Annotated in this window: 62 protein-coding genes (1 of these 62 cut by a window edge); 35 read left to right on the forward strand and 27 right to left on the reverse strand. The window is 67.9% G+C overall.

Annotation, left to right across the window (positions count from 1 at the left end; translation table 11 throughout):
* Positions 1–196: 196 nt before the first annotated feature.
* Genes Q0O97_RS00005 through Q0O97_RS00015 form a run of 3 tightly spaced genes read right to left on the reverse strand, consistent with a single transcriptional unit; the run spans position 197 to position 3,913 of the window.
* On the reverse strand, positions 197–964 hold the full coding sequence (locus Q0O97_RS00005) for an aminoglycoside adenylyltransferase domain-containing protein (protein ID WP_294922932.1): 768 nt from the start codon (positions 962–964) through the stop codon (positions 197–199).
* A gap of 42 nt (positions 965–1,006) precedes the next feature.
* Positions 1,007–2,818 (reverse strand): ABC-F family ATP-binding cassette domain-containing protein, encoded by a 1,812-nt coding sequence (locus Q0O97_RS00010; RefSeq protein ID WP_294922935.1) that lies wholly within the window; start codon positions 2,816–2,818, stop codon positions 1,007–1,009.
* Between the two features lie 42 nt (positions 2,819–2,860).
* The gene (locus Q0O97_RS00015; RefSeq protein WP_294922939.1) at positions 2,861–3,913 is read right to left on the reverse strand and encodes a serine hydrolase; all 1,053 of its coding nucleotides are present in this window, start codon (positions 3,911–3,913) and stop codon (positions 2,861–2,863) included.
* A gap of 89 nt (positions 3,914–4,002) precedes the next feature.
* On the opposite strand from Q0O97_RS00015, the gene Q0O97_RS00020 reads away from it, so the two are divergent.
* From Q0O97_RS00020 to recR, 4 genes are read left to right on the forward strand one after another with little or no spacing between them, the layout of a single operon-like run.
* Positions 4,003–4,290 (forward strand): DUF2218 domain-containing protein, encoded by a 288-nt coding sequence (locus Q0O97_RS00020; RefSeq protein ID WP_294922941.1) that lies wholly within the window; start codon positions 4,003–4,005, stop codon positions 4,288–4,290.
* A gap of 9 nt (positions 4,291–4,299) precedes the next feature.
* On the forward strand, positions 4,300–6,123 hold the full coding sequence (locus Q0O97_RS00025) for a DNA polymerase III subunit gamma/tau (RefSeq protein ID WP_294922945.1): 1,824 nt from the start codon (positions 4,300–4,302) through the stop codon (positions 6,121–6,123).
* A 3-nt stretch (positions 6,124–6,126) separates the two neighbouring features.
* Positions 6,127–6,471, forward strand: a complete 345-nt coding sequence (locus Q0O97_RS00030) for a YbaB/EbfC family nucleoid-associated protein (protein WP_294922947.1) — start codon at positions 6,127–6,129, stop codon at positions 6,469–6,471.
* Between the two features lie 22 nt (positions 6,472–6,493).
* Complete coding sequence (gene recR, locus Q0O97_RS00035; protein WP_294922951.1) at positions 6,494–7,099, forward strand: recombination mediator RecR; 606 nt, start codon at positions 6,494–6,496, stop codon at positions 7,097–7,099.
* A gap of 114 nt (positions 7,100–7,213) precedes the next feature.
* Here the strand turns inward: recR and Q0O97_RS00040 are convergent, their stop codons facing one another.
* A complete protein-coding gene (locus Q0O97_RS00040; RefSeq protein ID WP_294922954.1) occupies positions 7,214–7,669 on the reverse strand; it encodes an Hsp20 family protein in 456 nt (151 codons plus the stop codon).
* Between the two features lie 236 nt (positions 7,670–7,905).
* On the opposite strand from Q0O97_RS00040, the gene Q0O97_RS00045 reads away from it, so the two are divergent.
* Positions 7,906–8,625, forward strand: coding sequence for a DUF599 domain-containing protein (locus Q0O97_RS00045; protein WP_294922956.1), 720 nt, complete (start codon positions 7,906–7,908; stop codon positions 8,623–8,625).
* Here Q0O97_RS00045 and Q0O97_RS00050 read toward each other — a convergent pair.
* The 5 genes from Q0O97_RS00050 to Q0O97_RS00070 all read right to left on the reverse strand — a co-directional run bounded on the left by Q0O97_RS00050 (position 8,622) and on the right by Q0O97_RS00070 (position 14,577).
* On the reverse strand, positions 8,622–9,407 hold the full coding sequence (locus tag Q0O97_RS00050) for a crotonase/enoyl-CoA hydratase family protein (RefSeq protein WP_294922959.1): 786 nt from the start codon (positions 9,405–9,407) through the stop codon (positions 8,622–8,624). The two genes, Q0O97_RS00045 and Q0O97_RS00050, sit on opposite strands and share 4 nt — an antisense overlap.
* A complete protein-coding gene (locus Q0O97_RS00055; protein ID WP_294922962.1) occupies positions 9,404–10,297 on the reverse strand; it encodes a hydroxymethylglutaryl-CoA lyase in 894 nt (297 codons plus the stop codon). Before Q0O97_RS00055 ends, Q0O97_RS00050 begins: the two co-directional genes overlap by 4 nt.
* A complete protein-coding gene (locus Q0O97_RS00060; RefSeq protein ID WP_294922965.1) occupies positions 10,290–10,946 on the reverse strand; it encodes a glutathione S-transferase in 657 nt (218 codons plus the stop codon). The genes Q0O97_RS00055 and Q0O97_RS00060 overlap by 8 nt, the downstream gene beginning before the upstream one ends.
* Positions 10,939–12,873 (reverse strand): acetyl/propionyl/methylcrotonyl-CoA carboxylase subunit alpha, encoded by a 1,935-nt coding sequence (locus tag Q0O97_RS00065; protein ID WP_294922967.1) that lies wholly within the window; start codon positions 12,871–12,873, stop codon positions 10,939–10,941. The genes Q0O97_RS00060 and Q0O97_RS00065 overlap by 8 nt, the downstream gene beginning before the upstream one ends.
* Before the next feature lie 99 nt (positions 12,874–12,972).
* Positions 12,973–14,577, reverse strand: a complete 1,605-nt coding sequence (locus Q0O97_RS00070) for a carboxyl transferase domain-containing protein (RefSeq protein WP_294922970.1) — start codon at positions 14,575–14,577, stop codon at positions 12,973–12,975.
* Positions 14,578–14,714: 137 nt separating this feature from the next.
* On the opposite strand from Q0O97_RS00070, the gene Q0O97_RS00075 reads away from it, so the two are divergent.
* The gene (locus Q0O97_RS00075) at positions 14,715–15,326 is read left to right on the forward strand and encodes an OmpW family outer membrane protein (RefSeq protein ID WP_294922973.1); all 612 of its coding nucleotides are present in this window, start codon (positions 14,715–14,717) and stop codon (positions 15,324–15,326) included.
* A gap of 74 nt (positions 15,327–15,400) precedes the next feature.
* On the opposite strand, the gene Q0O97_RS00080 is transcribed toward Q0O97_RS00075, so the two are convergent.
* Positions 15,401–15,931, reverse strand: coding sequence for a lysozyme inhibitor LprI family protein (locus Q0O97_RS00080; protein WP_294922976.1), 531 nt, complete (start codon positions 15,929–15,931; stop codon positions 15,401–15,403).
* Positions 15,928–17,088: an acyl-CoA dehydrogenase family protein gene (locus Q0O97_RS00085; protein ID WP_294922979.1), complete on the reverse strand. Its 1,161-nt coding sequence runs from the start codon at positions 17,086–17,088 to the stop codon at positions 15,928–15,930. The genes Q0O97_RS00080 and Q0O97_RS00085 overlap by 4 nt, the downstream gene beginning before the upstream one ends.
* A gap of 196 nt (positions 17,089–17,284) precedes the next feature.
* Here Q0O97_RS00085 and Q0O97_RS00090 point away from each other — a divergent pair, with 196 nt between their 5' ends.
* From Q0O97_RS00090 to cbiB, 4 genes are read left to right on the forward strand one after another with little or no spacing between them, the layout of a single operon-like run.
* Positions 17,285–17,803, forward strand: coding sequence for a winged helix DNA-binding protein (locus tag Q0O97_RS00090; protein ID WP_294922982.1), 519 nt, complete (start codon positions 17,285–17,287; stop codon positions 17,801–17,803).
* On the forward strand, positions 17,797–18,345 hold the full coding sequence (locus tag Q0O97_RS00095; protein ID WP_366125232.1) for a histidine phosphatase family protein: 549 nt from the start codon (positions 17,797–17,799) through the stop codon (positions 18,343–18,345). The genes Q0O97_RS00090 and Q0O97_RS00095 overlap by 7 nt, the downstream gene beginning before the upstream one ends.
* Positions 18,342–18,623 carry a hypothetical protein gene (locus Q0O97_RS00100; RefSeq protein WP_294922985.1) on the forward strand — a complete coding sequence of 94 codons (282 nt, stop codon included), beginning with the start codon at positions 18,342–18,344 and terminating at the stop codon, positions 18,621–18,623. The genes Q0O97_RS00095 and Q0O97_RS00100 overlap by 4 nt, the downstream gene beginning before the upstream one ends.
* Positions 18,620–19,558, forward strand: coding sequence for an adenosylcobinamide-phosphate synthase CbiB (cbiB, locus tag Q0O97_RS00105; RefSeq protein WP_294922988.1), 939 nt, complete (start codon positions 18,620–18,622; stop codon positions 19,556–19,558). Before Q0O97_RS00100 ends, cbiB begins: the two co-directional genes overlap by 4 nt.
* Here the strand turns inward: cbiB and hemC are convergent.
* Positions 19,555–20,496 (reverse strand): hydroxymethylbilane synthase, encoded by a 942-nt coding sequence (hemC, locus tag Q0O97_RS00110; protein WP_294922992.1) that lies wholly within the window; start codon positions 20,494–20,496, stop codon positions 19,555–19,557. The genes cbiB and hemC overlap by 4 nt on opposite strands.
* Before the next feature lie 77 nt (positions 20,497–20,573).
* Between hemC and hemE the strand changes: the two genes are divergently transcribed.
* The 3 genes from hemE to Q0O97_RS00125 are packed head-to-tail and all read left to right on the forward strand — an operon-like array spanning position 20,574 to position 24,046.
* On the forward strand, positions 20,574–21,602 hold the full coding sequence (gene hemE / locus Q0O97_RS00115) for a uroporphyrinogen decarboxylase (protein ID WP_294922995.1): 1,029 nt from the start codon (positions 20,574–20,576) through the stop codon (positions 21,600–21,602).
* A 1-nt stretch (position 21,603) separates the two neighbouring features.
* Positions 21,604–22,482, forward strand: a complete 879-nt coding sequence (locus Q0O97_RS00120; RefSeq protein WP_294922998.1) for a DMT family transporter — start codon at positions 21,604–21,606, stop codon at positions 22,480–22,482.
* Positions 22,483–22,528: 46 nt separating this feature from the next.
* Positions 22,529–24,046: an AAA family ATPase gene (locus Q0O97_RS00125; protein ID WP_294923001.1), complete on the forward strand. Its 1,518-nt coding sequence runs from the start codon at positions 22,529–22,531 to the stop codon at positions 24,044–24,046.
* On the opposite strand, the gene Q0O97_RS00130 is transcribed toward Q0O97_RS00125, so the two are convergent.
* Both Q0O97_RS00130 and Q0O97_RS00135 read right to left on the reverse strand, forming a co-directional pair.
* Positions 24,043–24,843, reverse strand: coding sequence for an EcsC family protein (locus tag Q0O97_RS00130; protein WP_294923004.1), 801 nt, complete (start codon positions 24,841–24,843; stop codon positions 24,043–24,045). The genes Q0O97_RS00125 and Q0O97_RS00130 overlap by 4 nt on opposite strands.
* Positions 24,840–25,403 (reverse strand): N-acetyltransferase, encoded by a 564-nt coding sequence (locus Q0O97_RS00135; protein ID WP_294923006.1) that lies wholly within the window; start codon positions 25,401–25,403, stop codon positions 24,840–24,842. Before Q0O97_RS00135 ends, Q0O97_RS00130 begins: the two co-directional genes overlap by 4 nt.
* Positions 25,404–25,481: 78 nt before the next feature.
* Here Q0O97_RS00135 and Q0O97_RS00140 point away from each other — a divergent pair, with 78 nt between their 5' ends.
* Genes Q0O97_RS00140 through Q0O97_RS00160 form a run of 5 tightly spaced genes read left to right on the forward strand, consistent with a single transcriptional unit; the run spans position 25,482 to position 28,760 of the window.
* Positions 25,482–26,078: a flavin reductase family protein gene (locus Q0O97_RS00140; protein WP_294923009.1), complete on the forward strand. Its 597-nt coding sequence runs from the start codon at positions 25,482–25,484 to the stop codon at positions 26,076–26,078.
* Positions 26,075–26,629 carry an adenine phosphoribosyltransferase gene (locus Q0O97_RS00145; protein WP_294923013.1) on the forward strand — a complete coding sequence of 185 codons (555 nt, stop codon included), beginning with the start codon at positions 26,075–26,077 and terminating at the stop codon, positions 26,627–26,629. The genes Q0O97_RS00140 and Q0O97_RS00145 overlap by 4 nt, the downstream gene beginning before the upstream one ends.
* 42 nt (positions 26,630–26,671) lie before the next feature.
* Positions 26,672–27,622, forward strand: a complete 951-nt coding sequence (gene ispH, locus Q0O97_RS00150) for a 4-hydroxy-3-methylbut-2-enyl diphosphate reductase (protein WP_294923016.1) — start codon at positions 26,672–26,674, stop codon at positions 27,620–27,622.
* An 11-nt stretch (positions 27,623–27,633) separates the two neighbouring features.
* A complete protein-coding gene (rnhA, locus tag Q0O97_RS00155) occupies positions 27,634–28,104 on the forward strand; it encodes a ribonuclease HI (RefSeq protein ID WP_294923020.1) in 471 nt (156 codons plus the stop codon).
* Complete coding sequence (locus Q0O97_RS00160) at positions 28,101–28,760, forward strand: trimeric intracellular cation channel family protein (protein ID WP_294923025.1); 660 nt, start codon at positions 28,101–28,103, stop codon at positions 28,758–28,760. Before rnhA ends, Q0O97_RS00160 begins: the two co-directional genes overlap by 4 nt.
* Here Q0O97_RS00160 and Q0O97_RS00165 read toward each other — a convergent pair.
* Positions 28,757–29,167 carry a group III truncated hemoglobin gene (locus Q0O97_RS00165; RefSeq protein WP_294923029.1) on the reverse strand — a complete coding sequence of 137 codons (411 nt, stop codon included), beginning with the start codon at positions 29,165–29,167 and terminating at the stop codon, positions 28,757–28,759. The two genes, Q0O97_RS00160 and Q0O97_RS00165, sit on opposite strands and share 4 nt — an antisense overlap.
* A 138-nt stretch (positions 29,168–29,305) precedes the next feature.
* Here Q0O97_RS00165 and Q0O97_RS00170 point away from each other — a divergent pair, with 138 nt between their 5' ends.
* The 4 genes from Q0O97_RS00170 (at position 29,306) to grxD (ending at position 30,775) form a co-directional block, all read left to right on the forward strand.
* Positions 29,306–29,827: an MgtC/SapB family protein gene (locus Q0O97_RS00170; RefSeq protein WP_294923032.1), complete on the forward strand. Its 522-nt coding sequence runs from the start codon at positions 29,306–29,308 to the stop codon at positions 29,825–29,827.
* Positions 29,828–29,880: 53 nt separating this feature from the next.
* Entirely contained in the window at positions 29,881–30,060 is a 180-nt protein-coding gene (locus Q0O97_RS00175; protein WP_294923036.1) for a hypothetical protein, read from the forward strand.
* A 72-nt stretch (positions 30,061–30,132) separates the two neighbouring features.
* A complete protein-coding gene (locus Q0O97_RS00180; protein WP_294923040.1) occupies positions 30,133–30,372 on the forward strand; it encodes a BolA family transcriptional regulator in 240 nt (79 codons plus the stop codon).
* 40 nt (positions 30,373–30,412) lie between these two features.
* Positions 30,413–30,775 (forward strand): Grx4 family monothiol glutaredoxin, encoded by a 363-nt coding sequence (grxD, locus tag Q0O97_RS00185; protein ID WP_294923043.1) that lies wholly within the window; start codon positions 30,413–30,415, stop codon positions 30,773–30,775.
* Positions 30,776–30,826: 51 nt separating this feature from the next.
* On the opposite strand, the gene Q0O97_RS00190 is transcribed toward grxD, so the two are convergent.
* Positions 30,827–31,507, reverse strand: coding sequence for a phage holin family protein (locus Q0O97_RS00190; RefSeq protein WP_294923046.1), 681 nt, complete (start codon positions 31,505–31,507; stop codon positions 30,827–30,829).
* Between the two features lie 7 nt (positions 31,508–31,514).
* Positions 31,515–31,958 carry a DUF883 domain-containing protein gene (locus Q0O97_RS00195; RefSeq protein WP_294923049.1) on the reverse strand — a complete coding sequence of 148 codons (444 nt, stop codon included), beginning with the start codon at positions 31,956–31,958 and terminating at the stop codon, positions 31,515–31,517.
* Between the two features lie 210 nt (positions 31,959–32,168).
* Between Q0O97_RS00195 and Q0O97_RS00200 the strand changes: the two genes are divergently transcribed.
* Both Q0O97_RS00200 and Q0O97_RS00205 read left to right on the forward strand, forming a co-directional pair.
* On the forward strand, positions 32,169–32,906 hold the full coding sequence (locus Q0O97_RS00200; protein ID WP_294923052.1) for a cytochrome c oxidase assembly protein: 738 nt from the start codon (positions 32,169–32,171) through the stop codon (positions 32,904–32,906).
* Positions 32,903–33,379 (forward strand): CopD family protein, encoded by a 477-nt coding sequence (locus Q0O97_RS00205; RefSeq protein ID WP_294923055.1) that lies wholly within the window; start codon positions 32,903–32,905, stop codon positions 33,377–33,379. The genes Q0O97_RS00200 and Q0O97_RS00205 overlap by 4 nt, the downstream gene beginning before the upstream one ends.
* Here Q0O97_RS00205 and Q0O97_RS00210 read toward each other — a convergent pair.
* Positions 33,361–33,879 carry a DUF2231 domain-containing protein gene (locus Q0O97_RS00210; RefSeq protein WP_294923059.1) on the reverse strand — a complete coding sequence of 173 codons (519 nt, stop codon included), beginning with the start codon at positions 33,877–33,879 and terminating at the stop codon, positions 33,361–33,363. The two genes, Q0O97_RS00205 and Q0O97_RS00210, sit on opposite strands and share 19 nt — an antisense overlap.
* Before the next feature lie 81 nt (positions 33,880–33,960).
* Between Q0O97_RS00210 and Q0O97_RS00215 the strand changes: the two genes are divergently transcribed.
* The 3 genes from Q0O97_RS00215 to Q0O97_RS00225 are packed head-to-tail and all read left to right on the forward strand — an operon-like array spanning position 33,961 to position 37,426.
* Complete coding sequence (locus tag Q0O97_RS00215) at positions 33,961–34,617, forward strand: cytochrome B (protein ID WP_294923062.1); 657 nt, start codon at positions 33,961–33,963, stop codon at positions 34,615–34,617.
* The gene (ctaD, locus tag Q0O97_RS00220) at positions 34,614–37,076 is read left to right on the forward strand and encodes a cytochrome c oxidase subunit I (protein WP_294923066.1); all 2,463 of its coding nucleotides are present in this window, start codon (positions 34,614–34,616) and stop codon (positions 37,074–37,076) included. Before Q0O97_RS00215 ends, ctaD begins: the two co-directional genes overlap by 4 nt.
* Positions 37,076–37,426, forward strand: coding sequence for a hypothetical protein (locus Q0O97_RS00225; protein WP_294923071.1), 351 nt, complete (start codon positions 37,076–37,078; stop codon positions 37,424–37,426). The genes ctaD and Q0O97_RS00225 overlap by 1 nt, the downstream gene beginning before the upstream one ends.
* A gap of 402 nt (positions 37,427–37,828) precedes the next feature.
* Here Q0O97_RS00225 and Q0O97_RS00230 read toward each other — a convergent pair whose 3' ends face one another.
* The 3 genes from Q0O97_RS00230 to Q0O97_RS00240 form a co-directional block, all read right to left on the reverse strand.
* Positions 37,829–38,203, reverse strand: coding sequence for an NADH:ubiquinone oxidoreductase subunit NDUFA12 (locus tag Q0O97_RS00230; protein WP_294923074.1), 375 nt, complete (start codon positions 38,201–38,203; stop codon positions 37,829–37,831).
* Positions 38,204–38,282: 79 nt separating this feature from the next.
* Complete coding sequence (gene clpX, locus Q0O97_RS00235) at positions 38,283–39,548, reverse strand: ATP-dependent Clp protease ATP-binding subunit ClpX (protein ID WP_294923077.1); 1,266 nt, start codon at positions 39,546–39,548, stop codon at positions 38,283–38,285.
* Between the two features lie 140 nt (positions 39,549–39,688).
* Positions 39,689–40,318 carry an ATP-dependent Clp protease proteolytic subunit gene (locus tag Q0O97_RS00240; RefSeq protein ID WP_294923081.1) on the reverse strand — a complete coding sequence of 210 codons (630 nt, stop codon included), beginning with the start codon at positions 40,316–40,318 and terminating at the stop codon, positions 39,689–39,691.
* A gap of 189 nt (positions 40,319–40,507) precedes the next feature.
* Here Q0O97_RS00240 and pth point away from each other — a divergent pair, with 189 nt between their 5' ends.
* Both pth and Q0O97_RS00250 read left to right on the forward strand, forming a co-directional pair.
* Entirely contained in the window at positions 40,508–41,191 is a 684-nt protein-coding gene (gene pth, locus Q0O97_RS00245; RefSeq protein WP_294923428.1) for an aminoacyl-tRNA hydrolase, read from the forward strand.
* Positions 41,192–41,211: 20 nt separating this feature from the next.
* The gene (locus Q0O97_RS00250) at positions 41,212–41,586 is read left to right on the forward strand and encodes a DUF2237 domain-containing protein (RefSeq protein ID WP_294923084.1); all 375 of its coding nucleotides are present in this window, start codon (positions 41,212–41,214) and stop codon (positions 41,584–41,586) included.
* Between the two features lie 80 nt (positions 41,587–41,666).
* On the opposite strand, the gene Q0O97_RS00255 is transcribed toward Q0O97_RS00250, so the two are convergent.
* On the reverse strand, positions 41,667–42,023 hold the full coding sequence (locus Q0O97_RS00255; RefSeq protein WP_294923431.1) for a YigZ family protein: 357 nt from the start codon (positions 42,021–42,023) through the stop codon (positions 41,667–41,669).
* A 163-nt stretch (positions 42,024–42,186) separates the two neighbouring features.
* Between Q0O97_RS00255 and Q0O97_RS00260 the strand changes: the two genes are divergently transcribed.
* From Q0O97_RS00260 to Q0O97_RS00275, 4 genes are read left to right on the forward strand one after another with little or no spacing between them, the layout of a single operon-like run.
* Positions 42,187–43,107: a metal ABC transporter substrate-binding protein gene (locus Q0O97_RS00260; RefSeq protein ID WP_294923087.1), complete on the forward strand. Its 921-nt coding sequence runs from the start codon at positions 42,187–42,189 to the stop codon at positions 43,105–43,107.
* The gene (locus tag Q0O97_RS00265) at positions 43,100–43,972 is read left to right on the forward strand and encodes a manganese/iron ABC transporter ATP-binding protein (RefSeq protein ID WP_294923090.1); all 873 of its coding nucleotides are present in this window, start codon (positions 43,100–43,102) and stop codon (positions 43,970–43,972) included. Before Q0O97_RS00260 ends, Q0O97_RS00265 begins: the two co-directional genes overlap by 8 nt.
* Positions 43,969–44,829: a metal ABC transporter permease gene (locus Q0O97_RS00270; protein ID WP_294923093.1), complete on the forward strand. Its 861-nt coding sequence runs from the start codon at positions 43,969–43,971 to the stop codon at positions 44,827–44,829. The genes Q0O97_RS00265 and Q0O97_RS00270 overlap by 4 nt, the downstream gene beginning before the upstream one ends.
* Positions 44,829–45,689, forward strand: a complete 861-nt coding sequence (locus tag Q0O97_RS00275) for a metal ABC transporter permease (protein WP_294923096.1) — start codon at positions 44,829–44,831, stop codon at positions 45,687–45,689. The genes Q0O97_RS00270 and Q0O97_RS00275 overlap by 1 nt, the downstream gene beginning before the upstream one ends.
* Here the strand turns inward: Q0O97_RS00275 and Q0O97_RS00280 are convergent.
* The 5 genes from Q0O97_RS00280 to Q0O97_RS00300 all read right to left on the reverse strand — a co-directional run bounded on the left by Q0O97_RS00280 (position 45,668) and on the right by Q0O97_RS00300 (position 50,908).
* Entirely contained in the window at positions 45,668–46,426 is a 759-nt protein-coding gene (locus Q0O97_RS00280) for an ABC transporter ATP-binding protein (RefSeq protein ID WP_294923100.1), read from the reverse strand. The two genes, Q0O97_RS00275 and Q0O97_RS00280, sit on opposite strands and share 22 nt — an antisense overlap.
* The gene (locus Q0O97_RS00285) at positions 46,426–47,292 is read right to left on the reverse strand and encodes an ABC transporter ATP-binding protein (protein WP_294923103.1); all 867 of its coding nucleotides are present in this window, start codon (positions 47,290–47,292) and stop codon (positions 46,426–46,428) included. The genes Q0O97_RS00280 and Q0O97_RS00285 overlap by 1 nt, the downstream gene beginning before the upstream one ends.
* Positions 47,289–48,203, reverse strand: a complete 915-nt coding sequence (locus Q0O97_RS00290; protein WP_294923106.1) for an ABC transporter permease — start codon at positions 48,201–48,203, stop codon at positions 47,289–47,291. The genes Q0O97_RS00285 and Q0O97_RS00290 overlap by 4 nt, the downstream gene beginning before the upstream one ends.
* Entirely contained in the window at positions 48,203–49,216 is a 1,014-nt protein-coding gene (locus Q0O97_RS00295; RefSeq protein WP_294923433.1) for an ABC transporter permease, read from the reverse strand. The genes Q0O97_RS00290 and Q0O97_RS00295 overlap by 1 nt, the downstream gene beginning before the upstream one ends.
* Positions 49,217–49,312: 96 nt before the next feature.
* A complete protein-coding gene (locus Q0O97_RS00300) occupies positions 49,313–50,908 on the reverse strand; it encodes an ABC transporter substrate-binding protein (RefSeq protein ID WP_294923109.1) in 1,596 nt (531 codons plus the stop codon).
* Between the two features lie 285 nt (positions 50,909–51,193).
* Between Q0O97_RS00300 and Q0O97_RS00305 the strand changes: the two genes are divergently transcribed.
* Both Q0O97_RS00305 and Q0O97_RS00310 read left to right on the forward strand, forming a co-directional pair.
* Positions 51,194–52,417 carry a glutathionylspermidine synthase family protein gene (locus Q0O97_RS00305; protein WP_294923114.1) on the forward strand — a complete coding sequence of 408 codons (1,224 nt, stop codon included), beginning with the start codon at positions 51,194–51,196 and terminating at the stop codon, positions 52,415–52,417.
* A gap of 2 nt (positions 52,418–52,419) precedes the next feature.
* Positions 52,420–52,624 carry the start of a DUF1190 domain-containing protein gene (locus Q0O97_RS00310; RefSeq protein ID WP_294923117.1) on the forward strand. The gene runs 401 nt beyond the window's last position, so only the first 205 of its 606 coding nucleotides appear in the window; it begins with the start codon at positions 52,420–52,422; its stop codon lies beyond the right edge, outside the window.

Here is a 52,624-nt window from a genome sequence, read left to right on the forward strand (position 1 = left end):
TCGCGGGCCTGCTGATCACCACCGAAGCCATGATCGCCGAAAAGCCCGAGCCGAAGCCGGCCGGCGGCGGCATGCCCGACATGGGCGGGATGGGTGGCATGGGCGGCATGATGTAAGCAGCCCGCCACAGGCACGAAAGGCCGCCCCAAGGGGCGGCCTTTTTCATGGCGGCAACCATCCGGCGATGGCCCGGCCATTACAGCGCCCTGTCGATATGCCGGGCAAGGGTCGCAGCCAGGTGCCGGGCATCCTCGCGCCGGTCGCTCCAGTCGTCCGCGATCTTGCCCAGATATGCCTTTCGCGCATATTCCAGCGTTGCACCGTCGCGCTGGCCGACTTTCGGCACGGCCCATGCGGCGGCGGCATCCTTGGTGACGAATGCGCCGCTGCTGGCCGTGTGCCACATCCTTGCAAGCGTCAGCAGGATGTTGCGCTCATCCCCGTGCAGCCCCGCCGCCAGGGTCGGAAGCAGCGCGCGCATGGCCCGGCGAACATCGCTGGCCGGGATCTCGGGCAGGAAGCGCGACAAGGGCGGCCCCAGCAGAGGCACAGATTCCCGCAAAGCCTGCGCCAGCACCAGCGTATGTTCGGGATCGTGGGCCGGGACCGGCGCCTCGCCTGCCTCGAACGCATCGCGCAGCCATTCGCCATAGACGAATTCGGCGCGGGCCGGATCGCTGCACCCGGCAAGGTCGGCGCGGCGAAACACCATGACCTCGAGGCAGCGCGGGCCTTCCGGCTTGGCAGGATGGCGGGCCGAAAGCCGCGACAGCGCCGCCGCAAGATCGCGACGCGGATCCGCCGCCAGATCATCGTCGATCACCGCGATCAGGTCGATGTCGCTTTGTGGCCGAAGCCCGCCCGATACGGCCGAGCCGTGCAGGCAGACCGCCAGAAGCCCCTCGCCCAGAATGCCGCGCAGGGCGGCCAGCGCCGCCTGCACCTGTTCGCTGCGATCGGGCATGGCGGCATCCTTCCTGTCAAGGGGCGTTCAAGCCCCCCCCCCTTAACCCGCGTCCTTTTCCGCCAGTTCCAGCCATTCCTCTTCCGCCGCGGCCAGGGCGGCCTGGCGATCGGCCAGCCCCTCGCTGGCCTTGCGGAACTTGGCCGGGGCGGTCTGGAACAGGTCAGGTTGGGCGAGGAACTCGGTCAGCTTGCCGATCTCGGCCTCAAGCCGTTCGATCACGGCGGGCAGTTCGGCAAGGCGGTGCTTTTCGGTGAAGGACAGGCCGGTCTTTCCCTGCGGGGTCTTTTCCTGCGGGGCCGGTGCGGGCCGGGCGGCAGGTCCGGGCGCAACCGGGGTGGCGGTGTCGGGCCGCTGCGCGCGATAATCCGACCAGCCGCCGGGATAGAGCGTCGCGCGCCCGTCGCCCTCCATCGCGATGGTCGCGGTCGCCACGCGGTCGATGAAGTCGCGGTCGTGGCTGACCAGCAGCACCGTGCCGTCATATTCGCCAAGCAGGTCCTGCAACAGGTCCAGCGTTTCGACGTCCAGGTCGTTCGTCGGTTCGTCCAGCACCAGAAGGTTCGAGGGCTGAGCCATGATCTTCGCCAGCAAGAGGCGCGCCTTTTCACCGCCCGACAGGCTGCCCACGGGCGCGCGCGCCTGCGCCTCGTCGAACAGGAAGTCCTTGAGATAAGCCACGACATGACGCGGATTGCCGCGCACCATCACCTGATCGGCCCGCCCCGAAACACGCATCAAGGCATCCCCCGTCAGCGCGTCCCACAGCGTCACGCTGTCGTCGATGGCGCTGCGGGTCTGGTCGAAGACCGCGATGTCCAGATTGGTGCCCAGCTTCACCTCGCCCGTGTCGGGGGGGATTTCGCCGGTCAGCATCTTGATCAGCGTCGTCTTGCCCGCCCCGTTCGGCCCCACGAAGGCCAGCCGGTCGCCGCGCATCACGCGCAGGTCGAAAGGCCGCAGGATCACCCGGTCGCCGAAGGATTTGGAAATCCCGCGCGCGTCGATCACCCGACGGCCAGACTGCTGGGCCGTTTCCAGCTCCATCGCGGCGGTGCCCTGGCGGCGGATCTGGGCGGCGCGCTGCTGGCGCAGGTCGGCCAGTGCGCGGAGGCGGCCCTGGTTGCGCTTGCGCCGGGCGCTGATGCCCTCGACCGCCCAACGGGCTTCCGCCTTGATCTTGCGGTCCAGCTTGTGGCGGGCCTCGTCCTCGGCGGCCCAGGTGGTTTTGCGCCATTCCTCGAAGGCGTTGAAACCCTTGTCCTGGCGGCGCACCTGCCCGCGGTCGATCCACAGGGTCGCGCGGGTCAGCGCGCGCAGAAAGGCGCGGTCGTGGCTGATCAGGACGAAGGCGGCGCGGGTAGCGGCAAGCTGTTCCTCGAGCCAGGCGATGGCCTCGATGTCCAGGTGGTTGGTCGGCTCGTCCAGCAGCATCAGCTCGGGCGCCTGCGCCATCAGACGCGCCAGCGCCGCGCGGCGGCGTTCCCCGCCCGAGGCGGTGGCGACGGGGCGGTCGGGGTCGAACTTCAACCCCTCGGCGGCCATTTCGATGCGATAGGCCTCCTCGGGCGGAAGGCCGGCGCCGGCATAATCGCCAAGCGTGGGATAGGCCGAAAGGTCGGGATCCTGCTCCATATACCCGGCCGAGGTTCCGGCGGGCATGACCACGCTGCCCGCGTCAGGCTCGACCAGCCCCGCCATGACCTTCATCAGCGTCGACTTGCCGGAACCGTTGCGGCCGACCAGCGCGATGCGGTCGCCCTGCTGAACGGTCAGGCTCAGGTCGTGGAAAACGGGATCGCCGCCGAAGGTCAGCGAAATATCGGTGAGTTGCAATAAAGGAGCGCGGGCCATGCCGCGCGACTACCCTGCCCCGCGCGCAAGGTCAATCTGCGCTTAAAGCTGCGCCAGCAATCGCCCCGCCAGATCGTGCAACTGGTTGCGATAGCCCGTCCGCCCCGAGGGCGCGTCGGGGTCCGAGGTGACGGCGATGGCGACGGGCGGCTGACCGCGTTCCGCCGGTGCGACATAGATCATCTGCCCGCCATAACCCCAGCCGTAGCAGACCTGCCGCCCGGCCATGCGATCCAGGAACCAGCCGTAGCCGTAGCCCGCCCCGGTGAAGGCCGAGGCCGTGCGCCGCACCCAGCTTTCCCCGATCCAGCCCTGCGGGATGACCAGTTCCTGCCCGGCCAGCCCGCCCGCCGCGTAAAGCGCGCCGAAGGCCAGCAGCGACCGCGTGGACATGGCCATCTGGTTGCCGCCCAGGTAGATCCCCTGCGGATCGCGATCCCAGCCTGCGATGGCAAAGCCCGGCACCGGACCCAGCCAGTCGCGCGCCAGTTCCAGCGTGGATCGCCCCGATGCCCGCGTCAGCGCCGCCGAAAGCAGATGGGTCGAGGCGGTCGAGTAAAGCATCCTGCCCCCCGGCTCGGCCACGAAGGGCGCGGCCAGCGCGTCGCGCACCCAGTTCGGGCTGGACACCCAACGCCCGTAAGCGGCGCCGGATTTCCGCTCAAGCCCCGCCTGCATGGACAGCAGGTGACCGACGGTAACGCGGCCAAGGCGGGGGTCGGGGCTTTCGGGCAGGTCGTCGCGCAGGATCTGCGCCACGGGCTGGTCCACCCCCGCGAACACGCCCCGCCCGATGGCGATCCCGGTCAGGGCCGAGACGATGGATTTCGACGCCGACTTGATATTCGTCGGCTGGTCGGCGGTGAACCGGCCATAGCCCCGCGCCGCGATTTCGTCCCCCGCCTGCCAGATCGCGATGGCGCGCAACTGCGGCAAGGCGGCGGCCTCGTCCAGGATTTCGGTCGGTCGGGCATCGCCCCGGCGCGCGGCGATCAGCGCGGGGGCGGCAAGGGCAAGCGACAGGGCGGCGCGGCGGGACAGCGTGGGATCCATGCGCGCAGGATAACCCGGCGGGCGCCCCCTGCGCGAGATCATTCGCTTCAACTTGCCGCCATCGTGCCCTTGACCTTGGCCGCGCGGCGGCCCAGCTTCCCGCTGGAAACGGAAAGCGAAGGATTGCCCAGATGATGCGCTCGACCTGCGACACGCCCACGGAACACGCCAGCCGCTATCTTCAGCAATTGTGCAAGCATTGGATGCACAAGTTCGCCGTGGAATTCGACGCTCAGGCGGGCCGGATCGCGCTGGCCGACGACGTCGCGCTGGCGATGCGGGCCGATCCGGCGGCCCTGCACCTGGAACTGGACGCACCCGACGCCGACACGCTGGAACGGTGGCAGACGGTCGTCGCCAACCACCTCGAACGCTTCGGCTTCCGCGAGGAACTGGCCTTCGACTGGAAGGCGGCCTGACGGTTGCCGATGCCGGGCCGCGCCGCTAAGGTGGCGCGGTCTTTCAAGCAGGGCGGCAGGATGAGCGAAAGCGGACAGAACTATCAGGTGCTGGCGCGGAAATACCGCCCCGAGACCTTTGCCGACCTGGTTGGGCAAGATGCGATGGTGCGCACCCTGAAAAACGCCTTCGCCGCCGACCGGATCGCGCAAGCCTTTGTCCTGACGGGGATTCGCGGCACCGGCAAGACGACGACCGCGCGCATCATCGCCAAGGGGCTGAACTGCATCGGTCCCGACGGTGCGGGCGGTCCCACGACCCAGCCCTGCGGTGTCTGCGAGCATTGCCTGGCCATCAGCGAGGGCCGCCACGTCGATGTGATGGAGATGGACGCGGCCTCGCGCACCGGCGTCGGTGACATCCGCGAGATCATCGAAAGCGTCCATTACCGGGCGGCCAGCGCGCGCTACAAGATCTATATCATCGACGAAGTTCACATGCTGTCCACCAGCGCCTTCAACGCGCTGCTCAAGACGCTGGAAGAACCGCCGCCGCATGTGAAATTCATCTTCGCCACCACGGAAATCCGCAAGGTGCCGGTCACGGTGCTGTCGCGCTGCCAGCGCTTCGACCTGCGCCGGATCGAACCCGAAGTGATGATCGCCCTTCTGAAGCGCATCGCCGATGCCGAAGGCGCGCAGATATCGGGCGACGCGCTGGCGCTGATCACGCGGGCCGCCGAAGGCAGCGCCCGCGACGCGACCAGCCTGCTGGATCAGGCGATCAGCCACGGCGCGGGCGAGACGACCGCCCCGCAGGTCCGCGCCATGCTGGGGCTGGCGGACCGGGGCCGGGTGCTGGACCTGTTCGACATGATCCTGCGCGGCGCCGCCGCCGAGGCGCTGACCGAGTTGCAGACCCAATATGCCGACGGCGCCGACCCCATCGCCGTGCTGCGCGACCTGGCCGAGATCACGCATTGGATCTCTATCCTCAAGATCACGCCCGAGGCCATCGACGACCCCACCATCGGCCCCGACGAGGCCCGGCGCGGCAAGGAATTCGCCGAAAACGTGCCCATGCGCGCGCTGACCCGGCTGTGGCAGTTGCTGCTGAAGTCGATCGAAGAGGTCTCGGTCGCGCCCAACGCCATGATGGCGGCGGAAATGGCGGTGATCCGCCTGACCCATGTCGCCGACCTGCCCGATCCGGATGCGCTGATCCGCAAGGTCCAGGCCTCGCTTGCCGCGGGCGAATTCTCGCCCGTCGCCGCGCCGGGGACCGGGGGCGCGGGGAACGCCCCGCAGGCGATGCGGCGTCCCGCGCCCGCCACCGCCACGGCAGGCAATGCCGCGCTGGCCGTAGCCCCCGATGCGGTCACCGCGCTGCACGACTTTCCCGCCGTGGTCGAGTTGATCCGCAGGATGCGCGACATGCAATTGCTGCTGGCGGTCGAGGATCACGTGCAACTGGTCCGCTACCAGCCCGGCCGGATCGAGTTCCAGCCCACCGCCGACGCCCCCGCCGATCTGGCGCAAAAGCTGGCCGAGCGGTTGCGAAGCTGGACCGGCGGGCATCGCTGGGTCGTCACCCTGGCCAATGAGGGCGGCCAGCCCACCATCTCGCGAACCCGCGAGGCCGAGCAAGAAGCCATCCGCCAGCGCGCCATGCAAAACCCCATCGCACAGGCGATCTTCGCCAGCTTTCCGGGCGCGCAGATCACCGACATCCGCAAGGCCCCTGCCGGGACGGCGGTTGAAATCGACGCGGGCGAGGATACATCCTCGCATGAAACCGCCGACGGCGTCGTCGCCGAGGTCGAGGAATGGGACCCCTTCGAGGATGAGGACTGAAAGATGATCAAGGGATTGGAAGGCTTGGGCGATCTGTCCGGCATGATGCAGGCCGCGCAGGAAATGCAGACGAAGATGGCCGAGATGCAGGAAACGCTGGCCCGCACCATCGTCACCGGCGAATCCGGGGGCGGTCTGGTCAAGGCCCGCGCCACCGCCAAGGGCGAATTGACGGGGCTGGACATCGACCCCTCGATCTTTCGGTCAGAGGACAAGGAAATCGTCGAGGACCTGATCCTTGCCGCGATCAAGGACGCGCAGAAACGCGCCGCCGACACCTCGCAGCAGGAAATGGCAAAGATCGCAAGCAGCATGGGCCTGCCGCCCGACGTGAAATTCCCCTTCTGAGCGCGGCAGGACGGCCAACCGCATGAGCGAGGGTAACGGCACCGGCGATATCCAGGCCCTGATCGCGCAGATCGCGCGGCTGCCGGGGCTTGGCCCACGCTCGGCCCGGCGCATCGTGCTGCACCTGATCCGCAAGCGCGCGGGCCAGATGGCGCCGCTTGCCGCGCTGATGGCCGAGGTCGCCGAAAACTCGCGCGAATGCGTGAGTTGCGGCAATATCTCGGATGGCGACATCTGCCCGATCTGCACCGACCCGGCCCGCGCCACCGGGGAAATCTGCGTGGTGACGGATGTGGCCGACCTTTGGGCGCTGGAACGCGGGCGGGCCTTTGGCGGGCGCTACCACGTCCTTGGCGGCAGCCTGTCGGCGCTGGATGAAATCGGCCCCGAGGACCTGCGCATCCCGCAACTGCTGGAACGGATCGCGCAGGAGGGTATCTCGGAGGTGATCCTCGCCCTGGCCGCCACGGTGGAAGGCCAGACCACCGCCCATTACATCGCCGAGGCGCTGGCGGGCACCGGCGTCGCCGTCACCGGGCTGGCCCAAGGCGTCCCCATCGGCGGAGAACTGGACTTCCTGGACGACGGCACCCTCACCGCGGCCCTTCGCGCAAGACGCCGCCTGTAACGGCAAGGCGCGGGAAAATCCCGCGCCTTCAATCAAATGGCGTGCGGGCTTTGCCCGCACATTTTTATTCAAGGGGCCGGATTTTCCGGCCCCGCCGCTGGTCAGGCCCCGTGCTCAGGCATCCAGTTTGCCGACGGCTTTCGCCGGTTTCGCGATCTCGATCCGGCGGGGTTTCAGCGCCTCGGGCAATTCGCGCACCAGGTCGATATGCAGCATCCCGTCAAGATGGCTGGCGCCCTCGACCCGGACGTGATCGGCAAGGGTGAACTTGCGCTCGAACGCGCGGGTGGCGATGCCGCGATGCAGGTAGTTGCGCCCTTCATCCTCGTCGGCCTGCTTGCGGCCCGAGACGATGACGGCGCCTTCCTTCACCTCGACCGACAGGTCGTCGGCAGAAAAGCCGGCGACGGCGATCGAGATGCGATAGGCGTTCTCGCCCGTCTTTTCGATATTGTAGGGCGGATAACCCTGCTGCGGCAGGTCGCTGGCCAGCGCGCGGTCCAGCACATCGGCGATCCGGTCGAAGCCGACCGAGGCACGGTAAAGCGGGGTCAGGTCAAAGTTTCGCATGTCGCATCCTTTTTCAAAGCGATACAAGCTTGCCCCCCGAAAGGGCGGGCGGTTTCCCGGATGCCCGTCGCGGGCCATCCGACAGGGGGAATCTGGGAAGCCCGCCGCGGCGTTTCAAGCCCCCGCATCGGGGGCTGCGTGCGCGATGACGATTGCATCCGCGCGGCTTTGCTGTGATCTTGCGGGCCAACCGCAACGATCCGCCCGATACCGGGCCGCGCCGACTGGGACATGCGATGAACCCGCTTCTTGCCGTGCTGCAATCCTTTCACCTGTGGGATCTTGCCGCCTTCCTGTGGCTGTTCTTCGCCTGGTTCTTCATTGGCTGGCGGATCGAGAACCCGCCTGCCGACAAGCCCTCGGTCTCGGTCCTGATGAAGGACTACCGGCGCGAATGGATGCGTCAGTTCGTCCACCGCGATCCGCGGATCTTCGACGGTAACATCCTGTCCAGCCTGCGCGAAAGCACGGCCTTCTTCGCCTCGGCCTCGATGATCGCGATCGGGGGCGGGCTGGCGCTGATCGGCAATTCCGAGCAGATCGCGGGCTTCGCGCGCCAGATGCAGCTTGGCGACGTTCCGACCATCAAATGGGAGGTCAAGATCATCATCGCCCTGCTGTTCGTGGTCGATGCCTTCCTGAAATTCGTCTGGTCGAACCGGCTGTTCGGCTATTGCGCGATCATGATGGGATCGGTGCCCGACGACGCACGCGACCCCCGCGCCCTGCCCCGCGCAATGCAGGCGGCCGAGTTGAACATCCGCGCCGCCCGCAGCTTCAACGCGGGGCTGCGCGGGATCTATTTCGCGCTTGGCACGCTGGCATGGCTGGCGGGCGCGGTGGCGCTGATCGTGGCGGTGGCGGCGGTGTTCTACCTGAACTGGCAGCGCGAATTCGGGTCGATCTCGCGCCGGGTGATGCTGGCGCACCGCCCGGAAGCGGGACCGGAGGGCTAGGCCTGCCAGCCGGGCTTGCGCCGGTCGAAGAAAGCGGCGATCCCTTCGGCGGCCTCGGGCGCGTCCCAGGCATCGACCAGCGCATCCATGCTGATCTCGATCACATCCGGGTCGATGCGCGGGCCAAGCCTGCGCGCAAGGCGCTTGGCCGCGCCGACGGCGCCGGGGGCGGTTTGCAGGTAGGCCTCGGCCTCGGCCAAGGCGACGGCATCCAGTTCGCCGGGCGCGTGGACACCGGCCAGAAGGTCCAGCCGCATCGCCTCGTCCGCGTCGAATATCCGCGCCGACATGAAGACGCGGCGCGCCCGCCCCTCGCCCATCCGGGCGACGACATAGGGGCCGATGGTGGCGGGGATCAGGCCAAGCCGCGTCTCGGTCAGCCCGAAACGGGCGCCTTGCGCGCCAAAGGCCACGTCGCAGACCGAGATCATGCCGATGCCCCCGCCGAAGGCATTGCCCTGCACCTTGCCGATCAACGGCCTGGGCATTTCATTGAGCGCATTCAGCATCATCGCCAGCTTGCGCGCAGCGGCGCGGCGCGCAGGCCCGTCGGCACCAAGCTGTTCGCGCATCCAGCCAAGATCGCCGCCCGCGCAGAAGCTGGGACCCGTGCCGGTCAGGATCACGGCGCGGGTATCGGGGTCGCTGCCCAGCATCCCGGCGGCCTCGGTCAATTCGTCCATCATCTGCGCCGACAAGGCGTTGTGCTTCTCCGCCCGCGCCAGCCGCAGGGTCGTGATGCCGCGCCCGTCGCGGTCGATGGCTATGGTCTGGAAATTCATTGCGTTCCCTCTGCCCGCATGGCCCCCTGACGCATGGCCCCCTGACGCATGGCATGTGCCATGTCCGCCGCCTGCGCGATGATATCCATGTCCAGCCCGGTGTCATGGCCAAGCGCTGCCAGATGCGCCGCCAGCTTTTCGGTCGCCACATTGCCCGCCGCGCCGGGCGCATAGGGGCAGCCCCCCAGCCCGCCCACGGCGGCGTCGAAGACCCGCAGCCCGCGCGCAAGGCTCGCGTCGGTGTTTTCCAGCGCGCGGCCTGCGGTGTCGTGGTAATGCCCGGCCAGGCGGTCGGGGGGCAATTCGTTCAGCACGGCGGCCAGCATGGCGTCGATGGTCTCGGCCCTGCCCTGCCCGATGGTGTCGCCCAGGCTGATCTCGTAACAGCCCATGTCGCGCAGCGCCGCCGCCACGCGGGCGACGCTGGCGGGCGGGGTCGGCCCGTCGAAGGGGCAATCCGTCACGACCGAGACATAGCCCCGCACCGGCACCCCATCCACCTGCGCCGCCTGCGCGACCGGGGCCAGACGTTCGAGGCTTTCGGCGATGGTGGCGTTCAGGTTGGCCTTGGAAAACCCCTCGGACGCGCTGGCGAAGATCGCGACCTCGCTGGCACGGGCGGCGCGGGCGGCCTGATAGCCCTTCATGTTGGGCGTCAGCACCGCATAGCTGATGCCGGGACGGCGGGTAATGCCCGCCATCACCTGCGCCGCGTCGGCCATCTGGGGCACCCATTTCGGGCTGACGAAGCTTGTGACCTCGATCCGCCGGAAACCGGCCTGCGACAGCAGGTCGACCAGCGCGATCTTTTCCGCGGCAGGGATCAGCCGCTTTTCGTTCTGCAAGCCGTCGCGCGGCCCCATTTCGAATATCTCGACGAATTCAGGCATCGGGGGCCTCGTAGAAATCGCGGGTGTAGATGGTGGGGGCGCCTGCAGGCGGCAGGCACCGGGCAAAGGCGGGGCGCGCGGCGCAGCGGGCGGCATAAGCCGCAAGGCGCGGGCGTTCATCCAGCCGCACGAAGCGCCCCGCCAGCCAGACCGAATAGCCCACCGCGCAGTCCACGCCCGAAAATTCGCCCATCAGCCAGTCGTCCTTCAGCCAGTCCTCGACCAGCCGCAGGGCCCGCGACAGGCGGGCGGCCTCCAGCTTCATCACGGTGGGGGAACGCTGCCAATCCTCACGCAGGACGACATGGTGCTGGGTCAGGTTCGCCAGATGCTGGCCAAGCGTCTCGGCGTAATGCAGCCAGTCCAGCCAGGCGCCGCGCCCCGGCTGACCCGGCAGGGCGATGAGGTGGGGCGCGCGGGTCTCGCAAAGGTATTCGATCATCGCGCCGGATTCGTGCAGCGTCAGGCCGCCGATCTGCAAGGCGGGCACGCGGCCCGTGGGGTGGATACGGTCATAGGGTGCGGCCCGCATCGAGCCGTCGAAGAAATCGAGCGGGCGCAATGCGTAGTCGCAACCGATTTCCTCGAGCAGCCACATGACCCGCATCGAGCGCGACAGCGGCACATGCCAGAGCGTGATCTCAGTCATCGTCGCCGTCCAGCCGGATCAGGGGGGCGCCTGCCTCGACCTGATCGCCCTCATGGGTCAGGACCTCGGCCACGGTGCCGTCGCGGGCGGCGGTCAGGGTGTGTTCCATCTTCATCGCCTCCAGGATGGCAAGCCGGTCGCCTGCCGCGACATGCTGGCCGGGGGTGACGAAAACCGCCTTGACCAGCCCCGGCATGGGCGAAAGCGTCAGCCCGCCGCCCGCCTCCTCGGCCCCGCGATCCAGCGGGTCGATAGGGGTCAGGGTCAGCGTGCCAAGGCCGAAGACGCTGACCCCGCCGTCATGGCAGGCGATCCGCGCGGCGCAGGGGCCGCCGTCGATCCACCAGCGGCCATTGCGCCGGGCGATGTCGTGGGGCTGGCCGTCGATGGTGACGCGGGCCTGGCCGGGGCCGAGAACCTCAAGCACGGCCTGACCGCCCTGCCATTCGACGCTGCGCCGCAGGGGTTGCCACAGCACCGTGCCGGGCTGCGGTTCGCGATTTTGGCAAGGGGCCAGCCCGGCCAGCCCGATCACCGCCAGCGCGAGTGCGCGCGGATCGGGTGGCGTCTGCGCGGTCAGCGCATCAAGGTCGCGGGCGATCAGGTCGGTATCGACCTCGCCCCGCCCGAAACCCTCATGCCGGGTCAGGGCGCCCAGGAAATCGACATTGGTGACGGAACCCGCGACCTCGGTATCGGCCAGAGCGGTTTCCAGCGCACGCAGCGCGATGGCACGGGTCGGGCCGTGGGTGACGATCTTGGCGATCATCGGGTCATACCACGGGCTGATCGTGTCGCCCTGCCTGACGCCGGTTTCGATTCGGGCGTGTTCGGGAAAGCGCAGATGGGCAAGGGTGCCGGTGGCGGGCAGGAAACCGGCGGGAACGTCCTCGGCATAAAGCCGGGCCTCGAAGGCGTGGCCGGTGATGGCCAGGTCCTGCTGGCGGGCGGGCAGGGATTCGCCGCTGGCGACGCGGAGTTGCCATTCGACAAGATCGATGCCGGTGATCAGTTCGGTCACGGGATGTTCGACCTGCAGGCGGGTGTTCATCTCCATGAACCAGAAACGGTCGGGGCGCAGGCCCTCGCTGCCGTCGACGATGAACTCGATCGTGCCCGCGCCGCTGTAGCCGATCGCCTCGGCCGCGCGGGTGGCGGCGGCACCCATCGCCTGGCGCATTTCAGCGGTCATGCCGGGGGCCGGGGCTTCCTCGATCACCTTCTGGTGGCGGCGTTGCAGCGAACAGTCGCGTTCGAACAGGTGGACGGCGCGGGTGCCGTCGCCGAAGACCTGCACCTCGATATGGCGGGGTTTGCGGATGTATTTCTCGATCAGCACGGCGGGGTTGGCGAAGGCGGTCGCGGCCTCGCCCTGCGCCGATTGCAGGGCGGCGGCGAAGGCGCCGGGGGTTTCGACCAGCCGCATGCCCTTGCCGCCGCCGCCCGCGACGGCCTTGATCAGGACGGGATAGCCGATGGCCGCCGCCTGCGCGGCGAGGTGGTCCGCGTCCTGGTTGTCGCCGTGATAGCCGGGCACCACGGGCACGCCCGCCTGTTCCATCAGCGCCTTGGCCGCGTCCTTCAGCCCCATCTTGCGGATCGCATCCGCCGAGGGACCGATGAAGGCCAGCCCGGCCTGATCGACCGCCTGCACGAAATTGGGGTTCTCGGACAGGAAGCCGTAGCCGGGATGGATCCCTTGCGCGCCGGTATCCAGTGCTGCGCGGATGATGGTATCGCCGCGCAGGTAGCTGTCCCTGGGCGCCGGGCCGCCGATATGGACGGCCTCGTCCGCCATCGCGACATGGCGGGCATCGCGGTCGGCATCCGAATAGACGGCGACGGTGCGCACGCCCAGCCTGCGGGCGGTGTCGATGACGCGGCAGGCGATTTCACCGCGGTTGGCGATCAGGATCTTTGCGAACATGGGGCACCTTGCCTCTGGCGAAGGCCGGGGGCTGCCGCCCCCGGACCCCCGCGGGTATTTGGATGATGAAGAAAGCGGGCGCGGTCCTGTGGCATCTGCCTACATCCTGAAGATGCCGAAGCGCGTTGGTTCTATCGGGGCGTTGAGGCTGGCACGGAGCGAAAGGGCCAGCACCTCGCGCGTCTTGCGGGGATCGACGATGCCATCGTCCCAGAGGCGCGCCGAGGCGTAGAGGGGGTGGCTCTGGCGTTCGAACATCTCGATGGTGGGGCGCTTGAACTCGGCCTCTTCCTCGGGGGACCAGGTGCCGCCGCGGCGCTCGATGCCGTCGCGGCGCACGGTGGCCAAGACGCCCGCGGCCTGTTCGCCGCCCATGACGCCGATACGCGAGTTCGGCCATGTCCACAGGAAGCGCGGGCTGTAGGCGCGGCCCGACATGCCGTAATTGCCCGCGCCGAAGCTGCCGCCGACCAGCATCGTGATCTTGGGCACGTTTGTCGTCGCGACCGCCGTCACCATCTTGGCGCCGTGGCGCGCGATGCCTTCGTTTTCGTATTTGCGCCCGACCATGAAGCCGGTGACGTTTTGCAGGAAGACCAGCGGGATGTTTCGCATCGAGCAGAGTTCGATGAAATGGGCGCCTTTCTGCGCGGCCTCGGAAAAGATCACGCCGTTGTTGGCGACGATGCCGACAGGGCAGCCCTGGACATGGGCAAGGCCCGTGACCAGCGTTTCGCCGAAGCGGGCCTTGAATTCGTCGAAACGCGAGCCGTCGACCACGCGGGCGATCACCTCGCGGATATCGTAGGGGGTGCGCAGGTCGGGGGGGGTGACGCCCAGGATTTCCTCGGGGTCGTAGGCCGGGGGTTCGGGCGATTGCCACGCGACCGTCTGCGGCTGTTGCCGGTTGAGGTTGCCGATCGCGCGGCGGGCCAGCGCCAGCGCATGGGCGTCGTCCTCGGCCAGGTAGTCGGCGACGCCGGAGAGGCGGGTGTGGACGTCGCCGCCGCCAAGGTCCTCGGCGCTGACGACCTCGCCCGTCGCGGCCTTGACCAGCGGCGGGCCGGCCAGGAAGATCGTGCCCTGGTTTCGCACGATGATCGTGACGTCGGACATGGCGGGCACATAGGCGCCCCCCGCCGTGCAGGACCCCATCACCACCGCGATCTGCGCAATCCCGCGCGCCGACAACTGCGCCTGGTTGTAGAAGATGCGGCCGAAGTGGTCGCGGTCGGGAAAGACCTCGTCCTGATTGGGCAGGTTGGCGCCGCCCGAATCGACCAGGTAGACGCAGGGAAGCCGGCATTCCTGCGCGATTTCCTGGGCGCGCAGGTGCTTTTTCACCGAGATCGGGTAATAGGTGCCGCCCTTGACCGTCGCGTCATTGGCCACGACCATCACATCCTGGCCATGCACCTGCCCGATGCCCGCGATCACCCCCGCCGACGGGGCCGCGCCGTCATACATCCCATGCGCCGCCGTCGCGCCGATTTCCAGAAACGGGCTGCCGGGGTCGAGCAGGTTCGCCACCCTTTCGCGCGGCGCCATCTTGCCGCGCGAGACGTGGCGTTCCAGCGCGGCGGGGCCGCCGCCCGCAGCCGCGGCCTCGGCCGCCTGGCGCACGGTTTCCAGCATTTGCAGATGCGCCTGGCGGTTGGCGCGGAACGTCTCGGACGAGGGCAGCGCGGCTGAGCGCAGTTTCATGGCAGGACCCTTCTGGCGGAAAAACGATGCGCGAAAGCCACGGATCGCGCGGTGCCGTCACATGGTTGATGCAGATCAAGGCGGCGGGGACGGGATCCGCGCGATGAGGCGGGGCGCGAACTTGCAAGAGGTTTGAAATGAAACGCCATATTCTTATCGCGACGGCGCTGGTCGCCCTTTGCTCGCCCGTGTTCGCGCAGTCGCAAGGCGAATGGACCATCGGCATCGGCGTGGCCCATGTCGATCCCAAGTCCGACAACGGCACGCTGGCAGGCGGCACGGTTCCGACCAGCATCGGCAGCAGCACGCGCCCGAGCATTACCTTTGAATATTTCATCCGCGACAACCTGGGCATCGAGGTGCTGGCGGCCCTGCCCTTCCGCCACTCGATCAGGTCCGAGGGGGCCGAGATCGGGACGGTCAAGCACCTGCCGCCGGTCGTGTCGCTGCAATATCACTTCGACGCGACGCCGCAGTTCAAGCCCTTCGTGGGCGTCGGCGTGAACTTCACCGGCTTCTGGGACGGCGAGGCGCGGGGACCGCTGGAGGGCAGCAGCCTGCGCGTCAAGAACAGTTGGGGGCTGGCCGCGCATCTGGGTGCGGATTACTGGATCAACGACCGCTCGGCGATCCGCGCGGACCTGCGCTGGATCGACATCAATGCGGATGTCGAGCTTGACGGGACAAGGATCGGCTCGGTCGATGTCGATCCGGTAGTCGCGGGCATCAGCTATGTGATGAAGTTCTGAAGCCTGCGGGCAGAAAACGGCGGGGCGTCCCACGGGGCGCCCTTTTTCATTTGGGGGGTCGGGACGCGCGCCGGTCATGGGGTTTCCGCGACGGCGCGCAGGCGCAGGGCCTGTTCGGCGGTCAGTTCCAGCATGCATTGCATCGACGCCGGACCGCCCGCCGTGCCGCCCTGCCACCTGACCGATTCGAAGGTGCAACTGGCATCGCGGAAGGCGATCCAGTGGCGTTGGGCGTCGCGCAGGACCGGGGCAGCGGGCGCCGCGGCCGAGCCGAGCCGGTCGAGTTCCGCATCCGCCGCCTCTGCCTGCGTCAGGGCGCGGTCATACCAGGCGTTCAGCAGCATGTCCCATTCGCCAGTCTCACGGCCAAGGCAGCCGGACATGCCGACGGTCGTATCGCCGCCGGGCCGCGCCATGCAGTCCTGCGCGGCGGTCCCGATGCAGATGCGCAGATCATCCGCCGTCGCGCCCGCGCCCTTGTCGCCCGCCGCCCGGTCGAGGCAGGCGGAAAGGAAACCGTCGTCATAGCCCACATCCATCTGCGGGCCCTCCTGCGCAAGGGCGGGCATGGTGGCCAGCGCAAGGATCGCAGCGACGCGCATCATGCCAGCGACAGCAGTTCGCGGCCGATCAGCATGCGGCGGATCTCGCTTGTGCCGGCGCCGATCTCCATCAGCTTGGCGTCGCGGAACAACCGGCTGACCACCGAATCGTTCAGGAAGCCCGCGCCCCCCAGCGCCTGCACCGCCTGATGGGCCTGCACCATCGCCTGTTCGCTGGCGTAAAGCACCGCCCCCGCCGCATCCTGCCGGGTGACGCGGCCCGCGTCGCAGGCGCGCGCGACCTCGTAGACATAGGCGCGGGCGGTGTTCAGCGCGACATACATGTCGGCGATCTTGCCCTGCATCAATTGGAAGCTGCCGATGGGCTGGCCGAACTGCTTGCGGTCGCGGACATAGGGCATCACCTCGTCCAGGCAGGCGGCCATGATGCCAAGTCCGATGCCCGAAAGGACCAGCCGTTCGTAATCCAGCCCCGACATCAGCACGCGCACGCCCTTGCCCTCGGCGCCCAGGATGTTTTCGGCGGGCACCTCGCAGTTATCAAAGATCAACTCGCCCGTGTTCGAGCCGCGCATGCCCAGCTTGTCGAAATGCGGGCCGGTGGAAAAGCCCTTCATGCCGCGCTCGACGATGAAGGCGGTGATGCCGCGGCTGCCCGCCTCGGGGTCGGTCTTGGCATAGACGACCAGGATATCGGCGTCGGGGGCGTTGGTGATCCAGTATTTGTTGCCGTTCAGCACGTAATGATCGCCGCGCTTCTCGGCCCGCAGCTTCATCGACACGACATCGGAACCCGCCCCTTCCTCGGACATGGCCAGCGCGCCGACATGGGTGCCCGCGCAAAGGCCGGGCAGGTATTTCGCGCGTTGGGCATCGTTGCCGTTCAGCTTGATCTGGTTCACACAGAGGTTGGAATGCGCGCCATAGGACAGGCTGACGCTGGCGCTGGCGCGGGCGATTTCCTCGGTCGCGACGACATGGGCCAGATAACCCATCCCGGCGCCGCCCCATTCCTCGGCCACGGTGATACCCAGCAGGCCAAGCCCGCCCAGTTCGGACCAGAGTTCGTCGGGAAAGGCGTTGCTGCCGTCCACCTGCGCCGCCATCGGCTTGACGCGGTCCTGCGACCAGCGATGCACCATCTCGCGCAGGGCGTTCACATCCTCGCCCAGATCGAATTCCATCCCCGTCGTGAACATCGCGGACCCCCTCCCTTTATTGAACGACCGTTCATTTAATGAATGGGGGATGACCACCCCGCCTGTCAAGAATTTTCTGCCGCAGCGTCCGAGCCGGCCCCCGGACCTGTTTCATTGACAGAAAGGCAAGGCGGCGTCATCTTTAACGGGAATCAAGTCGGGCGAATACGCCCTGCAAGATGGTTTCTGAGGATGTATGGTAACGATTGCAGCCCCAACTGGCGGGGCAGACAGCCAGATCGGGATGGGCCATGATGCGGCCCGATCTCTTGCCGAATTCGAATCCGCCCTGCTGCTGGCCGCGGATGCCTATCGCCGTTGGATCGTGGCCGGGCTGGACAGGGCCGGGCAGGCCGGGCTGTCGCCGCTCGAGGCGCTTTTCCTGCTGATCCTGACCGGCCGCGACGAGCCGCTGGGTTTTGCCGAACTCTGCGCAACCGCCCGCGTGGGCGAGGCGCACCTGGCCCATTACGCCCTGCGCAAGCTGCAAGGGCTGGGGCTGGTGCGGACAGCAAGGCAGGGCAAGCGCAAGACCGCGGGCCTGACCGACAGGGGACACGAGTTGACGGCCAATTTCCATGCGCTATACGGCGCCTTGCTGGATGCGCAGGCGACGGCCCTGTCGCATGGCAAGGAACTGGGGCGGATGGCTGACGCGATGCGGGAACTGGCGGCATTCTACGAACGGGCCAAGCAGGCAACCCAGGCGTGCTGAGGCTGGCGCTGGTCCGCCACGCCCCTACCCGCCCCGATGGCCGGATGACCGGGCGGCGCGAGGTCGATGCCGATTGCGCCCATCCCGCCGCGCTGGACCGGCTGCGGCAGGGGATCGGCGCGCTTGCCCCCGCGCAGGTCTGGACCAGCCCGGCGCGACGCTGCCTTCAGACCTGCGCCGCCCTTGGACTGAACGCGCGCATCCTTCCCGATCTGGTCGAGCAGAGCTTTGGCGAATGGGAAGGCGCGCGCTATGACGAGTTGCCCGACCTCGGCCCGCTCGGCACCGGGGAACTGGCCCGCCACCGCCCGCCGGGGGGCGAAAGCTTTCTGGACATGACCGCGCGGGTCCGCCCGCTGCTGGATGGGGCCAAAGACGATACGCTGATCGTCGCCCACGCCGGAACCATCCGCGCGGCGCTGTCGCTGGTCGTGGGGGACGCGGCGCTGTCCTTTGCCGCCGCACCGCTGTCGCTGACCGTGCTGATCCGGGCGGGCGGCATCTGGTCGGTCGAGCGCGTCAACTGCGGCGGCATCGCATGACGGGACAGGGCGATACGCCGATCATTGCGCCGGACCGCCCACGCAAATGCAGGCAGGCCCACGCGGCGCTGTCTTTTGCCGCCGCACTCTTGTCGCTGACCGTGCCGGTCTCGGCGGACAAGCGGGGCAATCGCATGCTCGGACCGCGCAAGATGCGGGCCACCGGACGGGACCGCATGCGCAGGGGCAAGCGGGTCCGCGCGGCCGGGCGCCTCTCCTTCACGCCGCTGTCGCTGACCGCGCTGGTCCGGGCAGGCAAGACGAGCGGCGTCGCATGACATGGCCCGCCGACACGCTGGCCGTCGCGCTGGTGGCGTTGGCGCTGGATGCGCTGATCGGCTGGCCGGATGGGCTTTATCGCCGCATCGGCCATCCGGTGACATGGCTGGGGCAGCTGATCGCGGTGCTGGACCGGCGCTGGAACCAGGGCGCGGGGCGGGTGTGGCGGGGCGTCGCGGCCTCGGTCGTCGTGATCGTGGCGGCGGCGGTGCCCGCGCTGCTGCTGGCCCGCTGGCTGACCCCTCTGCCCTTCGGCCCGGTCCTGCTGGGGGTCCTGGCATGGCCACTGGTCGCCAGCCGGTCCCTGCACGATCACGTCGCCGCCGTGGCCGCGCCGCTGGCGCGCGGCGATATGGCGGGCGCACGCGCGGCTGCCGCGATGATCGTCGGGCGCGATCTGGACGACCGCCCCGAACCCATCGCCCGCGCGGCGTTGGAGAGTCTGTCCGAGAATGCCTCGGACGGGGTGGTCGCACCGCTTTTCTGGGCCGCCGTCGCCGGTCTGCCCGGAATCGCCGCCTACAAGGCGATCAATACGCTGGATTCGATGATCGGCCACCTGAACGCGCGGCATGGCGCGTTCGGTCGCTTCGCGGCGCGGCTGGACGATCTGGTCAACCTGCCCGCCTCGCGCCTGACCGGGCTGCTGATCGCGGCGGCAGCCGGGTCGCGACGCGCCTTGCGCGTGATCCGGGCCGATGCCCGCCGCCACCGCTCGCCCAATGCGGGCTGGCCCGAGGGCGCGATGGCGGGCGCGCTGGATGTGCGGCTGTCGGGGCCGCGCAGCTACGGCGGTGTCACCACGGACGAGCCTTGGCTGAACCCCGCCGCGCGCGACCCCGGCCCGCAGGACCTGCTGCGGGGATTGCGGATCTATCGCCGCGCGGTGGCGGGGGCGGGGCTGCTGATGGCGCTGCTCTGGCTGGCGGTCTAGCGCCAGTCGAAGAACCCGGTGGGGGCGCGGGACAGCAGTTCCTCGGCCAGGTCGACGCCCAGTTCCGGGCCGTCTGCGACAGGCCCGCGACGTTCGCCCGCCAGCGCCTCGGACCCGTCGGGGCGCAGGATCTCGCCGCGCAGCCAGATGTCGCCGCCCTCCAGCAGGGCCAGCGCGGCGATGGGGGTTTCGCACGACCCGTCCAGCCGCGCCAGAAAGGCGCGCTCGGCGGTGACGCGCTGTCCGCTGGGGCCGTCGTGGATCGCGGCCAGCAACGCGCCCGCCATGCTGTCACCCGCGCGCCGTTCGACCCCGATGCAGCCCTGCGCGACGGCGGGCAGCATGTCCTGCGGCTCGATGGCGCTTTGGGCAACCTCGGTCATCCCAAGCCGTGACAGGCCCGCCATCGCAAGGAAGGTCGCCTCGGCCACGCCCTCGTCCAGCTTGCGCAGCCGGGTCTGGACGTTGCCGCGGAACTCGACCAGTTGCAGGTCGGGACGGCGCAGGGCCAGCTGCGCGCGGCGGCGCAGGCTGGACGAGCCGACCACCGCGCCCTGCGGCAGTTCCGCGATGCTGCGATACTTGCGACTGACGAAGGCATCGCGCACATCCTCGCGCGGCAGGAAGCAGTCGATCACCAGACCGTCGGGCTGGATCGTCGGCATGTCCTTCATCGAATGGACGGCGATGTCGATCGCGCCACTGGCCAGCGCCTCCTCGATCTCGCGGGTGAACAGGCCCTTGCCGCCGATTTCCTTCAGCGCGCGGTTCTGGATCTGGTCGCCGGTCGTGGTCATCGGCACGATCTGGAACGCATCGGACGGCAGGCCATGCGCGGCCATCAGCCGGTCGCGCGTCTCATGCGCCTGCGCAAGCGCCAGGACCGAGGCGCGGGTGCCGATACGCAGCGGGCGGGTGGGGTCGGGCATCTGTGTCATGGCAAGCGGCATAGCCCCGCCCCGCGCCCTTGACAACGGGGACGTGCTGGCGATGAAGGATCAACACAGGAGAAATCATGACCACCAAGACCATCCTGCGCGCGCTTTCGGGCGAGCGGCTGCCCACCCCGCCCATCTGGATGATGCGTCAGGCGGGTCGCTACCTGCCCGAATACCGCGCGACCCGCGCACAGGCGGGCGACTTTTTGTCGCTGTGCTATACGCCCGATCTCGCCGCCGAGGTGACGCTGCAACCGATCCGCCGCTATGGTTTCGACGCGGCGATCCTGTTCGCCGACATCCTGCTGATTCCGCAGGCACTGGGCAGCGACGTCTGGTTCGTGACCGGCGAAGGCCCGCGCTTGTCCACGATTACCGACGCGGCGGGGGTGGCGGCGCTGAAGCCCGCGGATGCGGTCCATGACAAGCTCTCGCCCATCTATCAGACCCTGCGCATCCTGCGCCGCGAACTGCCGGCCGAGACGACGCTGATCGGTTTCGCCGGTGCCCCCTGGACGGTCGCGACCTATATGGTCGCCGGTCGCGGCACCCCCGATCAGGGACCGGCGCACGCGATGAAGGCCGCCGACCGCGCGGCGTTTTCGGCGCTGATCGACCGGATCGCGGATGCGACCATCGAATATCTGTCCGCACAGGTCGAGGCGGGGGCCGAGGTGCTGAAACTGTTCGACAGTTGGGCCGGTTCGCTGAAAGGCGCCGATTTCGACGATTTCGCGCTGGCGCCCGCGCGGCGGATTGTCGCGGCGCTGAAGGCGCGCCACCCCGGCGTGCCCATCATCGCCTTCCCGCGCGAGGCCGGGCCGCGCTACGTTGGTTTCGCCCGCGCGGTCGGGGCCGATTGCGTGGCGCTGGACCAGTCGGTCGATGCGGGTTGGGCCGCCGAAAACGTCCAGAGCGATGGCTGCGTCCAGGGCAACCTCGACCCCCGGCTGCTGGTCGAGGGCGGGCCGCGCCTGATCCAGGAAACCCGCCGCATCGTGCAGGCTTTCGCGAATGGGCCGCATATCTTCAACCTCGGCCACGGCATCACCCCCGACGCCGACCCCGACAACGTGCATCGCATGATCGAGGCGGTGCGGGGCTGAATTGGGCTGGATCATCGCCACGCTGATCGCCTCGGCGGCGCAGACCGCGCGCAATGCGGCACAGCGGCAGTTGACGGCGCAGGTCGGGACTATGGGCGCGACGGCGGTGCGCTTTGTCTTCGGCGCGCCCTTTGCGCTGGTGTTTCTGGCGGTGCTGGCGATGCGCGTGGAGCTGCCGCACCCCGATGCTGCCGCGCTGGCATGGGTCGCGGGCGGCGCGCTGACCCAGATCGCTGCCACCGCGCTGATGTTGCAGGCGATAAGCAGCCGGGGCTTCGGCGTCGTCACCGCGCTGATGAAGACGGAACCCGTCACGCTGGCGATCCTGGGCGCGGTGCTGCTGGCCGAACCGCTCGGCCCCGCACGGATGGGGGCGATCGCCATCGCGACCTTCGGCGTCGTGCTGATGTCGGGGGCGGATTTCGGGCAAGGCGGCTGGCGGCCCGTGGCGCTTGGCATCGCGGCGGGGCTGTTCTTCGGGCTTTCGGCCATCGGGTTTCGCGGCGGTATCCTCGCCCTGCCGCATGGCGATTTCCTGACCCGCGCGGCGGTGATGCTGGCCGTCAGCCTGACGCTTCAGGCCGCCGTCATGCTGGCATGGCTGGCGCTGGCCGACCGCCCCGCGCTGCGGGGGATCATGCGGCACGGGCGGGCCTCGGTCGGGGCGGGGTTTCTGGGGGCCTTCGCCTCGCTTTTCTGGTTTCTGGGCTTCGCGCTGACCTCGGCGGCGAATGTGCGCACGCTGGCGCTGGTCGAGGTGCTGATGGCGCAGGCGGTCTCGGGGCGGCTGCTGCGACAACGCACCAGCCCGCGCCAGATGGCGGGAATGGCGCTGATCGTCACCGGCGTCGGCGCGCTGATCGCGCTTGGCGCGGGGTGATCGCTTTGCCCTTTGCCCCGCGCGCCACGGCGGGTTAACAGGGGGCATGAGCCTTCCCACCCTTTCCCCCGATCAGGCCGAAGCCTGGGACGCGCTGGCCGAGGTGCTGGCCGCTGCCGGCATCGACCTGGCAGCCGAGGAAATCGCGCCGCCCCGGCCCGGCAAGGGCCGCGTCATGGCCGTGATCGGCAAGGCGGGGTCCGGCAAGACCTTGCTGCTGGCCGAACTGACGCGGGCCTTGCGCGAATCGGGGGTCGAATTGGTGTCCGGCGATTACGAGGGCAAGCGCCGCAAGGACCGCCGCACCGTCGCCGTGCTGGCGCCGACGAACAAGGCGGCCTTCGTTCTACGCACGCGCGGCGTGCCCGCGACGACGATCCACCGCATCCTTTACACCCCCGTCTATGATCCCGAATATGAACGCATCGCCGAATGGCTGACCGGCACGGGCGAGCGCCCCAAAATCGAGGGGCTGACGGATGAGGCTTTGGACCGCGCCAAGGCGTTCTACGACCAGCACGCATCCATTCCCGGCGCGCTGGCCGCCGCCGGTCTGCGCGGGTCCGATTTCATCAAGGGCTGGAAACGGCGCGAGGATCCGCTGGATATCGGGCTGATCGACGAATCCTCGATGCTGGACGAACGCCAGTTCGACGATCTGCGCGAGATCTTTCCGGTGCTGGTCCTGTTCGGCGACCCCGCGCAGTTGGCCCCCGTCGGACAGTCGGGCGAGATGGTCTTCGACCGGCTGGCGGCCCCGCAGAAGCTGATGCTCAGCCGCATCCACCGGCAGGCGGACGACAGCCCGATCCTCGATCTGGCGCACGCGCTGGCCGATCCGGCGCTGGATTTCGACGGGTTCGAGCGCATGATCCGCGAGGCCGCATCCCGCGACCCGCGCGTGACCTGGGCCGAGCGGGTGGAAAGCGACCTGATGGCCCGCAGCCCGGTCCTGGTCTGGCGCAATGCGACACGCATCCGCCTGATCCACGCCTTCCGCGCGGCCTATGGCGCACCCGCCGACGCGCTGCTGCCGGGCGAGCCGCTGATCTGCGACGGGCTGGAACTGCCGCTGAAGCACCGCAAGAAACGCATCGACCTTGAGGCGCGCGGGCTGATCAAGGGCGCGCAGGTCGTTTACCTCGGCCCCGGCCGCAAGCCCGGATTCTCGCGCCTGCACGTCATCGGGGCCGAGGAACCGCGCCTGTCCGCCGCCTCCATCGTCAAGATCGAGATGCCGGATATCGAAGAGCCCTTCATCCCCTTCGCCGCCCGCATGGGCGCGGCCTTCCTGCATGGCGCGGCGGTGACGATCCACAAGGCGCAAGGCTCGCAATGGCCCGATGTGCAGGTCTTCGGCCCCGATATCTCCGCCGCCGCATGGTCGAACCGGACCGAGGCCGGGATTCCCCTGTGGAAGCGCCTTGCCTATGTCGCGATCACCCGCGCGCAGGAACGGCTGCACTGGGTGGTCCGCGCCCGGCTGGCCCGCCCGACCGCGCCGCTTTCGACCGACCACCTCGACCAGCCCGCGACGGCGCTGGAACTCTCGGGCGGGGATTAACCCCTGCGCCCCGCGCGTATCCGCCCGACCGCAAAGCCGAAGGATTCGTCCAGCGCGGCGCGCGGCAGGCCGGTTTCGCGTTCCAGCCGCATCAGGCCGAAATTCACCCGCGCAAGCTCCTGATAATAGCGCGTGAAGGTATAGTTGATCGTCGCCCCCGCCGCCGCCCCAAGCAGCGGCAGCGCCTGCGCGCCCAGCTTCTGCGCCAGCGAGGCCGCCAGTTTCGGCGCGACCTTCCCGATCAGCCCGTTCACGGTCTGGCCGGTGATCGTCAGCCGCGCGGCCAGCAGGCCCAGATCGGTCGCGTCGTCCTCGGCCAAAGGCCCGGCGGTGGCCAGAACCTGCAACGCCTCGATCCGCACGGCTTCGCTTTCGGGGTCGAAGCCATGCTCGGCGGCAATGTCCAGGATCGCGCGCAGAAGCAGCGTCACAGTCAGCGGCAGTTCGATCATCGCGCCGGGCAGCCCCGCGACACCCCCCGCGGCACCCGAGGCCGAGGACAGCAGCCGGTTGAACAACTCGCCCCGGTCGCGCATCACCCGGCGCGAGCGCGAAGCCGCGTCAAAAGCGCGGCCAAGCGCGGCATAGGTCACCACGTCGATCCGCTTGCGCAGGGGCTTGGGCAGGCGTTCGATCAGCGTCTCGGCCTGACCGCCGACACTGTGCAGCAGGCTCATTGCGATGCCGCCCGCGTCAAGGTAGCGGCGCGCCAGCCGCTCGATCTCGGCATGGACGGTGGGGTCGTCGATGGGCGGCAGGATCGCCTGTTTCGTTGCGACGGGACGGTTCTGGATCATCGCTCGGGGCCTTTCGTTGCCCCCGCGCCCGGATCTGCCGGGGCACAGGGCGCGCGGGGTGTCGGGGCGGCGTCAGGCGCGGGTTCGCGCGTGACCGGCCCCGCCACATCAACCCATGCGCCGGGGCGAAGTTCCAGCCCCAGCACGCGGTCGGGGTTGGTGGGGGGCGGCATCTCGACCCGGTCCAGCCGGGCGAAACCGAAGCGCGAATAATAGGGCGCATCGCCCACCAGCATCACCCGTTCCCAGCCATCCGCCTGCGCGCGCGCAAGGCTTTGCTGCATCAGGTAAGCCCCCAGCCCCTCGCCCTGCGCGGTCGGGTGGACGGCGACGGGGCCAAGCAGCAAGGCCCGCCGCCCGCCCGCCCGCACCGGCCAATAGCGAATCGCCGCCGTCAGCACGCCGTCGTTGCGCAGGATCATGCACAGCCCCGCGACCGGCGGCACCCCATCGCGCAGCCGATAGGACGACAGCGCCGTCCGCCCCGGTGCGAAGCACAGGTCATAGAGCGCCTCGACCTCGGGGGTATCGTCGGGCGTCTCGGGGCAAAGCTCGTACATCGCGGCTCCTGCGCTTGGACGTCGAGGCAGTATCATGCAATATCGGGCGGGAAAACCGGCGCGAAGGGGGATTTACGCATGTTCTACAGACCGCAGGACGGGCACGGGCTGCCCCATAATCCCTTCAACGCCATCGTCGCGCCAAGGCCGATCGGCTGGATCTCGACCCGCGGGCCGGGGGGCGACAACCTCGCGCCCTATTCCTTCTTCAACGCGACCGCCTATGTGCCGCCGCAGGTCATGTTCGCCTCGACCGGGGCCAAGCCCGACCGGCCCGGCACCAAGGACAGCGTGGCCCAGATCGCACAATCGCGCGTCTTTTGCGTCAATATCGCCGATGCGTCCATGCGGCAGGCGATGAATGCGACATCCGCCGCCCTGCCCGCCGGAACCGACGAATTCACAGCCTGCGCCATCGCCCGCGCCGAATGCGAAACCATCGACTGCCCGCGCGTGGCGGATGCGCCTGCCGCGCTGGAATGCCGGGCCACGCGAATCATCCGGCTGGCGGGGGCGGCGAATGTCATGGTGCTGGGCGTCGTGACCGGCATCCATATCCGCGACGATTGCCTGAAGGACGGGCGTTTCGACCTTTCCGCGACGGGCTGGCTGGCGCGTCTGGGCTATAAGGATTACACCGCCACCCGCGAAACCTTCGAAATGGAGCGCCCATGACCGCCCCCACATCCCGCCGCGACAACCGGACCGTGAAGGATTACATCCGCACGATTCTGGACTTTCCGCATGAAGGCATCAAGTTCCGCGACGTGACCACGCTTTTCGCCGATGCGCGCGGCTTTCGCATCGCCGTGGACCAGTTGCTGTCGCCCTATGCGGGCGAGCGGATCGACAAGGTGGTGGGGCTTGAGGCGCGCGGCTTCATCCTTGGCGGCGCGGTGGCCCATCAGCTTTCCGTGGGCTTCGTGCCGATCCGCAAGAAGGGCAAGCTGCCCGGCACCGTGCTGAGCGAGGCCTATGCGCTGGAATACGGCGAGGCGGTGATGGAGATCCACGACGACGCCCTGCGCCCCGGCGAGAAGGTGCTGATCGTGGACGACCTGCTGGCCACCGGCGGCACCGCCAATGCCGCGATCAGCCTGTGCCAGCGCGCGGGCGCCGAGGTGGTGGGTTGCGCCTTCGTGATCGACCTGCCGGGGCTTGGCGGGCGGGTGCTGCTGGAACAGGCGGGCGTCGATATCCATGCGCTGACCAGCTTCGACGACTGACGCGCCATTGCGCCGCGCGCCTTGCGGGATTAGATGACAGCCATGAGCGAAAAGCCCCCCCTGACCCTCTATCTTGCTGCGCCGCGCGGTTTCTGCGCGGGCGTGGACCGCGCCATCAAGATCGTGGAAATGGCGCTGGAGAAATGGGGCGCCCCCGTCTATGTCCGGCACGAGATCGTGCATAACAAGTTCGTCGTGGACGGGCTGCGCGACAAGGGCGCGGTGTTTGTCGAGGAACTGGACGAATGCCCCGACGACCGCCCGGTGATCTTTTCCGCCCACGGCGTGCCGAAATCCGTCCCGGCCGAGGCGCAGCGGCGCCGCATGATCCACGTCGATGCGACCTGCCCGCTTGTCACCAAGGTCCATTCCGAGGCCGCGCGCCATTCCGAGCACGGCTTGCAGATGGTGATGATCGGCCATGCGGGCCACCCCGAGGTGCTGGGCACGATGGGTCAACTGCCGCAGGGCGAGGTTCTGCTGGTCGAAACCGTCGAGGATGTCGCCGCCATCGCGCCACGCGACCCCGAACGGCTGGCCTATATCACGCAGACGACGCTTTCGGTCGATGACACGGCGGCCATCGTCGCCGCCTTGCAGGCGCGTTTCCCCGCGATCGTCGGGCCGGGCAAGGAAGACATCTGCTATGCCACCACCAACCGGCAGGCCGCCGTCAAGGCCATCGCGCCCCGGATCGACGCGCTTCTGGTGATCGGGGCGCCGAACTCGTCTAACTCGCGCCGGCTGGTCGAGGTCGGGCGGGCAGCGGGCTGCGCCTATTCGCAACTGGTGATGCGCGCGGATCAGATCGACTGGCGCGCCATCGCGGGCGCGCGGGCGGTCGGCGTGACGGCGGGCGCAAGCGCCCCCGAGGTGCTGGTGAACGAGGTCATCGACGCCTTCCGCGCCCGCCACGACCTGACGGTGGAAATGGTCGAGACCGCGCAGGAAAACATCGAATTCAAGGTGCCGCGCGTTTTGCGCGAGGCATAAGGGGGGACCGCATGACCCGGCTTCTGGCATGGACCGACGGCGCATGTTCCGGCAACCCCGGCCCCGGTGGCTGGGGCGTGCTGCTGCGCGCCATGAACGGAGCCGAGATCGTCAAGGAACGCGAATTGTCCGGCGGCGAACCCGACACCACCAACAACCGCATGGAGTTGATGGCCGCGATCTCGGCGCTTGAGGCGCTGACGCGGGCCAGCGAGATCACCATCACCACCGACAGCGCCTATGTGAAGAACGGCATCGGCCAATGGATGGCGGGCTGGAAGCGCAACGGCTGGCGCACGGCGGACCGCAAGCCGGTCAAGAACGTCGATCTGTGGCAGCGGCTGGACGCGGCGCAGGCCCGCCACACCGTCCGCTGGGAATGGATCAAGGGCCACGCGGGCCATCCCGAAAACGAACGCGCGGACGAACTGGCCCGCGCGGGCATGGCCCCCTTCAAGCCCGTCAAGGCAAGCCCGGCATGACCCCCGCCGATATGCAGATCGCGCTGGATTACGGCTCGGTCTTCGTCTTTGCGCTGACCGGGGCGCTGGTCGCCAGCCGGGGCCAGCTTGATCTGGTCGGCTTCATCTTCTTCGCGGTGCTGACGGCGGTGGGCGGCGGCACCATGCGCGACCTGCTTCTGGGCCGCGAGACGGTCTTCTGGGTCGAACGCCCCAACCTGATCCTGACCGCCAGCGCGGCGGCGCTGATCGTCTTCCTGACCGCGCATCTTCTGGAAAGCCGCTATCGCGCGCTGCTGTGGTTCGACGCGGTGGCGCTGTCCATCGCCGTGCCCGCGGGCGTCGATTACGCGATGGGCGCGGGGTTCAGCCCGGTGATCGTGATCGTCGCGGGGGTGCTGACCGGCACCTTCGGCGGGCTGATGCGCGACGTCATCTCGAACGAGGTGCCCTTGGTCCTGAAACAGGGCGAACTTTACCTGACCGCCGCTTTCGGCGGTGCGCTGGCCGCGCTGGCCGTCATCTGGCTGGGTGGCGGGCGCGACCTGGCGTTGCTGGCCTGCGCCGTCGCGACCTTCGCGCTGCGCGCGGGCAGCATGATCCGGGGCTGGAAGCTGCCGGTCTATCGCAAGCGCCCGCCCAAGGTCATCCCCGGCGTCGATCCCGACCAGCCCTAGCGCAGCTTCGGCGGGCCTTCGCGGCGGGTGCGCAGGTCCTCGACCCCCATGCGCAGGCCGGCGCCGATGCGATGGGCCAGCGCCGACCATTGCCGGGCAAGGTCCTCGGGCAGGGTCCGGCGCAGGGTTTCGTCGAACAGCATCAGCCAGGGCGCGAAATGTTCCGCCCTGACGTCGCCCGCCGCCATGTGGACGCGCATCGGATTGCCGTCATAGCCGCCCTCGCGCAGGATGGCGTTGCGCCAGAAGCGGGCGATCTTTTCCTCATGCTCGGGCCAGTCTTCGACATGGGCGGCAAAGACCGGGCCAAGCACCTCGTGCCGGCGCACGGCGGCGTAAAAGACGCTGATCACGCGCGCGATCTGGTCGGGCGTGATCTCAAGTCGCGGAAGGGGCCGGGCCGGCATGTCGCTTTGCATGGGCTGAAGATGGGGCAGGCAGCGGGGCGTTGCAAGCGCCCCGGCTGCGTCGAAATCGCGCGCCGCGCAGGGAACCCGCCGCGCCCTTGCGGATTGATCGCGAACATATCCGCGAAAAGGCCCGCCATGCTGGAACAGATCCTGAACGACCTTACCCGCCCCCAAAGCCTGCCCCTGGGCCTGATCGCCTTCCGGCTGAGCGTCGCGGTCATCCTGGGCGGCATCATCGGGTGGGAGCGCGAGACCCACGCCCGCGCGGCCGGGCTGCGCACCCATATGCTGATCACGCTGGCCTCGGCCTGTTTCGCGCTGGTCGCGATCGAACTGGCCACCACGACGGGATTCGGCGGACCCGAGCTGCGCATCGACCCCTTGCGCCTGATCGAGGCGGTCACGGCCGGTGTCGCCTTTCTGGCGGCGGGGTCGATCATCGTCAGCGGCGGCAGCGTCCGGGGGCTGACGACCGGGGCCTCGATGTGGCTATGCGGCGCGATCGGGCTGTGCTGCGGCACGGGCGATCTGCGGCTGGCGATCCTGGTGACGGGGATGGCGCTGGTCGTCCTGTATCTGGTGCGCATCGGCGTCTCGCCCGTGGCCGAGCAGGTGCGCAAGGCGAACGGCAAGCACGATGACCCGGCAAAGCGTTGATCTTTCCGCCCCGGCAGGCCACCCTGCCTTGGATAGCAACAAGGAGAAGCCGCATGACGACGCGAATTCTGGCCGCCTTCGCCGCGATGGCCACGCTCGGCCTTGGCGCGGGCTGTTCGTCCACCCACACCACCACCACGTCGGGCAAGTCGATGGGCGAATTGCGCGCCGAATGCAACAGCGGCAATGCTGCGTCCTGCCGCGTCGTGCGACAGCACGACGAATTGCTGTAAGCCCCGGACGGGCGATCTTGCGAGTTGGCGGCCCATCGCCTAGATCATGGTGCAAGAGCGAAAGGACGAAACATGGCAATGGAAGCCCATGAAATCGAGGAACTGATCCGCAAGGCGTTCCCCGATGCCCGGATCACCATCACCGATCTTGCCGGGGACGGCAACCACTACGCCGCCGAGGTCATCGACGAAAGCTTCCGTGGCATGAACCGGGTCCAGCAGCAGCGGGCCGTCTATGCCGCCCTTCAGGGCCGGATGGACGGCGCGAACGGTGAATTGCACGCCCTTGCGCTGACCACCAAGGCCCCCTGACCCATATCATCCGACCAAGGCAAAGCCGAAGGAACCCCCGATGACCGATGTCCGCCAGAAGATCCAGCAGATGATCGACCAGAACCAGGTCGTGCTGTTCATGAAAGGCACGCGCGAGATGCCGCAATGCGGCTTTTCCAGCCGCGTGGCCGGTGTGCTGAACTACATGAACGTGCCCTATCTGGACGTGAACGTGCTGGCCGACGACGAAATCCGCCAGGGCATCAAGGATTTCTCGGACTGGCCGACCATTCCCCAGCTTTACGTCAAGGGCGAATTCGTCGGCGGCTGCGATATCGTGACCGAGATGACCCTTTCGGGCGAGTTGGACCAGTTGCTGGAAAAGGAAGGCGTGTCCTACGACAAGGACGCCGCCGACAAGATCCGCGAAGCGAACGCCTGACACCGGGCCGTCCGGCGCATGAAGAAGCCCGCCGGTCCGGCGGGCTTTTCCTTATGCATGGGGATCGTAATCGTCCCGGCGGCGGCGCAGGCGCATGGCCAGCGTGATCCCCGCGGCCAGCGCACCGATGACCGGCGCGATTGCGGCGGCATTGGAATCGCGCGCCTTGCGGGCGCCCTCGGCGACCCGTTCGGATGCGGCCTCGACCCGTTCGGGCGTCAGCCCCAGCTTGTCGGATGCCGCCTGGCGCGCGCGCCGCGCGCCGCGATAGGCCTGGGTTTCGGCCTTGCCGGCGAAACGGTCGGCGGTATAGCTGACCTTGTCCACCAGCGCATTGACCGAATTTCCAGCCTGATCGACCAGTTGGCTGGCCTTTTTCTGCGCCCGCTCCAGCGTCTGGTCGGCGCGGTCGGTCACCCGGTCCAGGACCGCCTCGGTCGCCAGCGAGACGCGCTCTTCCACCTCGGCCTTCAGGTCATCGGTGGTGGGGGGCCGGTGGCGCACCCTGTTCGAGGCAAGGAAAACCCCTGCCCCGATCACGACGAACACCAGCCCGATCACCAGCGAGGCGCCAAGCGAACCCAGCCCCGCGTGATATGCAAGGAAGGTCCACAGCGCCGCCAGCAGGAAACCCAGGCCCAGAACGACCGCGACCCCGGCCCCCGCCTTCAGCGACATGCGTCGCACCGCATCCTTCACGGCCAGCCGCATGTTCCTTGCGTAGTCGAACATGGCGGGATCAGCGGCGCGAGGCGAGAATCAGGCCCAGCAGGAAACCGACCCCTGCCGCGATGCCAAGCGCCTGGCCGGGACGGCGGCGCACCATGTCGGAAACCTCGTCATAGTAATCCTCGGCATAGGCGGCGACCTCACCGGCGCGGCGTTCGCCTGCGCGATAAAGGCGGTCGGCCTCGTCGCGGGCGCGGTGATAGGCGTGTTCGCCCCGCTCGCGCACGTTTTCATAAACCTCCTGACCCTTTTCGCGGGCGGCCTCGTAGAGTTCTTCACCCTTCTCGCGGGCGGCATCGGCCAGATCGGCGCCTTTTTCGCGGGCGCTGTCGATCAGGTCCTCGCCACGGTCCCGCGCCTCGCGGGCGGTGCCGCGGGCCTTGTCCGAGACGTCCTGAGCGGCGTCCTTGGCTTCTTTCTTCAGATCTTTCGCGGCGTCTTCGGCTCTGCTCATGGCAAGCTCCTTCAGGTCATGAGTGCTGTTATGCCCAGAAAACACCGCCCGCGCCAATTTGTTCCCTCGGATCGCAGCCGGTGACGGCGCGTCACGGCCCGGACCGGCGCAAAGCCCGAAAAAGACGGTGAAACCATCGCGCAAGGCCCGCGTTGGTCGAACGGGCGGCCCGGCCGTCCCCGGATCAGCCAGCAAAGGACAAGGCGCGAGGTGACGTTTCTGCACAGCACGGATTTCCCCTATTGCGGCCCGGCGCCCGAACCGGGCGCGCTATGGTCGACCTGGAACCTCGATCCGCCGCTGCTGGCGGGCCTGGCCCTGATGCTGGCCGCCGGGCTGTGGCGGGCCGCAAACCGCCGGGCGCTGCTGATCGGTTGGGGCGGGCTGGTGCTGGCCTTCGTCTCGCCGCTATGCGCGCTGACGGTGGCCCTGTTCAGCGCCCGCGCCGCGCATCACCTGGTCCTGCTGGGCCTTGTCGCGCCCGCGCTGGCCGTGGCATGGCCCCTGCGCCGCATTCCCGCGCCGGCTGCCTTCGCGGCGGTGGCGGCGGCGCTGGTCCTGTGGCACCTGCCCCAGGTCTATCGCGCGGCATGGCAATCCCATGCGGTCTACTGGCTGATGCAACTGGCCTTGCTGCTGCCGTCATGGGCCTTCTGGTCGGGCGTGATTTCGCCGCGCGACCAGCGGCCCGGCACCCTGCTGGGAACCGCCGCGCTGATCGGCGGGCTGGCGGGGGTCATGGGCCTGATCGGGGCCGTGCTGACGTTTTCGGTGCAGGTGCTTTATCCGCAGCATCTGGCCGGAGCCATCCCCTTCGGCCTTGACGCGCTGGCCGACCAGCAACTGGCCGGGCTGGTGATGTGGGTGCCGGGGCTGGTCCCGCTGGCCACCGTCGCCGCCCTGACCGTCCGCCGCGCATGGGCAGGCACAGCCGGGGCACCGGCATGATCGCGGCGCTGAAATTCATCCATATCGCGGGACTGACCGTCTGGTGCGCGGGCCTGATCGCGCTGCCGGTCCTGTTGCAGGGCTATGGCGCCCCCCGTCATCAGCCCGAGTTCATGCGTTTCCGCCTGCTGACCCATGTGGGTTACGCGGCGGTGGCGACCCCGGCGGCAATCGTCGCGGTAAGCGCCGGAACCGCGCTGATCTTTGCCCAGCAGGTCTATCACCCCTGGTTGCTGGCCAAGCTGGCGCTGGTCGCGGGCATGGTGCTGGTCCACGCATGGCTGGGCCACCTGATCCAGATGTCGGGCGAAAGGCGCAGCCCGGTCCGTGTGCATATGCCGTTGCTGGGGCTGCTGCTGGCGGTGCCGCTGATGGCGGGCGTGCTGTGGCTGGTGCTGGCCAAGCCCGACCTTGCGCGAATCGAGCGCCTGATGCCCGCGATCCTGCTGCAACCTCAGGACCGGGGGCTGTGATCTTGCTGCGTGCCCACCCCATAATCAAAGACCAGCTTGCCGCCGTGCCAGCCCGTCATCCCCGTCATCCCCGCCGCAAGGGCCGAGGTCAGGATACCCCAGGGCAGCACGGCGTCCACCGGATCGGCCAGCCGGATACCCCAGTTCGTGCCCAGCAGGGACAGAAGCATCACCGCCAGGATGAAATGCGTCCAGCTTGCCGCGCGGATGCGGATGCCGGGGACCAGCAGCAATTCGGCCGTGCCCGCGATACCCGCCAGCACCCCGATGACAAAGCCCGTCCCCGCGGCCCAGAGGGCGGCGCGCGGCCAGAAGGCATCCCCCGTCCACCAGTAAAGCGCATCCGCGCCAAGCGTGCAGATGCACAGCGCGATTGGGAAAGTCACCATCATCGCATGGATCGGATGGCCCGCGATGGCGACGCGCGATTCGGTCAGGTGGAAATGGCGATGCTCGTGGATCGGGTCGGTATAGCGGCGGGATCGCTTGGGGCGGCGCATCGGTCATCCTTTTCGCGGGCGTTTTCATCGAGTCGGACCGGCAGCGGCGGCAGGCGGCCCGCATCAGGCGAACGCCTGGGGTTGCTGGCGGTTCCGCTGCTGCTGGCGGGCTGCGAAGGCCCGCTGTCGATCCTGGACCCGCAAGGACCGGCGGCGGCGCAGATCGCGGTGCTGTGGTGGGCCATGCTGACCGGCGCCGGGCTGCTGACCGTCATGGTCATGGCGCTGGTCTGGCTGGGCTTTCGCCGCGACGGTCCTCGCCAGCCGTCGGAACGGTTCTGGATCCACGGCATGGGCCTGGCCTTCACCATGACGATCCTGGCCGCCCTTGTCGGCGGCGGGCTTTGGGTGGGCGAGCGGCTGCAACCCCGCCCCGGCCCGCAGGTCCACCGGGTCGAGGCCATCGCCAGCCAATGGCAATGGCGCTTTCGCCAGCCCGGTCCCGACGGCGGATGGATCGAGACCACGGACCGCCTGCATATCCCCGCCGCCACGCCGGTCGATGTCGTCATCACATCGCAGGACGTGATCCACAGCTTCTGGGTGCCGCGGCTGGCGGGCAAGATGGACGCCCTGCCCGGCCGCCACAACGTGCTGCGCATCAAGGCCGACGCGCCGGGCCTGTATCATGGCACCTCGGCCGAGTTCTCGGGGCGCGGCTACGCCGGGATGCGTTTCGAGGTGCTGGCCTATCCGCCCGACGATCCGCCCACCCTGACCGACGAGGGCGACGAATGACGCAACCCCGACCCAACCCGCCGCAGAACGCCCTGCGCCTTCATCACGAACTGACCCGCATCTGGGGCCGCCCCAAGGGCTGGCGCGGCATCCTTGTGTCGGTGAACCACAGCGAGATCGGCTTTCGCTTCATGCTGACCTCGTTTGCGTTCTTCAGCGTCGCGGGCGTACTGTCGATGCTGATCCGGGCGCAGCTTGCCACGCATGACGGCGCGTTCCTTGATACCGACCTGTATAACCAGATCTTCACGATGCACGGCAGCATCATGATGTTTCTCTTCGCCATTCCCATGCTGGAGGGGCTGGCGATGTATCTTCTGCCCAAGATGCTGGGCGCGCGCGACCTGGCCTTTCCGCGCCTGTCCGCGCTTGGCTGGTGGTGCTACCTGTTCGGCGGCTCGATCATCCTGCTGGCGCTGCTGGGTGGCGTCGCGCCGGACGGCGGCTGGTTCATGTATACGCCGCTGTCGTCCAAGGCCTACAGCCCCGGCATCAATGCCGATGTCTGGCTGCTGGGCATCACCTTCGTCGAGATTTCCGCACTGGCCGCCGCGATCGAGATCACCGTGACCATCCTGCGGATGCGCGCGCCGGGGATGCGGCTGACGCAGATGCCGCTGTTCGCCTGGTATATGCTGGGAACGGCGGCGATGATGCTGGTGGGTTTTCCGCCGCTGATCCTGGGTTCGATCCTGCTGGAGATCGAGCGCGCCTTCGGCTGGCCCTTCTTCGACGTGGCGCGCGGGGGTGATCCCTTGCTGTGGCAGCACCTTTTCTGGCTGTTCGGCCACCCCGAGGTCTATATCATCTTCCTGCCCGCCGCCGGCGCCATCTCGACCATCCTGCCGGTGATGTGCCGCACCACGATCATGGGCTACGGCGCCATCGTCGCCGCCGTCCTCGGCCTGGTGTTCCTGTCCTTCGGGCTGTGGGTGCATCACATGTTCACGGTCGGCATCCCGCATATGGCGCTGGCCTTCTTTTCCGCCGCCTCGGCGCTGGTGGCGGTGCCGACGGCGGTGCAGATCTTCGCCTGGATCGGGACGATGTGGAAGGGCCGTCCGCAGATGCGGCTGCCGATGCTTTACCTGATGGGGTTCTTTTCCACCTTCGTCATGGGCGGGCTGACGGGCGTGATGCTGGCTATCGTCCCCTTCAACTGGCAGGTCCACGACACGGCCTTTGTCACCGCGCATCTGCATTACGTCCTGATCGGCGGCTTCGTCTTTCCGATGATGGCGGGCATCGCCTACTGGATGCCGCTTTTCACCGGGCGCAGGGCGATCCGGGGCATGGGCGAGGCCGCCTTCTGGCTGGTCCTGATCGGGTTTCACGGCACCTTCTTCATCATGCACCTGACCGGGCTGCTGGGAATGCCGCGCCGCATCGACCTCTATCCCGACAATCCCGAATGGGTGCTGCCGAACCTTGTCAGCTCGATCTTCGGCTTCGTCATGGCGGCGGGATTCGCGCTGTTCGCCCTGGGGCTGATCCTGCAAACGCGCTATGGTCCGCGCACCGGGCGCGATCCCTGGGGCGCGGGGACGCTGGAATGGGCGCTGCCCAAGCCCTCGACGGTCTACAACATCGCCTCGCTGCCGATCGAAGGCGCGCGGGACGCCCTGTCGCTGGCCCGAGGCGAGGGCGCCCTGCCCGGCGCCCCCCGCCACCAGCGCGAAACGCTGGTCGTGAACATGATCTCGGGCCGGCCCGAACATGTCGCCGTGCTGCCGGGCAATGCAATGCTGCCGATCACCACCGCCGCCACCATCGGGGTCTTCGTGCTGCTGATGCTGTTCGGGCTTTATACGCTGGCGCCGCTGGGGCTGATCGCCATCGCCGCGATCTGCTGGCGCTGGCAGGGCTTCACCGGCACCCGGCAGGGCCACGCACAGGTCACGGTCGCGCCGGGGCTGCAACTGCCGCTAAGCTGGCACGTTCCCGACGGGCTGGCGCGGACCGGCATGGTCTGCACGCTGATCGCGGACGGAACGCTGTTTGCCTGCTATCTCTTTGCGGTGGGTTTCCTGACGGTGATCGCCCCCAACTGGCCCGCCCCCGCCAGCACGGTGGCGCAGGGTTCCGCCTTGCTGGCGGCCGGGACGGTCGGGCTGCTGGCCCTTGCCTCGGGCTGCGCGCGGCTGGCGCAGGGGCGCGGTGCCGGGCTGGCGGCGGGCGCGAATATCGCGGCGGTGCTGCTGCTGGCGCTGCTGGCCCTGAGGCTTGACGACCCGACCGCCCATGCCCGCGATGCCCTGCGCGGGGCGGGGCTTGGCTATGTCGTGCTGCATGCCGTGGTCGGCGCAATGCTTGCCTGGCTATGCGTCGTGCAGCGCCGCGACGGGCGTATCGCCGCCGACCGTCCCGGCGCCGCCCCGGTCTGGCGGCTCTGGCAGGATTACAGCCTTGCCAGCGCGGCCATCCTTGCCGCCCTCGTCATCTTGCAGGAGGCCGCGTGATGAGCTGGCCCCTGCGAGCCCTGCTGGGTCCCCTGTGGTGGGCCTTCGCCTTCGCCGCGATCTATGCGCTGCACGGGCTGGGATGCGCGCTTGGCTGGACCGCCCTGCCCGCGCCGGTCTGGGACCTGCACCGCTTCGTCCTGCTGTCGGGCTGGCTGCTGTCGCTGGCCATCGGCCTGCTGATCGTCAGGGCCATGCCGGACGACAAGAGCACCGCCGGGGTGATCGCCCGCGCGGGCGCATGGATCGGGCTGGTCTCGGTCCTGCTGACGCTGTTTCCCGTGTTGAACCTGTCGTCCTGCGAGGTGACCGCGCCGGCGGAAAACCTGTTTGCGATGCTGCCCCCATAAGCCAAGCCCCCCGCAGGGGCCTGGAAAAGGCGCAGGCCGTTTGTCGCCGTGAAGCCGTGCCCGCTGCACGGTCGCCGCAGCGAAAGGCCGCATCTCCTCAGGCACAACCCTGCCCTGACGCATGCGATACATCCTGCGCGCGAAGGCCGCAAAACCCGATCTCACGCGCAGCCGAGTCAAGCCTCGCAAGCCAGAGGAACCGTCCACCCCCCATCCGACGGGTGAAACGGCCCATCCCGCGCCGGGCATTATCAATTCGGGATCGGCACGGCGACGCCCGCCTTTTTCGGTAACTCGCGATCAATGGCGCTCTTGCCCGCCAATCCGCCGATGCCAGCGTGTCCCGGCAGTTGACGGGCAGGATACCCAAGGCGCGCGATACCCAGGTCGGGGCGGCCTTGCCTATTCCGGCTGCCAGGCGTCGTAATCCTTGCGCACGACCGGGGCCGGACGATAAAGCGAGCCTGCGGGGTGATAGGCGGCCTCGGTTCCGGTTTCATTGGGGCGATGCGGCATTTCCCATTCGCGGCGCGGCAGGGGCGCGACCGTGGGCGGCTCATCCACCGTGTGATGCAGCCAGCCGTTCCATTCCGCGCCAATCCGGCTGGCTTCGGATTCGCCATTGTAGATGACCCAGCGCCGCTTTCCGTCGGCAGTCTGGTAGAAGACATTGCCCTCGGCATCCTCGCCGACCTTCTTGCCGTTCCGCCATGTCCAGAACCGGGTGTTCAGGGTCTGGCCGTTCCACCAGGTAAAGATTCGGGCAATCAGGGACATCTTCCAGCCTCTTCAAAAGCGACAGCAGCCATATCGCAAAATCGCGCGCGCCCGTCCAGTGCCGACGGGCGCGTGCGGATCAGCTTGCCGAAGCCTGTTCCTTCTTGGCGTCGGCGTGGATCAGCAGGGGCTTGGCCGAGGGGTTTTCGACCGTATCCTCATTCACCACGACCTCGTTGACGCTGTCCATACCCGGCAGGTCGAACATCGTGTTGAGCAGGATATCCTCCATGATCGAGCGCAGCCCGCGGGCGCCCGTCTTGCGCTTGATCGCGCGGCGGGCGATGGCGCTCAGCGCGTCGTCGGTAAAGGTCAGCTTGACGTTTTCCAGCTCGAACAGGCGCTGATATTGCTTGACCAGCGCGTTCTTGGGCTGGGTCAGGATGATGATCAGCGCTTCTTCGTCCAGATCGGTCAGGGTGGCGATCACGGGCAGACGGCCGACGAATTCGGGGATCAGGCCGAATTTCAGCAGGTCCTCGGGTTCAAGTTCCTTGAACAGCTCGCCCACGCCCTTGTCGTCGTTTTCCTTGACACTGGCACCGAAACCCATCGCCGTGCCCTTGTTGCGCTGCGAGATGATCCGGTCCAGCCCCGCAAAGGCGCCCCCGCAGATGAACAGGATATTCGTGGTGTCCACTTGCAGGAATTCCTGCTGCGGATGCTTGCGCCCGCCCTGCGGCGGCACCGATGCCACCGTGCCCTCCATGATCTTCAGCAGCGCCTGCTGAACGCCCTCGCCCGACACGTCGCGGGTGATCGAGGGGTTGTCGGACTTGCGCGTGATCTTGTCGACCTCGTCGATATAGACGATGCCACGCTGCGCGCGTTCCACGTTGTATTCGCTGGCCTGAAGCAGTTTGAGGATGATGTTTTCCACATCCTCGCCGACATAGCCCGCCTCGGTCAGCGTGGTCGCGTCGGCCATGGTAAAGGGCACGTCCAGGATCCGCGCCAGCGTCTGCGCCAGCAGCGTCTTGCCGCAGCCCGTCGGGCCGATCAGCAGGATGTTCGACTTGGCCAGTTCGATGTCGGACTTGGACGAATGATTCAGCCGCTTGTAGTGGTTGTGGACCGCGACCGACAGCACCCGCTTGGCATGTTCCTGCCCGATCACGTAATCGTCCAGAACCGCGCAGATCTCGCGCGGGGTGGGAACGCCATCGCCGGATTTCAGCGCCGAGGATTTCGTCTCCTCGCGGATGATATCCATGCACAGTTCCACGCATTCGTCGCAGATGAACACGGTCGGGCCTGCGATCAGCTTCCTGACCTCATGCTGGCTCTTGCCGCAGAAGCTGCAATAAAGCGTGTTCTTGCTGTCGCCGCCGGGCTGGTTCGCCATGATTCAGTTCCTTGCCTCTGGTTCGAAGGGGCAACGCGCCTTGCGCCTTCGTTTCGCATTGCGGACGAGCAACGGCCCGCGCCGGTGTCCTTGTCATGTTAGGGATGGCGACCCCCGGTCACAATCCCTAAACGTGCCGATCAGCTTTCCGTGACGGCCTTGCCGCGCGGGGCCATCACCTCGTCGATCAGGCCCCAGTCCTTTGCCTCGGCCGGAGACATGAAGCGGTCGCGCTCCAGCGCCTCCTCGACCTCGGCCAGGGTGCGGCCGGTGTGTTCGACATAGATCTCGTTCAGGCGGCGCTTGAGCTTTTCCGTCTCGCGCGCGTGGATCAGGATGTCGGTCGCCTGCCCCTGATACCCGCCCGAGGGCTGATGCACCATCACCCGGCTGTTGGGCAGCGACATGCGCTGGCCCTTTTCGCCCGCCGCCAGCAGAAGCGACCCCATCGAGGCCGCCTGCCCCACCACCAGCGTCGAGATTCGCGGGCGGATGTATTGCATCGTGTCATAGATCGACAGTCCCGCGGTCACGACGCCGCCGGGGCTGTTGATATACATGCTGATGTCCTTGGTCGGGTTTTCCGCTTCAAGGAAAAGCAGTTGCGCGCAGATCAGCGTGGCCATCCCGTCATGGACCGGCCCGGACAGGAAGATGATCCGTTCCTTCAGCAGGCGCGAGAAAATATCATAGGCCCGCTCGCCGCGGCTGGTCTGCTCGACCACCATCGGAACCAGGTTGTTCATGTAGAATTCTGCCGGGTCTTGCATCTTGTTCCTTGCCTGTTAGCGCCACGCTCGCCCTGCCCGCCACGGGCGCAAGGCGCGCCCCGAACCAGCTTGTAAGCGGCATTGTTTGACAGAGTCTTAGTAACGCCGCCCGCCAAGGGCAAGAGATGGATAAAATTTGCTCCTTCCCGCCGGCCATTGTATGAAACGGCGCAGGCAGGCAGGTGAATGATGAAACTGATCGTCGGCTTGGGCAATCCCGGCCAGAAATACGCGCAAAACCGCCACAATATCGGCTTCATGGCGCTGGACCGCATCGCCGCCGATCACGGTTTCGCGCCCTGGCGCGCGCGTTTCCAGGGCCATCTGGCCGAGGGCAGGCTGGGAAACCGGCGCGTCTCGCTGCTCAAGCCCGCGACCTTCATGAACCTCTCGGGGCAATCCGTGGGCGAGGCGATGCGCTATCTCAGGCTCGACCCCGCCGATGTGACGGTCCTGCATGACGAGCTGGACCTGCCGCCGGGCAGGCTGCGCCTCAAGACGGGCGGAGGCCACGCGGGCCACAACGGGTTGCGCTCGATCCACCAGCATATCGGCGAGGGCTACCGCCGCCTGCGCATCGGAATCGGCCACCCCGGCCACAAGGACCGGGTCGCGGCCCATGTCCTGTCGGATTTCCCCAAATCCGAAGACGCCCTGATCGACGACCTGCTGCGCGCCATCTCGGACGCCGCACCCGACCTCGCCGCGGATGAGGACGCCGCCTTCCTCAACAAGGTCGCCCTGCGCCTGAACCCGCCCCGACCGAACGCCGGCCAGCCGCGCAAGGACAGGCCGCAGCCGCCCACGCAAGCCGAAACACCGCCCGAGACCCTGACCGACAAGCTGCGCAACCTCGCCTCGCGCTTCCGCTGAGACCCGGAAAGGAACCACGAATGGACCCCGCGATCAACGTGCTCGGAACCCCGCTGCTTCCCTGTTCGGCCGACCCGCTGACCGGGTTCTTCCGCGATGGCTGCTGCAACACCGGCCCGCAGGACCAGGGCAGCCATACCGTTTGCGTGATCGTCACGGCCGAGTTCCTGGCCTTCTCGAAATACCTCGGCAACGACCTCTCGACACCGCGCCCCGAATACCGCTTCCCCGGCCTGAAACCCGGAGACCGCTGGTGCCTGTGCGCCGCGCGCTTCCTGCAAGCGGCGCAGGAATACGTGGCGCCGCCGGTCGTGCTGGCGGCAACCCACCGCCGCGCACTGGACATCCTGCCGCTGGAACTGCTGCGCAAACATGCCGCCGACCTGCCCGGATAGGGCGGCCCGATACCTTTCTTCATCACCCAAATACCCACGGCCCGACGACGCAAAACCGACCGGCGCCGCAGAAAAGCGCGCTACGATCCAGACCGCCGCGACAGGTAAAGCCGCACGGCATCCGCGACATGGCGGAACCGGTCGCCGCCCAGGTGCTTGCCGCCATACCACCGCGTCACGATCACGACATGATCGGCGACGCCCGCGCGTTCCAGCATCTGCAACATCAGCGCCCCGGCCCCGCTTTCGCCGTCGTCGTCCTTGACCGGCTCGCCGCCCAGGATGGCGGCCCAACTGTTATGCGTCGCCTTGGCGAAACGCTTGTTGCGCTTCAACTCGGCCAGCAGCAGCGCGGCCTCGGCGCGGCTTGCCGCCGGCCCGCCCGAGACCGCATAGCGCGATCCCCGGTCCGAGATGATCCTGTCATGGACGACCAGCCCCGTTCCGCTCAAGCGATCCCCCGCCAAAATGCCCGCCGGTTGCCGTTCCTGCCCCGCCTTTCACGGAAATGCAACCCGGCACCCCTTGCGAATTGTTCTCATCAAGACGACAGTGCAAACCACTCGCAACAACCCGCCGCCCACCACGACCGGAGCCACCATGTCCCGCCGCCCGCCAACCGCCAGCCCCAGGGCATCGCTTGCCGTGCTGGCCGCGCTTGCCCTCGCCGCCCCTGCCGCCGCCGAGACGCTGAAGGTCGCCACCAGTTTCACCGTCATCGCCGACATGGCCCGCAACGTCGCAGGCGACGGGGCCGAGGTCGTCTCGATCACCCGCCCCGGCGCCGAGATCCACGGCTACGAGCCGACGCCAAGCGATCTGGTCCGGGTCAGCGACGCCGACCTGATCCTGTGGAACGGCATGGGGCTAGAGGCCTGGTTCGAACAGTTCCTGGCCAATCTGGGCGACATCCCCGCCGTTGTCGTGACCGAAGGGGTCGAACCGATCCCGATCGCGGACGGCGCCTGGCAGGGCCAGCCCAACCCGCATGCCTGGATGTCGCCGGACAGCGCGGCGATCTATGTCGACAATATCGCCGAGGCGCTGGCCGGGGCCGATCCCGCCAATGCCGATGCCTATCGCGCCAATGCCGAAAGCTACAAGCAGCAGATCCGCGACATGATCGAACCGATGCGCGAAACCCTGCGCACCCTGCCCGAGGACCGCCGCTGGCTGGTCACCTCCGAGGGCGCATTCAGCTATCTTGCCCGCGATTTCGGGCTGCGCGAACTTTACCTGTGGCCGATCAACGCCGATGCGCAGGGCACGCCCCAGCAGGTGCGCCAGGTCGTCGATGCCATCCGCGAACACGATATCCCGGCGGTGTTTTCGGAAAGCACCGTCTCGGACCGCCCCGCCCGCCAGATCGCGGCGGAAACCGGCGCCCGATATGGCGGGGTGCTTTACGTCGACAGCCTGTCGCAATCCGACGGGCCGGTGCCGACCTACCTGGACCTGCTGCGCGTCACTTCGGAAACCATCGTTTCAGGTCTGGCGGTTGGAGGGCCTGCGGATGAGTGACGCCCCCACGGGGATCGGCGTTCGCGACCTGACGGTCACCTATCGCAACGGCCATACCGCCCTGCGCGGCGCGGCTTTCGAGGTTCCGACCGGCTCGATCACCGCGCTGGTGGGGATGAACGGCGCCGGAAAATCGACGCTTTTCAAGGCGCTGATGGGGTTTGTTCCAGCATCTTCCGGCCATGTCTCGATCCTTGGCATGTCCGTAGCCCAAGCACAGAAGCTGAACCTCGTCGCCTATGTCCCCCAGGCCGAGGAAGTGGATTGGTCCTTTCCCGTCCTGGTCGAGGACGTGGTGATGATGGGCCGCTACGGCCATATGGGCTTTTTCCGCATCCCCCGCGCCGCCGACCGTGCCGCCGTGGACGATGCCCTTGCCCGCGTCGGCATGGGCGATTTCCGCAAACGCCAGATCGGCGAACTGTCGGGTGGACAGCGAAAGCGCGTCTTTCTTGCCCGCGCACTGGCGCAGGGGGGCCGCGTCATCTTGCTGGACGAACCCTTCACCGGGGTCGATGTGCAGACCGAATACGCCATCATCGACCTGCTGCGGCAGATGCGCGACGAGGGCCGGGTGATGCTGGTCTCGACCCACGACCTCGGCTCGGTCCCCGAATTCTGCGACCGGGTGGTGCTGGTCCGGGGCACGGTGCTGGCATCCGGTCCGACGGATCAGGTCTTCACGCCCGAAAACCTCAGGGCGGCCTTCGGCGGCGTGCTGCGCCATTTCGTGCTTGGCGCCCATCACCTGCATGACGACGACGACCCGCGCGCGCTGACGGTGTTTTCCGACGACGAGCGCCCGCTGGTCTTTTACGATGAAAAGCACCGCACGACGCGCGAGCAGAAGGACCGCCGCGAATGACCGAAACGCTGCTGCTGCCCTTCCAATACGGCTACATGGCGAATGCGATCTGGGTTTCGGCACTGGTGGGGGCGGTCTGCGCCTTCCTGTCGGCCTATCTGATGCTGAAAGGCTGGTCGCTGATCGGCGACGCGCTGAGCCATTCGATCGTGCCGGGCGTCGCGGGCGCCTATATGCTGGGCCTGCCCTTTTCGCTGGGGGCCTTCCTGTCGGGCGGGCTGGCGGCGCTGACGATGCAATTCCTCAACGCCCGCACGGGGCTGAAGGAGGACGCGATCATCGGCCTGATCTTCACCGGCTTCTTCGGGCTGGGGCTGTTCATGATCTCGCTCAACCCGATGTCGGTCAGCGTCCAGACCATCACGATGGGCAACATCCTGGCGATCAGCCCCGGCGACACGCTGCAACTGGCCCTGATCGGAGGCGTTTCCCTGGCCATCCTGGGCGCGAAATGGCGCGACCTGATGGTGGTGTTCTTCGACGAATCCCATGCCCGCGCCATCGGGCTGCACCCCGCGCGCCTGCGGGTGCTGTTCTTCGCGCTGCTGGCCGCCTGCACGGTGGCGGCGATGCAGACGGTCGGGGCCTTCCTGGTGATCGCGCTGGTGGTCACGCCGGGGGCGACGGCCTATCTGCTGACCGACCGCTTTCCCCGCATCATCGGGCTGTCGGTCGCGATCGGGTCGACGACCTCGGCCGTGGGGGCCTATCTCTCGTTCTTCCTGGACGGTGCGACGGGGGGCGTGATCGTGGTGCTGCAAACGCTGATCTTCCTTGCTGCCTTCTTCCTGGCCCCGAAACACGGGATGCTGGCCGCCCGCCGCCGCGCGCGCCACGCCGCCGAAGGGGCGCCGTGATGGAGTGGCTGACCCTGCCCTGGCAATTCCCCTTCATGCGCGATGCGGCGCTGATCGGGGCCATCATCGCGGTGCCCGCGGCGCTGCTGTCCTGCTTTCTGGTCCTGCGCGGCTGGTCGCTGATGGGCGATGCGGTCAGCCATGCCGTCCTGCCCGGCGTCGTGCTGGCCTACATGCTGGGCGCGCCGCTGCTGGCGGGGGCCTTCGTCGCGGGCATGGTCTGTTCGCTGCTGTCGGGCTTCTTGCAGGAAAACAGCCGGGTCAAGCAGGACACCATCCTGGGCGTCGTCATGTCGGGGATGTTCGGGCTGGGGATCGTGCTTTACACGCAGGCGCAGACCTCGCTGCACCTGGATCACATCCTGTTCGGCAACATGCTGGGGGTGGGCGCGGAAGATATCCGGCTGTCGGGCTGGATCTCGGGCGTGGTGGTGGCGGGGCTGCTGCTGAAATGGCGCGACCTGGCGCTGATCTCGTTCGACCCGGTGCAGGCGCGGGTAGCGGGGCTGCCGGTCCGCGTCACCCATTACGCGCTGCTGGCCGCGCTGTCGCTGACCATCGTTTCCATGATGAGCGCGGTTGGCATCATCCTGTCGGTGTCGCTGCTGATCGCGCCGGGGGCCATCGCCTTCCTGGTGACGCGCAGCCTTGGGCAGATGCTGGCGGTATCGGTGCTGGTCGCGCTGGCGGGCACGCAAGGCGGGGTGCTGGCCAGCTTCTGGCTGGACAGCGCACCGGCGGCAACCATCGTGCTGCTGCTGACGGCGATCTTTGTCGCGGCCTTTGCCGCCCGCAACCTGGCCGTCAGGCGGCGCGACCGGCGGGCCGCGCCCCCGGATCAGGCGGAATCGCGGACATAGCCAAGGCTGGCCGCGATCAGGCTGCGCGCATAATCGGACGCGGCATTGCCCGCGCGCAGGTCTGCCACGCCCATCACCTCGACCAGTTCGCCGCCGCGCATGACGGCCAGCCGGTCGCACATGTGGCCGACGACCGACAGGTCATGGCTGACCATCACATAGGTCAGCCCGTGTTCGCGGCGCAGATCGGCCAGCAGGTTCAGGATCTCGGCCTGGACCGAGACATCCAGCGCCGAGGTCGGCTCGTCCAGCAGCAGCAGGCGCGGCTCGGCGGCAAGGGCGCGGGCAATGGCCACGCGCTGGCGCTGGCCACCCGAAAGCTGATGAGGATAGCGAAAGCGAAAACCCTTGCCCAGGCCCACCGAATCCAGCAGCCGGGTGATGCGCCCGTCGATGCCGTCCATGCCCTGAAGGCGCAGCGTCTCGGACAGCACCCGGTCGATGGAATGGCGCGGGTGCAGGCTGGCATAGGGGTCCTGAAACACCATCTGCACGGTCTTGTGAAAGGCCCGGCTGCGCCTTGATCCGGCGATGGTCTCGCCCGCCACGCTTACCTGCCCCGACCATGTATCCACCAGCCCGGTGATCGCGCGCAGGATCGTGGACTTGCCCGAGCCGCTTTCGCCGACAAGGCCGAAGCTTTCGCCCTCGGCCACCTGAAAGGAAACCTCGCGGACCGCATCCACGCGCTCGGGCGGGTGGCCGAACCAGACGTTCAGGTTTCGCACATCCAGCATCAGGCGCCCCCCTCGAATGTCTGGCCGTCGCGCCAGCTTTCCTGACGCTGCAAGACCGCCAGCCGCTCGACCGGGTGGTCCAGCCGGGGCAGGCTGTTCAGCAGCCCCTGCGTATAGGGATGGCGGGCCTTGTGCAGGTCCCTGGCGTCAAGCTGCTCGACGATCCGGCCCGCATACATGATCAGCACCCGGTCGCAGAATTGCGACACCAGGTTCAGGTCGTGGCTGATGAAGATCAGCCCCATGCCCCGGTCGCGCACCAGCCGGTCCATGATGTTGAGAACCTCGGTCCGCACCGATACGTCCAGCGCCGAAGTGGGTTCGTCCGCGATCAGCACCTCGGGGTCGGGGGCCAGCATCATGGCGATCATGATGCGCTGGCCCATGCCGCCGGAAACCTCGTGCGGATAGGCGTCGAAAACCCGTTCGGGGTCGCGGATCTGGACGGCGGCCAGCATCTCCAGCGCCTTGGCACGGGCGTCGGCGCGCGAGGCGTTGCTGCCCTGGCGGTAAGCCTCGACGATCTGGCGGCCGATGGGCATGACCGGGTTCAGGCTGAACTTGGGGTCCTGCATGACCATGCTGATGCGCTGGCCCCGGATCTTGCGCATCCGGCGCTGCGGCAGGTTCAGGATGGACTGGCCGTCCAGCGTCATGCTGGCCGCCGTGACCTTGCCCGGCGGACGGACGAGGCCGAGGATCGCGCGCCCCGTCATCGACTTGCCCGAGCCGCTTTCGCCCACCACCCCCAGCCTTTCGCGGCCAAGGTCGAAGCTGACGCCGCGCACGGCCTCGAACGTGCCGCTGCGGGTGGGAAAGCTGACGCGCAGGTCGCGGACGCTGATCAGGGGGGCATCCGTCGTCATTCCTTGGCTCCTTTCGGGTCCAGCACGTCGCGCAAACCGTCGCCCAGCAGGTTGAAGGCAAGGCTGACGACAAAGATCGCAAGGCCCGGCATGGCCGCGACCCACCAGAAGTCCAGGATGTAGTTGCGCCCGTCCGAAATCATCGCGCCCCATTCGGCCAGCGGCGGCTGCGCGCCAAGGCCAAGGAAGCCAAGCCCCGCGGCGGACAGGATGATCCCCGCCATGTCCAGCGCCACCCGCACGATCATCGACGACAGGCACAGCGGCCAGATATGCCCGATCAGCAGCCGCGTCCGTCCCGCGCCCTGCAAGCGCGCGGCCGCGATGAAATCGGCGCGGCGGATGGTCAGCGTCTCGGCCCGCGCAAGGCGGGCATAGGGCGGCCACGAGGTCAGCGCCAGCGCCAGCACCGCGTTGCCGATCCCCGGCCCGAGCGCCGCGACGAAGGCCAGCGCGAGGATCAGCTTGGGGAACGCCAGGAAGATGTCGGTCACCCGCATCAGCACCTGGTCGACCCAGCCGCCCGCGAAACCCGCCACCGTGCCGATGAACAGTCCGATGATGGGCGCCACCAGCGCCACGGTGCCCACGATGAACAGCGTCGTGCGCGAACCCCAGATCAGCCGCGACAGGATATCGCGGCCAAGCGCGTCCGTGCCCAGCCAGTTCGCGCCCGAAGGTGGTTGCAGCCGGTTCGCCAGGTTCTGCGCATAGGGGTTCTGCGGCGAGATCCAGGGCGCGAAGATCGCCGTCAGCACCAGCAGCACCAGGATGATCAGCCCCAGCATCGCCAGCTTGTTGCGCCGGAAGGTGCGCCAGCCCTGATAGGCCGCGCCAAGCCGCGCCTGCCTGCGCGATTGCGGGGCGTCCGACAGCAGCCATTCGCGCCTTGTCATGGTCCTGTCCGCCATCAGCCCGCCCTCGGATCAAGGAAGCGATAGAGAAGGTCGCTGAGCAGGTTCAGCCCCACGAAACAGGCGCCGATCAGGACCGTCCCGCCAAGCACGGCGTTCATGTCGCCCGCCAGCATCGCGTTGGTGATATATTGCCCGATGCCGGGCCAACTGAAGATGATCTCGGTCAGCACGGAACCTTCCAGCAGCGAACCGAAGGACAGCGCAATCACCGTGATCAGCGGCACGGCGATATTGCGCAGCGCATGGCCCCAGATGACGCGGGTTTCCGACAGGCCCTTGACGCGGGCGGTGGTGATGTATTCCGCCGAAAGCTGTTCCAGCATGAAGCTGCGGGTCATGCGGCTGATATAGGCAAGGCTGAAATAGCCCAGCAGGCAGGCGGGCAGGATGATATGGGAAAAGGCATCGCGGAACGCGCCCCAGTCGCGCGCCAGCGCGCTGTCCAGCAGGATCATGCCGGTGACGTTCGGCACCATGCCGTCGTAGATGATGCCCTGCCGTCCCGGCCCGCCGACCCAGCCCAGGATGCCGTAAAAGATCAGCAGCCCCATCAGGCCCAGCCAGAAGATCGGCATCGAATAGCCCACCAGCGCCACGACCCGCGCGACCTGGTCGATCCAGCTTCCCCGCTTGGCCGCCGCGATCACGCCAAGCGGCACGCCGACGCAGACGCCGATCAGCGTGCCCAGCGTCGCAAGCTCGATCGTGGCCGGGAACACGCGCCTGAGGTCGTCGGCCACGGGGTGGCCCGTGGAAATCGAGCGGCCGAAATCGCCCCGCAGCACGTCGCCGACATAACGCAGGAACTGTTCCCACAAGGGGCGGTCCAGCCCAAGCGCCTGATAGGCGGCCTCGTATTGGGCCTGGGTGGCGCGTTCGCCCACCACCTTCAGCACCGGGTCGATGGGCATGACCCGCCCGATCACGAAGGTCACGACCAGCAGGCCCAGCAGCGTCAGCACCAGCGACAGCACGATGCCGCCGATCTTGACCAGCCGCCGCCGCATGGCCGACGAATGCCCCCGCCCCGGCGGCGTCATACCGGCCGGAGGCAGGGCCGAGGGCGGTTGTCCGCCCTGCGGGGGTTCCATGACGGCCAAGGGTTATTCGCCCTTCACGACCTGACGGTAAGAGACCGAGGCGACAGAGCCGCCCGCCGACCAGTTCTGGACGTTGGCCTGCATCCCGGCCTGCTCGACGCGCTGGAACATGGGCACGATGGGCGCGATCTCGCGATACTGGCTCTGGATGTCCAGATACATCTGGCTGCGGGTCTCGGTGTCGTTCTCGACCACGGCGGCGGCGACCTTTTCGGCCAGGTCGTCCGGCACCGCCCACGAGTTGCGCCAGGCCAGTTGCGAATGGCGCGCCTCGGGCGAGTTGTCGGGGTTGACGGCAAAGGTCGAGACGTTGGTGTTCGGGTCGGCGTAATCCGGCCCCCATTCGCCGATGAAGATCGGCACCTGCCGCGCGCGATAGGCGTCCAGCACCTGTGCGCCGGTCATCTGCTGGATTTCCAGCGTCAGCCCGGCCTCGGCAAAGGAGGCCTGCAAGGTCTGCGCCACATCGACATATTCGCGGATGTCGCGGACGACCGTGCGCAGCGTCCCCGAGGTCACGCCCGCCTCGGCCAGCAGTTCGCGCGCCTTTTCGACATCCAGCGACCACGGGTTTTCATCGGTCGAACCCAGATAGCCCGCCGGAATGATGTTCTGGTGAACGATCCACTGGCCTTCAAGGAAGCTGTCGGCCATGCCCTGATAATCGACCAGGTGCTTGATCGCCTCGACCACCTGCGGCTGTTGCAGCAGTGGATCCTCTTGCGACAGGCCCATATAGAGGATGCGCCCGCGCGGCTCGGACGTCACCGTCAGGGCGTCGTTGCCCGCCAGCCCCTGGACGTCGTTGGGCGACAGGTTGCGCGCCACGTCCACGTCGCCGCGTTCCAGCAGCAGGCGTTGGGCGCTGCTTTCCTGGACATGGCGCACGACGACGCGCTTCATTTCCGGCGCGCCGCCCCAATAGTCTTCATATGCCTGCAACTGGACCTGTTCGTTCGGACGCCATGCCGTCAGCGTGTAAGGCCCCGAGCCTGCCGAATTGGTCGAAAGCCAGGCATTGCCCAGGTCGTCCTCGCCGCCGTTGGCCAGCACGGTTTCCTTGTCCACGATCCCGCCCGAGTTCGAGGCAAGGCAGTTCAGCACGAAGGACAGCGCATAGGGCTGGTCCAGTTCCAGGATCACCTGGTTGCCCTCGGCGCGGATGCGTTCCTCGACGTTATCGGGGGTAAAGCCGAATTGCGTGAAGATGAAGGCGGGCGACAGGTCCAGCTTGACGACGCGCTGCAAGGACCACGCCGCGTCCTCGGCCCGGACGGGGTTGCCGGAATGGAAGGTGACGCCTTCGCGCATGGTCAGGGTGACGGTCGTGCCGTCCTCGCTGACCTCCCACGATTCGGCAAGGCTGGGCTGAAGGCCCGCCTCCAGGTCCAGCGGGTCGAAATCGACCAGCCGGTCGTAGAGGTTCCAGCCCACGTCGTTGCCCGAGAATTCGAAGCTTTGCGCCGGGTCCAGGCTGATGATGTCGTCGACCTGCGCGGCCACGACCAGCATGTCGGCGGGCGTCTCGGCCATCGCCGCCGGAGCGGCTGCAACCGCCGTCGCCAGAAGAAGGGCACGCAGTGAAATGGTTCTGGTCATGATGGTGATTCCCTGTTGGCCGCCTGTCTCGCGGCATATCCGTGGCCCCGAGGATGACCCCTTCGCGCGAAAGGGGCAAGGGGAACAGGACCGCCGCCTTGCGCGGGTTGAAGCAAGTCGCGATCGTAATCGCAAACGCCGCCTTATGTATAGGCATGAACGGTCCCGCCGACGCAACGTAGGAAACCCGCCAGCCCCGCCCCGATGCCGCCCCGATGCCTCGCCGGGGTTGCATCCCAGAGCCGTCCTTGCCATCTGGTGGACAAACCCTGAAAAGGCTGCCCCATGCGCAAGATCACCCTGCCCGAGCGCCCCGGCTGGCGCGACCGCGCCGCCGAGCTTGGCTTTACCTTCGCCGACATGGGCGGGGAACCCTATTGGGACGAAACCAGCGCCTATGCCTTCACGCTGGACCAGATCGAGCGCGACATCGAGGACCCCGCCACCGAACTGCATGACATGTGCCGCGAGGCCGTGGCGCTGGCCGTCGCGGACGAGGAATGGCTGGAACGCCTGGCGATCCCGCGCCAGCATCACGACCTGATCGCCCAATCGTGGACCCATGACGAGCCTGAACTTTACGGCCGGATGGACCTGTCCTATGACGGCACCGGCCCCGCAAAGCTGCTGGAATACAACGCGGATACGCCGACCTCGCTTTACGAATCCGCCTCGTTCCAGTGGCTGTGGCTGGAAGAGCAGCAGCAGCTTGGCGTGCTTGGTCCCGATACCGACCAGTTCAACGCCATCCACGAATCGCTGGTCGAACGCTTCGGCCAGATCACCGATCCGGGGACCGAGATCCATTTCGCCGCCGACAAGGACAACCCCGAGGATTACGCCACCGTCGAGGCCCTTGCCTGGGCCGCGCGAGAGGCGGGGATGGGCGCGCATTTCACCGACCTTTCCGGCATCGGGCTGTCCGACCAGGGCCAGTTCACCGACGACCAGGACCGGGTAATCGGCACGCTGTTCAAGCTTTACCCGTGGGAGGACATGCTGCGCGACGAATTCGCCGCGCATCTGCAATCCTCGCGCACCCGCTTTCTGGAACCGCCGTGGAAGGCCGTGCTGTCGAACAAGGGCATGCTGCCGCTGCTGTGGCAGATGTTTCCCGGCCATCCCAACCTGCTGCCCGCCTTCTTCCATGCCGACGTGGCCGATGCGCTGCGGGGCGGCACGCCCGCGCCCCATGTCGCCAGCGCCTTCGCGGCGGCGCAGGACGCGCTGCGGGCAGGCCATGTCACCAAGCCGCTGTTCTCGCGCGAGGGGGCGGGGGTCGCGATCCATCAGGATGGCCGGATCGCCGAGGAAACCGGCGACGACAGCTATTCGCACCACCCCATGATCGTGCAGGCGCTGGCGCCCCTGCCGCTGATGGACGGCTTCCACCCGGTCCTGGGCGCCTGGATCGTCGGACGGTCCTGCGTGGGCCTGGGCCTGCGCGAGGATCGCGCCCGCATCACCCACAACCTTTCCCGTTTCAAACCGCATTTCATCGAGGGATAGTCATGGCCAAACGCAAGAGATCACGTCACGTTGCGCTGCTTCTGGCCGGTTCGGCCGCACTTGGCCTTGCCGCCTGCGAGGACGACCGCGTCGATGCGCAATCCTTCCCCGACCTGCAAAGCTGCGTCGCGGCGGCACAGGAAAACAGCCTCTGGTTCACCGAGGACGATTGCCGCACCACTTTCGCGGCGGCCCAGCAGGAATACC

Source organism: uncultured Paracoccus sp. (assembly GCF_945915435.1).
In the GTDB taxonomy this organism is placed as follows: Bacteria; Pseudomonadota; Alphaproteobacteria; order Rhodobacterales; family Rhodobacteraceae; genus Paracoccus.

Coding starts and splice junctions, on each gene's coding strand:
- Q0O97_RS00190 (WP_294923046.1), bottom strand. CDS start 31,507: ATGTTCGACTACGCAAGGAACATGCGGCTGGCCGTGAAGGATGCGGTG.
- Q0O97_RS00135 (WP_294923006.1), bottom strand. CDS start 25,403: ATGTACGAGCTTTGCCCCGAGACGCCCGACGATACCCCCGAGGTCGAG.
- Q0O97_RS00085 (WP_294922979.1), bottom strand. CDS start 17,088: ATGTTCACGACGGGGATGGAATTCGATCTGGGCGAGGATGTGAACGCC.
- Q0O97_RS00210 (WP_294923059.1), bottom strand. CDS start 33,879: ATGCGCCGCCCCAAGCGATCCCGCCGCTATACCGACCCGATCCACGAG.
- Q0O97_RS00270 (WP_294923093.1), top strand. CDS start 43,969: ATGACCGAAACGCTGCTGCTGCCCTTCCAATACGGCTACATGGCGAAT.
- cbiB (WP_294922988.1), top strand. CDS start 18,620: ATGACATGGCCCGCCGACACGCTGGCCGTCGCGCTGGTGGCGTTGGCG.
- Q0O97_RS00295 (WP_294923433.1), bottom strand. CDS start 49,216: ATGCGGCGGCGGCTGGTCAAGATCGGCGGCATCGTGCTGTCGCTGGTG.
- Q0O97_RS00145 (WP_294923013.1), top strand. CDS start 26,075: ATGACCGCCCCCACATCCCGCCGCGACAACCGGACCGTGAAGGATTAC.
- Q0O97_RS00280 (WP_294923100.1), bottom strand. CDS start 46,426: ATGCTGGATGTGCGAAACCTGAACGTCTGGTTCGGCCACCCGCCCGAG.
- Q0O97_RS00265 (WP_294923090.1), top strand. CDS start 43,100: ATGAGTGACGCCCCCACGGGGATCGGCGTTCGCGACCTGACGGTCACC.
- Q0O97_RS00180 (WP_294923040.1), top strand. CDS start 30,133: ATGGCAATGGAAGCCCATGAAATCGAGGAACTGATCCGCAAGGCGTTC.
- Q0O97_RS00240 (WP_294923081.1), bottom strand. CDS start 40,318: ATGCAAGACCCGGCAGAATTCTACATGAACAACCTGGTTCCGATGGTG.
- Q0O97_RS00055 (WP_294922962.1), bottom strand. CDS start 10,297: ATGCCTGAATTCGTCGAGATATTCGAAATGGGGCCGCGCGACGGCTTG.
- Q0O97_RS00140 (WP_294923009.1), top strand. CDS start 25,482: ATGTTCTACAGACCGCAGGACGGGCACGGGCTGCCCCATAATCCCTTC.
- Q0O97_RS00050 (WP_294922959.1), bottom strand. CDS start 9,407: ATGAATTTCCAGACCATAGCCATCGACCGCGACGGGCGCGGCATCACG.
- hemC (WP_294922992.1), bottom strand. CDS start 20,496: ATGACACAGATGCCCGACCCCACCCGCCCGCTGCGTATCGGCACCCGC.
- Q0O97_RS00065 (WP_294922967.1), bottom strand. CDS start 12,873: ATGTTCGCAAAGATCCTGATCGCCAACCGCGGTGAAATCGCCTGCCGC.
- Q0O97_RS00250 (WP_294923084.1), top strand. CDS start 41,212: ATGGACCCCGCGATCAACGTGCTCGGAACCCCGCTGCTTCCCTGTTCG.
- Q0O97_RS00005 (WP_294922932.1), bottom strand. CDS start 964: ATGCCCGATCGCAGCGAACAGGTGCAGGCGGCGCTGGCCGCCCTGCGC.
- Q0O97_RS00080 (WP_294922976.1), bottom strand. CDS start 15,931: ATGATGCGCGTCGCTGCGATCCTTGCGCTGGCCACCATGCCCGCCCTT.
- ctaD (WP_294923066.1), top strand. CDS start 34,614: ATGACGCAACCCCGACCCAACCCGCCGCAGAACGCCCTGCGCCTTCAT.
- rnhA (WP_294923020.1), top strand. CDS start 27,634: ATGACCCGGCTTCTGGCATGGACCGACGGCGCATGTTCCGGCAACCCC.
- Q0O97_RS00125 (WP_294923001.1), top strand. CDS start 22,529: ATGAGCCTTCCCACCCTTTCCCCCGATCAGGCCGAAGCCTGGGACGCG.
- Q0O97_RS00225 (WP_294923071.1), top strand. CDS start 37,076: ATGAGCTGGCCCCTGCGAGCCCTGCTGGGTCCCCTGTGGTGGGCCTTC.
- Q0O97_RS00275 (WP_294923096.1), top strand. CDS start 44,829: ATGGAGTGGCTGACCCTGCCCTGGCAATTCCCCTTCATGCGCGATGCG.
- Q0O97_RS00205 (WP_294923055.1), top strand. CDS start 32,903: ATGATCGCGGCGCTGAAATTCATCCATATCGCGGGACTGACCGTCTGG.
- Q0O97_RS00290 (WP_294923106.1), bottom strand. CDS start 48,203: ATGGCGGACAGGACCATGACAAGGCGCGAATGGCTGCTGTCGGACGCC.
- Q0O97_RS00165 (WP_294923029.1), bottom strand. CDS start 29,167: ATGCCGGCCCGGCCCCTTCCGCGACTTGAGATCACGCCCGACCAGATC.
- Q0O97_RS00175 (WP_294923036.1), top strand. CDS start 29,881: ATGACGACGCGAATTCTGGCCGCCTTCGCCGCGATGGCCACGCTCGGC.
- grxD (WP_294923043.1), top strand. CDS start 30,413: ATGACCGATGTCCGCCAGAAGATCCAGCAGATGATCGACCAGAACCAG.
- ispH (WP_294923016.1), top strand. CDS start 26,672: ATGAGCGAAAAGCCCCCCCTGACCCTCTATCTTGCTGCGCCGCGCGGT.
- recR (WP_294922951.1), top strand. CDS start 6,494: ATGAGCGAGGGTAACGGCACCGGCGATATCCAGGCCCTGATCGCGCAG.
- Q0O97_RS00020 (WP_294922941.1), top strand. CDS start 4,003: ATGATGCGCTCGACCTGCGACACGCCCACGGAACACGCCAGCCGCTAT.
- Q0O97_RS00040 (WP_294922954.1), bottom strand. CDS start 7,669: ATGCGAAACTTTGACCTGACCCCGCTTTACCGTGCCTCGGTCGGCTTC.
- Q0O97_RS00300 (WP_294923109.1), bottom strand. CDS start 50,908: ATGACCAGAACCATTTCACTGCGTGCCCTTCTTCTGGCGACGGCGGTT.
- clpX (WP_294923077.1), bottom strand. CDS start 39,548: ATGGCGAACCAGCCCGGCGGCGACAGCAAGAACACGCTTTATTGCAGC.
- Q0O97_RS00075 (WP_294922973.1), top strand. CDS start 14,715: ATGAAACGCCATATTCTTATCGCGACGGCGCTGGTCGCCCTTTGCTCG.
- Q0O97_RS00010 (WP_294922935.1), bottom strand. CDS start 2,818: ATGGCCCGCGCTCCTTTATTGCAACTCACCGATATTTCGCTGACCTTC.
- Q0O97_RS00090 (WP_294922982.1), top strand. CDS start 17,285: ATGGTAACGATTGCAGCCCCAACTGGCGGGGCAGACAGCCAGATCGGG.
- Q0O97_RS00070 (WP_294922970.1), bottom strand. CDS start 14,577: ATGAAACTGCGCTCAGCCGCGCTGCCCTCGTCCGAGACGTTCCGCGCC.
- Q0O97_RS00100 (WP_294922985.1), top strand. CDS start 18,342: ATGACGGGACAGGGCGATACGCCGATCATTGCGCCGGACCGCCCACGC.
- pth (WP_294923428.1), top strand. CDS start 40,508: ATGAAACTGATCGTCGGCTTGGGCAATCCCGGCCAGAAATACGCGCAA.
- Q0O97_RS00060 (WP_294922965.1), bottom strand. CDS start 10,946: ATGACTGAGATCACGCTCTGGCATGTGCCGCTGTCGCGCTCGATGCGG.
- Q0O97_RS00170 (WP_294923032.1), top strand. CDS start 29,306: ATGCTGGAACAGATCCTGAACGACCTTACCCGCCCCCAAAGCCTGCCC.
- Q0O97_RS00030 (WP_294922947.1), top strand. CDS start 6,127: ATGATCAAGGGATTGGAAGGCTTGGGCGATCTGTCCGGCATGATGCAG.
- Q0O97_RS00045 (WP_294922956.1), top strand. CDS start 7,906: ATGAACCCGCTTCTTGCCGTGCTGCAATCCTTTCACCTGTGGGATCTT.
- hemE (WP_294922995.1), top strand. CDS start 20,574: ATGACCACCAAGACCATCCTGCGCGCGCTTTCGGGCGAGCGGCTGCCC.
- Q0O97_RS00285 (WP_294923103.1), bottom strand. CDS start 47,292: ATGACGACGGATGCCCCCCTGATCAGCGTCCGCGACCTGCGCGTCAGC.
- Q0O97_RS00025 (WP_294922945.1), top strand. CDS start 4,300: ATGCCGGGCCGCGCCGCTAAGGTGGCGCGGTCTTTCAAGCAGGGCGGC.
- Q0O97_RS00260 (WP_294923087.1), top strand. CDS start 42,187: ATGTCCCGCCGCCCGCCAACCGCCAGCCCCAGGGCATCGCTTGCCGTG.
- Q0O97_RS00195 (WP_294923049.1), bottom strand. CDS start 31,958: ATGAGCAGAGCCGAAGACGCCGCGAAAGATCTGAAGAAAGAAGCCAAG.
- Q0O97_RS00130 (WP_294923004.1), bottom strand. CDS start 24,843: ATGATCCAGAACCGTCCCGTCGCAACGAAACAGGCGATCCTGCCGCCC.
- Q0O97_RS00015 (WP_294922939.1), bottom strand. CDS start 3,913: ATGATCTCGCGCAGGGGGCGCCCGCCGGGTTATCCTGCGCGCATGGAT.
- Q0O97_RS00160 (WP_294923025.1), top strand. CDS start 28,101: ATGACCCCCGCCGATATGCAGATCGCGCTGGATTACGGCTCGGTCTTC.
- Q0O97_RS00305 (WP_294923114.1), top strand. CDS start 51,194: ATGCGCAAGATCACCCTGCCCGAGCGCCCCGGCTGGCGCGACCGCGCC.
- Q0O97_RS00230 (WP_294923074.1), bottom strand. CDS start 38,203: ATGTCCCTGATTGCCCGAATCTTTACCTGGTGGAACGGCCAGACCCTG.